The sequence below is a fragment of the Flavobacterium amylolyticum genome, assembly GCF_048284335.1.
Taxonomy (GTDB): Bacteria; Bacteroidota; Bacteroidia; order Flavobacteriales; family Flavobacteriaceae; genus Flavobacterium.
In genome coordinates, this window is record NZ_JBLVPG010000004.1 from 173,014 (window position 1) to 230,684 (window position 57,671).

At 34.0% G+C, this 57,671-nt stretch carries 41 protein-coding genes (2 of these 41 only partly in view); 17 read left to right on the forward strand and 24 right to left on the reverse strand.

Annotated features, from left to right (window positions below):
• The 10 genes from bglX to corA form a co-directional block, all read right to left on the reverse strand.
• Window positions 1–141: the beginning of a beta-glucosidase BglX gene (gene bglX / locus ACNQF9_RS13860; RefSeq protein ID WP_417990442.1), read on the reverse strand. The gene continues 2,160 nt to the left of window position 1, outside the view; 141 of the gene's 2,301 nt are visible here — the first part of the coding sequence; the start codon lies at window positions 139–141; its stop codon lies beyond the left edge, outside the window.
• The gene (locus ACNQF9_RS13865; protein ID WP_417961544.1) at window positions 131–844 is read right to left on the reverse strand and encodes a carboxylesterase family protein; all 714 of its coding nucleotides are present in this window, start codon (window positions 842–844) and stop codon (window positions 131–133) included. Before ACNQF9_RS13865 ends, bglX begins: the two co-directional genes overlap by 11 nt.
• A gap of 6 nt (window positions 845–850) precedes the next feature.
• A complete protein-coding gene (locus ACNQF9_RS13870) occupies window positions 851–2,239 on the reverse strand; it encodes a glucoamylase family protein (RefSeq protein ID WP_417961546.1) in 1,389 nt (462 codons plus the stop codon).
• Between the two features lie 75 nt (window positions 2,240–2,314).
• A complete protein-coding gene (locus tag ACNQF9_RS13875) occupies window positions 2,315–3,292 on the reverse strand; it encodes a LamG-like jellyroll fold domain-containing protein (RefSeq protein WP_417961548.1) in 978 nt (325 codons plus the stop codon).
• A 17-nt stretch (window positions 3,293–3,309) separates the two neighbouring features.
• Window positions 3,310–4,764, reverse strand: coding sequence for a RagB/SusD family nutrient uptake outer membrane protein (locus ACNQF9_RS13880; RefSeq protein WP_417961550.1), 1,455 nt, complete (start codon window positions 4,762–4,764; stop codon window positions 3,310–3,312).
• Window positions 4,765–4,768: 4 nt separating this feature from the next.
• On the reverse strand, window positions 4,769–7,777 hold the full coding sequence (locus ACNQF9_RS13885; RefSeq protein WP_417961552.1) for a SusC/RagA family TonB-linked outer membrane protein: 3,009 nt from the start codon (window positions 7,775–7,777) through the stop codon (window positions 4,769–4,771).
• A gap of 243 nt (window positions 7,778–8,020) precedes the next feature.
• Entirely contained in the window at window positions 8,021–10,765 is a 2,745-nt protein-coding gene (locus tag ACNQF9_RS13890) for a ligand-binding sensor domain-containing protein (protein ID WP_417961554.1), read from the reverse strand.
• A 94-nt stretch (window positions 10,766–10,859) separates the two neighbouring features.
• Window positions 10,860–12,059 (reverse strand): acetate/propionate family kinase, encoded by a 1,200-nt coding sequence (locus ACNQF9_RS13895; RefSeq protein ID WP_417961556.1) that lies wholly within the window; start codon window positions 12,057–12,059, stop codon window positions 10,860–10,862.
• A gap of 1 nt (window position 12,060) precedes the next feature.
• On the reverse strand, window positions 12,061–14,154 hold the full coding sequence (gene pta, locus ACNQF9_RS13900) for a phosphate acetyltransferase (protein WP_417961558.1): 2,094 nt from the start codon (window positions 14,152–14,154) through the stop codon (window positions 12,061–12,063).
• A 50-nt stretch (window positions 14,155–14,204) separates the two neighbouring features.
• The gene (corA, locus tag ACNQF9_RS13905; RefSeq protein ID WP_417961560.1) at window positions 14,205–15,275 is read right to left on the reverse strand and encodes a magnesium/cobalt transporter CorA; all 1,071 of its coding nucleotides are present in this window, start codon (window positions 15,273–15,275) and stop codon (window positions 14,205–14,207) included.
• Window positions 15,276–15,614: 339 nt separating this feature from the next.
• On the opposite strand from corA, the gene ACNQF9_RS13910 reads away from it, so the two are divergent.
• On the forward strand, window positions 15,615–18,176 hold the full coding sequence (locus tag ACNQF9_RS13910; RefSeq protein ID WP_417990443.1) for a zinc-dependent metalloprotease: 2,562 nt from the start codon (window positions 15,615–15,617) through the stop codon (window positions 18,174–18,176).
• Between the two features lie 222 nt (window positions 18,177–18,398).
• Here ACNQF9_RS13910 and ACNQF9_RS13915 read toward each other — a convergent pair whose 3' ends face one another.
• Window positions 18,399–19,124 (reverse strand): bacteriorhodopsin-like, encoded by a 726-nt coding sequence (locus ACNQF9_RS13915; RefSeq protein WP_417961564.1) that lies wholly within the window; start codon window positions 19,122–19,124, stop codon window positions 18,399–18,401.
• A gap of 113 nt (window positions 19,125–19,237) precedes the next feature.
• Between ACNQF9_RS13915 and ACNQF9_RS13920 the strand changes: the two genes are divergently transcribed.
• Complete coding sequence (locus tag ACNQF9_RS13920; protein ID WP_417961566.1) at window positions 19,238–20,125, forward strand: Brp/Blh family beta-carotene 15,15'-dioxygenase; 888 nt, start codon at window positions 19,238–19,240, stop codon at window positions 20,123–20,125.
• 90 nt (window positions 20,126–20,215) lie between these two features.
• Here ACNQF9_RS13920 and dnaK read toward each other — a convergent pair whose 3' ends face one another.
• Window positions 20,216–22,102 (reverse strand): molecular chaperone DnaK, encoded by a 1,887-nt coding sequence (gene dnaK, locus ACNQF9_RS13925; RefSeq protein WP_417961568.1) that lies wholly within the window; start codon window positions 22,100–22,102, stop codon window positions 20,216–20,218.
• 132 nt (window positions 22,103–22,234) lie between these two features.
• On the opposite strand from dnaK, the gene ACNQF9_RS13930 reads away from it, so the two are divergent.
• From ACNQF9_RS13930 to ACNQF9_RS13950, 5 genes are all read left to right on the forward strand, one after another.
• Entirely contained in the window at window positions 22,235–22,450 is a 216-nt protein-coding gene (locus ACNQF9_RS13930) for a hypothetical protein (RefSeq protein ID WP_417990444.1), read from the forward strand.
• Window positions 22,451–22,733: 283 nt separating this feature from the next.
• On the forward strand, window positions 22,734–23,183 hold the full coding sequence (locus ACNQF9_RS13935; RefSeq protein WP_417990445.1) for a hypothetical protein: 450 nt from the start codon (window positions 22,734–22,736) through the stop codon (window positions 23,181–23,183).
• A 158-nt stretch (window positions 23,184–23,341) separates the two neighbouring features.
• Complete coding sequence (locus ACNQF9_RS13940) at window positions 23,342–24,526, forward strand: hypothetical protein (RefSeq protein ID WP_417961573.1); 1,185 nt, start codon at window positions 23,342–23,344, stop codon at window positions 24,524–24,526.
• A gap of 124 nt (window positions 24,527–24,650) precedes the next feature.
• A complete protein-coding gene (locus ACNQF9_RS13945) occupies window positions 24,651–26,123 on the forward strand; it encodes a serine hydrolase (protein WP_417961575.1) in 1,473 nt (490 codons plus the stop codon).
• A gap of 304 nt (window positions 26,124–26,427) precedes the next feature.
• Window positions 26,428–27,045, forward strand: coding sequence for a hypothetical protein (locus ACNQF9_RS13950; RefSeq protein ID WP_417961577.1), 618 nt, complete (start codon window positions 26,428–26,430; stop codon window positions 27,043–27,045).
• A gap of 84 nt (window positions 27,046–27,129) precedes the next feature.
• Here ACNQF9_RS13950 and ACNQF9_RS13955 read toward each other — a convergent pair whose 3' ends face one another.
• Complete coding sequence (locus tag ACNQF9_RS13955; protein WP_417961579.1) at window positions 27,130–27,492, reverse strand: hypothetical protein; 363 nt, start codon at window positions 27,490–27,492, stop codon at window positions 27,130–27,132.
• Between the two features lie 299 nt (window positions 27,493–27,791).
• On the opposite strand from ACNQF9_RS13955, the gene ACNQF9_RS13960 reads away from it, so the two are divergent.
• The 7 genes from ACNQF9_RS13960 (at window position 27,792) to tamL (ending at window position 41,085) form a co-directional block, all read left to right on the forward strand.
• Window positions 27,792–28,232 carry an acyl-CoA thioesterase gene (locus tag ACNQF9_RS13960; protein WP_417961580.1) on the forward strand — a complete coding sequence of 147 codons (441 nt, stop codon included), beginning with the start codon at window positions 27,792–27,794 and terminating at the stop codon, window positions 28,230–28,232.
• A 126-nt stretch (window positions 28,233–28,358) separates the two neighbouring features.
• Window positions 28,359–29,369, forward strand: coding sequence for an aldo/keto reductase (locus ACNQF9_RS13965; RefSeq protein ID WP_417990446.1), 1,011 nt, complete (start codon window positions 28,359–28,361; stop codon window positions 29,367–29,369).
• A 69-nt stretch (window positions 29,370–29,438) separates the two neighbouring features.
• Window positions 29,439–30,359 (forward strand): helix-turn-helix domain-containing protein, encoded by a 921-nt coding sequence (locus ACNQF9_RS13970; protein ID WP_417990447.1) that lies wholly within the window; start codon window positions 29,439–29,441, stop codon window positions 30,357–30,359.
• A 526-nt stretch (window positions 30,360–30,885) separates the two neighbouring features.
• Entirely contained in the window at window positions 30,886–31,695 is an 810-nt protein-coding gene (locus ACNQF9_RS13975) for an NIPSNAP family protein (RefSeq protein WP_417990448.1), read from the forward strand.
• A 167-nt stretch (window positions 31,696–31,862) separates the two neighbouring features.
• Window positions 31,863–33,545, forward strand: a complete 1,683-nt coding sequence (locus ACNQF9_RS13980) for a Na/Pi cotransporter family protein (protein WP_417990449.1) — start codon at window positions 31,863–31,865, stop codon at window positions 33,543–33,545.
• Between the two features lie 167 nt (window positions 33,546–33,712).
• Window positions 33,713–38,689, forward strand: coding sequence for a translocation/assembly module TamB domain-containing protein (locus tag ACNQF9_RS13985; RefSeq protein WP_417990450.1), 4,977 nt, complete (start codon window positions 33,713–33,715; stop codon window positions 38,687–38,689).
• 101 nt (window positions 38,690–38,790) lie between these two features.
• Window positions 38,791–41,085 carry a translocation and assembly module lipoprotein TamL gene (tamL, locus tag ACNQF9_RS13990; RefSeq protein WP_417990451.1) on the forward strand — a complete coding sequence of 765 codons (2,295 nt, stop codon included), beginning with the start codon at window positions 38,791–38,793 and terminating at the stop codon, window positions 41,083–41,085.
• Between the two features lie 69 nt (window positions 41,086–41,154).
• On the opposite strand, the gene ACNQF9_RS13995 is transcribed toward tamL, so the two are convergent.
• Complete coding sequence (locus tag ACNQF9_RS13995) at window positions 41,155–43,662, reverse strand: M14 family zinc carboxypeptidase (protein ID WP_417961598.1); 2,508 nt, start codon at window positions 43,660–43,662, stop codon at window positions 41,155–41,157.
• A gap of 236 nt (window positions 43,663–43,898) precedes the next feature.
• On the opposite strand from ACNQF9_RS13995, the gene ACNQF9_RS14000 reads away from it, so the two are divergent.
• Window positions 43,899–45,326 carry an L-serine ammonia-lyase gene (locus ACNQF9_RS14000; RefSeq protein WP_417961600.1) on the forward strand — a complete coding sequence of 476 codons (1,428 nt, stop codon included), beginning with the start codon at window positions 43,899–43,901 and terminating at the stop codon, window positions 45,324–45,326.
• A 136-nt stretch (window positions 45,327–45,462) separates the two neighbouring features.
• Entirely contained in the window at window positions 45,463–45,633 is a 171-nt protein-coding gene (locus ACNQF9_RS14005) for a hypothetical protein (RefSeq protein ID WP_417961602.1), read from the forward strand.
• A gap of 142 nt (window positions 45,634–45,775) precedes the next feature.
• Here ACNQF9_RS14005 and ACNQF9_RS14010 read toward each other — a convergent pair whose 3' ends face one another.
• The 10 genes from ACNQF9_RS14010 to ACNQF9_RS14055 form a co-directional block, all read right to left on the reverse strand.
• Window positions 45,776–47,512 carry an ATP-binding protein gene (locus ACNQF9_RS14010; RefSeq protein WP_417990452.1) on the reverse strand — a complete coding sequence of 579 codons (1,737 nt, stop codon included), beginning with the start codon at window positions 47,510–47,512 and terminating at the stop codon, window positions 45,776–45,778.
• An 88-nt stretch (window positions 47,513–47,600) separates the two neighbouring features.
• Complete coding sequence (locus tag ACNQF9_RS14015) at window positions 47,601–48,728, reverse strand: sensor protein KdpD (protein WP_417990453.1); 1,128 nt, start codon at window positions 48,726–48,728, stop codon at window positions 47,601–47,603.
• Window positions 48,729–48,753: 25 nt separating this feature from the next.
• A complete protein-coding gene (locus ACNQF9_RS14020; RefSeq protein ID WP_417990454.1) occupies window positions 48,754–49,836 on the reverse strand; it encodes a porin in 1,083 nt (360 codons plus the stop codon).
• 191 nt (window positions 49,837–50,027) lie between these two features.
• Window positions 50,028–50,582, reverse strand: a complete 555-nt coding sequence (locus ACNQF9_RS14025; RefSeq protein WP_417990455.1) for a K(+)-transporting ATPase subunit C — start codon at window positions 50,580–50,582, stop codon at window positions 50,028–50,030.
• Window positions 50,583–50,685: 103 nt separating this feature from the next.
• A complete protein-coding gene (gene kdpB / locus ACNQF9_RS14030; protein ID WP_417990456.1) occupies window positions 50,686–52,719 on the reverse strand; it encodes a potassium-transporting ATPase subunit KdpB in 2,034 nt (677 codons plus the stop codon).
• An 8-nt stretch (window positions 52,720–52,727) separates the two neighbouring features.
• The gene (kdpA, locus tag ACNQF9_RS14035) at window positions 52,728–54,449 is read right to left on the reverse strand and encodes a potassium-transporting ATPase subunit KdpA (RefSeq protein ID WP_417990457.1); all 1,722 of its coding nucleotides are present in this window, start codon (window positions 54,447–54,449) and stop codon (window positions 52,728–52,730) included.
• Window positions 54,450–54,468: 19 nt separating this feature from the next.
• The gene (gene kdpF, locus ACNQF9_RS14040) at window positions 54,469–54,546 is read right to left on the reverse strand and encodes a K(+)-transporting ATPase subunit F (RefSeq protein WP_111410498.1); all 78 of its coding nucleotides are present in this window, start codon (window positions 54,544–54,546) and stop codon (window positions 54,469–54,471) included.
• Window positions 54,547–54,740: 194 nt separating this feature from the next.
• Entirely contained in the window at window positions 54,741–55,022 is a 282-nt protein-coding gene (locus ACNQF9_RS14045; RefSeq protein WP_417961617.1) for a DUF7674 family protein, read from the reverse strand.
• 198 nt (window positions 55,023–55,220) lie between these two features.
• Complete coding sequence (locus ACNQF9_RS14050; protein ID WP_417990472.1) at window positions 55,221–56,564, reverse strand: sigma-54-dependent transcriptional regulator; 1,344 nt, start codon at window positions 56,562–56,564, stop codon at window positions 55,221–55,223.
• A 65-nt stretch (window positions 56,565–56,629) separates the two neighbouring features.
• Window positions 56,630–57,073, reverse strand: coding sequence for a nuclear transport factor 2 family protein (locus ACNQF9_RS14055; RefSeq protein WP_417990458.1), 444 nt, complete (start codon window positions 57,071–57,073; stop codon window positions 56,630–56,632).
• Window positions 57,074–57,175: 102 nt separating this feature from the next.
• Between ACNQF9_RS14055 and panB the strand changes: the two genes are divergently transcribed.
• On the forward strand, window positions 57,176–57,671 hold the 5' portion of the coding sequence (gene panB, locus ACNQF9_RS14060; RefSeq protein ID WP_417961621.1) for a 3-methyl-2-oxobutanoate hydroxymethyltransferase. It continues 323 nt past the right edge of the window; only the first 496 of its 819 coding nucleotides appear in the window; its start codon is at window positions 57,176–57,178; its stop codon lies off the right edge, out of view.

Here is a 57,671-nt window from a genome sequence, read left to right on the forward strand (position 1 = left end):
TTCTTCCAAAGTCATTTTCGAAAGTAACTCTGCTACGAATTCTGTTTTCGGTTTAATTTTGACGTTCTTTTTACCTTGCTTTTTTTGGCTGTAGCCAAAAAGAGAAAAGCCAATAAGGAGTATAATAAGTTTAATTTTCATTTTGTTTGTTTTTTGTTTTTTGGAACATCCAATCATAAATTTCTTGGTTGTCATATACACGCGACCAACTGTCGTGGTTTGCATCATCAAAAATGGTTAGTTCCACATTGGTGTTGCAGGTTTTTAATTTTTTATACATCGTAATAGAATAATCCACATTGACAACATCATCTAATAATCCATGAAAAATCCGAATAGGAATAGCTTTAATTTTACAATTTTCGATCATTGGAATTCTATCCACATATCCTGCAATAGGCACTAAAGCCGCAAAAGTTTCAGGGTGTGCAAAAGCTAGATTCCAAGCGCCCCAAGCTCCCATACTAAGACCTGTGAGATAAATTCGGTTGGGATCAATATTGTTCTCTTTCTGGATCTTTAAAATCAAACGGTAGAGTACTTCTTCATTCCAGTATTCGTTTTCCGGACATTGTGGTGCCAAAACATACGCATCTAGTTCGTTACTTTTCAAATACTTGAATGGTCCATGCGCTTTTACTTTTTCGATATCAATTCCTTTTTCACCAGAACCGTGCAGAAAAACAATCAGTGGCTTTTTTTCTTTAGTATTTTTTGGAACGTGTAACGCGTATGCTAATTCCCGTTTTTGTACGATTTCAGTTTTTATTTTCCCTACAATCTCAGTTTGAGAAAACAAATTCCACGAAACTAAAAAAGCGGTTATTACCATTAGATACTTCATCAATTCTTAAAAATTATATTTTGTAGAATTAAATCCCAATTTTGCCAAACCCGGTTTTATTTCTGGAGCATTCATAAATAATTTCCATAATAAACCGCTACGGTGATTTTCAATCATGGGAGCAATTGTACCTTGATCAATCGCTAAATATCGTGGCGTTACCCAATTATAATGTGGAGAAAAAGCATCATAAGGCCCTGCTATTCCAACATACTCTGCTCTTTTTTCATCATATAGATAATGAAGAAACTTCATGGATTCTACAGGTGTAAAAGGAAAAGAAGAAAGTGCTGCCGTAGGCGTAATTACCCCTAAATCATTGTTAGGTTGATGTGCTGAATATCCTGTAGAACCATCACTATTACGAGAATAACTCGCCGTTAAACCCCAGCATTTATCTGAATATCCTTTCCATTGACGTGGATTAGCTATGCAATATTGATTGATGATTTTAGAATGATTTTGGGTCAATGCCCAATAATCGGCATATTGATCCTTCAAAGTGGTAGGATCTAATCCTAAATAAGAATATTGCGCCCAAAACAAAGGCCCTACATTTCCTGATGCTCCGTTATAATTGAAAATCACAGGGATTCCATATTGAGTTCCTCCATTTTTGATAGCTCCATTTCTTGCCCAGGCCTGATGATAAGCTGCAGCTGGAATAGGATGTGTAGGCGAAGTAGCTCCCAAAACATAGGTAATCAAACATTCATTATAGCCTTCTAACTTAAAATTCATGTCCCAACCGTATTGGGGAGACCAATGCCAGTAAAGGGCGTTTTCTCCTTTTGTATACCAATCCCATTCTACTCCTTTCCAGAGCGCATCGGCTTTTAAGGCTAATGCTTTTTCTGAGTCAGAACCATTTTTAAAATATTCTCTAACACTTAATAATCCTTGGCAAAGAAAAGCAGTTTCAACTAAATCACCTCCATTGTCTTTTGTTCCGAAGGGGATTACTTTTCCGGTTGAACCGTCCATCCAATGGGGCCAAGCGCCATGAAAACGTTCGGCTTTTTCTAGAAAATTCATGGCAGTATTAAGTCGTGAGACCGCTTCTGATCGATTTACAAAACCGCGCTCAACACCTACAATTATTGACATCAATCCAAAACCGGAACCTCCTGTAGTGACTATATTAGCTTCAAAACCAGGATCATTCGTATAATAGCGTTCTCTGGCCAGTTTAGAATTGGGCTCTGCATACTCCCAAAAATACTTAATGGCATCTTTTTGAACCTGATCCATAGCCTCAATATCCGTCAAAGGAACTGTTGGAGTTACAGGAGTTGTTGGCAACGGAGTACCAGTGCCTCCTGTACTCTCCGGAGTTGAGGAAGAGCAGGAAATAAAAAAGCTAATACAAAATAGGATACTCAGGGAAATCTTCATTTTAATAAAAATAATAGGATTAATAATTTTAAAATAAACCCCTATTTTTTTTTAAAACTAGGGGTTTATAATCTTTTATCTGTTGTCTTTTTCTAATTTATTAAGTGCCGATATTTCGTTTATGGAAAGAGCTACGTTATAAATTCTAAACTCATCTAATAGTCCTGCAAAACTAGTTGCCCAGCCTTCTTGAGAACCATTGTTTAAAGACGGGGTGGTTTCAAATTGATGTGTTCCTATAACAACTTTACCATTTGTACCCGTCATTTGAAAATTGCCATATTTTGGAGCATTATTAATATTGTTTATGTCCCCTGGATTATCCGCAAATAAAGGGGCAACACCAGCAGTCCCAGTAGCCGGAGCATAAGGAAAACCACCTAAATTTGCACACAATGCTCCGTTCACATAAGCAGATATTATGCTGGTGGCTGCATTATAAGTAAATACAACATGAATCCATTGGTTCAAACTATTGTCTAAATTCATAATTGCACCTTGCCCTTTCCATGCTACACCAGCTCTTCCATTTTCTATGCCTAATTTTAATCGCAATCGATTGGGGAAATTATTGTCCGGATTTTCTAAATATAAATTTAGTCCTCCCCAAAACTCTAATGGTCTCACAATTGAAAAAATACCTTGAGCACCTTTACCCACTCCTGGAGTCGCTGGATCAACAGTATTTGCAGTATTCATCCAAAAAGAGACTGTGAAATTATTTAAAGATGTAATTGCCTGTGTAGCATTTGCGACAGCATATCGTTCTTGAGAACTTGATCCAGAATAGGCATTTCCTTTTATTCCAGTTGCATATCCTACATTGGTACCCATAAATCCAGTAAGATTATTTTTACTGTCCGTAAGGTTGTTATCAAAACTCAACTTAGTGACCAAATTTCCTGCTGCAATAGCATCTGAACTTTCAAAACCTCCTATAGGTTCATAAGCAATTGGGCTGTTTACTGTATCGATACTATCCTGGTTACAGCTCACAAAAAATTGTGAAACCAGAACAGTAGCAAATATGATAGTATATTTATTTTTTTTCATTTTGCTGTTTTTAATAATTAATACCCAGGATTTTGAATGGACAATCCCGCGGCTTCGGTAATAAATAGTTGTGGTATTGGAAATACTTCATGTTTACCAGTAACAAATGTTTTTCCATGAATGGCAAAAGCTGTCGCTGCTTGTCCTGTTCGTACAAGATCAAAAAATCTGTCATGTTCAAAGGCCATTTCTACTCTTCTTTCCTTCCAAATTGCAGTTCTTACATCCCCTTGTGAGGCAAATGTTGTATTGGGTAGTCCTGCTCTTGTTCTAATTTGGTTTAACAAAAGAATCGCTTGAGGCGTTTGGTTTAATTCGTTTAATGCTTCCGCTTTCATTAAGAGCACTTCCGCATAACGCAAATACTTAATGTTAGTATCTGAATTATCCTGACCAGAAAAAGCCGAAGAATAGGCTTTATAATTGTATCTAGGATTATCCGCGTCGGCAGGTACTATCCTACCATCGTATAAGGTTGTACCTCTAAACATAATTGTTGCATTTTTCCTCACATCATTGGCTTCATAAGCATTTACTAAACTTTGAGAAGGCGTATTGAAACCCCAACCCCATCCTCCAGAACCACGGGCGCCTTGAGTTTGCGAATATTGTTTAATTCCTTGAGCCGGAACTGAACCCACACCCTGAATTTCAAAAATAGATTCGGCGTCATTTTCTCCAGCAAGTCTAAACATAGAAGCATAATCTGAAACGAGAGAATACCCCGTAACTAAATTACAATTGTCAATTACTTTCTGCCAGTTTTTTTGGTATAAATTTACTTTTGCCAATAAGGCATATGCAGCTCCTTGTGAAACTCTTCCTTTTTCGGAAGCAGCATAAGCTGCTTTAGTAGGCAATGCTGCAATAGCATCATTCAAATCACTTTCAATAAACGTATATACTTCTGCACTTGATTTACGTGTTAACTGCATAATCCTATCTTCTTCTGAAGAAGGATTTGGCAAACGATCCACAATGGGAACACCACCGTAACTTTTGACCAAAGTAAAATACATAAAAGCACGTAAAAACTTCGCTTCACCAATTAACCTGGTACGCAAAGCAGGATTAGCCTGATCCAATTGTGGGATGATACTTAATGCCTGGTTACACCTATTGATTCCTTCGTAATTAGCTATAAAAATTTCACTAGTAGAAGGACTTGAGGGATTATAAGTCAAGGCATCCATTAAATCTTTATCGGAACCTGTATCTCCAGCTGAAGATCCCTTATCAGCATCGTCAGAGGCAATACTAGATAATCCAATCCAAGAAAAAGAAGACATATTCCAATCTAAAAATTTATTATAAATTGCAGTAACAAAGGTTGCTGCGCCAGCATCATTGTTGAATAATGCTACATCATTAGTAGAAATAGATTCAGTTTGATCTACCTCTAAATAATCATTTGAACACCCTGAAAAAAAGTATGTGGATAGAACAAAAACGGAAATATATATTTTTTTCATACTATTAAAATTTTAAATTAGCACCAATAACAAATGACCTCAAGGTAGGATACGCATCTAACTCGATTCCTTGACTTCCATAAGGATCGCCATTACCATTTAATTCTGGAGAAAAACCAGTAAACTTCTGGGTGATTAATGGATTTATTGCATTGACATATATTCTACAGGAGTTAATAAGTCCTTCTTTTAAAGGAATTTTATACCCTAAAGTAATATTGTTGATTCTAAAAAAGTCACCTGATTCTAAATAATAAGTAGAAGCGACAGGAACTTGATTAAATGGTGCTGGATTTGAAGCCGTTGTGTTGTTTACCGTCCAAAAATCAGTGGCTAAGGATTCCTCAATATTTTCACCACCAAAACGTTGTGCTTTTTTACCATTGTAGACTTTAGCTCCTGAGGTTCCGTAACCGTCAACTGAAAAATCAAAGTTTTTATAGTTCACGCCTAGCGTAACTCCATAAGTAGAAGTAGGCAAAATAGAACCTACATATTTTTTATCGGCATTGGCTAGAACACCTTGAGCCACTTTATCACCTGCTGCATTGAAATACAACATATTTCCATTTGTAGCATCCAAACCTGCATATTCGTAGATAAAGAAACTACCTAAAGGTTGACCTACGGAAGTATTATCTAATATTTTAGTGTCTTGTCCGTTTCCTAGTCCTCCACCAATAAGTGGTGCCAGCGTGGCATCTTTTAACCCTGAAAGTCTATTTTGGTTGTTGGAAAAATTCCCTCCAAGCCAATAGCTCAAATTATCTGTCAATTGATCGTCCCAACGCAATGCGATTTCATACCCTTTATTGGATACTTCACCAACATGAGCGGGTGAAGAATTGCTTATTCCGGAAGTCAGATAAGGTTTTGTATTCAAAATAACATTGGTTGTTGTTTTGTCATACACGTCAAACGATCCTTTTAACCTGCTATTTAAGAATTCAAAATCGATACCTGCAGAGGCTTCTTCAGTAATTTCCCAAGATAAACTAGGGTCAATCTGAGAATTAATAGTTGTTCCTTCGTTCAGAATAGAACCTCCCAGATAATAACTCAATCCTGATGCATAGGCTTGATTATTCAGCGGTACGTTTTGATTTCCCAATTTACCCCAACCTCCTCGTAATTTCAATAAATCAACTCCTTTGACATCTGCCATAAATCCTTCTTTAGTTATAATCCAACCCAAACCAAAAGCAGGAAAAGTTCCCCAACGATAGTCTTTCCCAAAATTAGAAGAACCATCCCGTCTAAGTGTTCCCGTAAATAAGTACCGATCCATTAATTTATATTGAAAGCGGCCAAAATAAGAAGCTAATTTAGTTTCATTAGAAACTACATCACTGTAATTGATTATATTCCCAGAGTAATCAACGCCGTTTAAAGCCCAATAATTAGCATCTGCATTTACATTTTTTCTAGTGACATTCAACGTTTCTCTAGATCCTCTGATGGAAGTTTCAATTCCTCCTGTAAGTTCAACATCGTGAATCTCCCCAAAAACTTTATTATATGTAAAATAATTTGTTAAGTTCCAATTGAAATATTGAGATCTGCCTTTGGTCAATAAATTCAAAGGAACCCCTTCATTAGCAGCTTCATAATCCGCTGGGCTTGTATTAGGATTTCGCGCCATCCATATTCCTTGGGAATCTGAATAGTTATAATTTTTCCAAGAATAATATTCCCCATTAAATTGGGAAGTAAATGTTAAGGAATCAAAAATATCATAATCTAACTTCAACCCTCCTTGCAAAGTCAAACTCCTTTGCTGTTCATCAAAAAAGTCTAATTGCGCTACTGGATTCCCCACATTATTAAATAAAGCACCTGTTGTACCTGCAAAACCATTTGCACCTACCAGTGGAACACCGTATTGACCATCTGGAAAAAAAACAGGTACTATAGGAGATTGTTTATAAGCAGTGGTAAAAGCGCCCAAAGGTTTAGGAGCTGAATTAGTCGAGCCAAAACTAAAATTTTGATTTAAAGTTAGCTTATCAGAAATCTTATACTCATTATTATTTCTAAAGGTAGTACGACTGTAATCTAAACCTTTAAGAACTCCTTTCTCTTCATAGTTTCCAATGCTAAAAAAGAATTTAATATTTTCTGTTGATCCGGAAACCGAAACGTTATTTTGAGAATACGATCCTGTTCGGGTAATGGCATCAAACCAATCCGTGTTTACTGGTTGATCTTGCGAAAAAGTAGTAGATTGCAATGCAGCATTCGAATAATGTGAAAACTTATTACTTCCTGCCATTTTTACTTTTTTCAAAGGTTGTCTAAAACCCGCAAAAGTTTCAAATTCTACGGAAACTTTGTCCCCTTTTCCTTTTTTAGTGGTAATAATAATAACTCCGTTAGCTGCTCTGGTTCCATAAATAGCAAGAGAAGAAGCATCTTTCAAGATTTCATAAGAAGTAATATCATTAGTATTAATGTTATTAATGTTCTCCGTAGGCATACCATCTACAACAAATAAAGGAGTTCGGCCACCAATTGCCGTACCTAACCCCCTAATAACCACAGTAGGTGAACTTCCGGGTAAATCCGAAGAAATTACCTGAACGCCAGCGGCTTTTCCTTGGATGGCCTGTGAAGCATTAAGTACTTTCGTTTTAGAGATTTCTTCCGCTTTCAACGAAGTAATAGAAGAAGTATTATCAATAATTTTTCGAGTTCCATACCCAATTACAACGACTTCATCTAATTGTGTATCCTGATCCTCTTGAAGAACAATACGCATCAAGCTTGATGTAGCTGTTATAGAAGTTGGTTCAAAACCTAACATAGAAATTTGTAAAACTTCACCTTCTACAGCTCTGATTTCAAAATTTCCGTCAAAGTCAGTAGCTGCATTCGTTTTTGAATCAACTGCAACTATAATACCACCCGGAATTCCGATGCCATTTTTATCTGATACCTTTCCTTTAATTACTTGACCAGACATGTAAGCCGGAAGTAGAATGAGCGCTAAAAAGCCCAAAATAAAATTTCTCATATAGTATTAAATTGTTAAAATGTTATTAAAGCTAAAGTAGCTAATTACAACGTTATAGTTAACAAAACGGGAGTACTACATAAATACATCAAAAAATAAAAGAAACAAAAAAAACCAATGATTTTAAGCCGTTAACAATGAAAAGAAGACATTATTAAAGGTGTATGTGATGTAGTAATGATGTATTGTGACTTTAAGAAAAATACAATACATTAAATATAGTATCTATAAAAAAAAAGGTATTTATATGCTTATTAAAAACTTAGAAAGGTTTTCATCCTGAATAAGATTTAATTTTTTTCTTAATCGATACCGTTGCAATTCTACCCCTCTAAATGAAATATTCATCATTGGAGCAATTTCTTTAGAAGAGAGATTCATTTTTAAGTAAATACAAAGTTTAATATCCTTAGAAGTAAGGTTGGGATATTTCTTAGTTAGTTTGACAATGAATTCGTTGTGAATTTGATTTAGGTTATTTTCAAAAGTCTCCCACTCATGCTTATTCAATGCATTAATTTTAATAGTTTTCTTAATGTCGCTTTTGAGTTTATTAAAATCTGTTTCTGAGTCTAAAATTCCTTGAATATTGTGAATCATTTCACTTTGCTTTGCTATGGAAAGTGACTTGCCTGTGACCTCAAATGACTTTGTTTGCAATTCAAGTTCAAGAATATGCTTTTCATATTCTTGAATATTTAATCTGTTTTCGGCTTTTAATTCCATTTCCAGAATTTTATTTTGATGCTTTAACTCTTCATCTCTAAGCTCCAATTTTTGAATATATCGCATTTTATTCCACTTATAATAAAGATACAATATGCCCCCTAATACAATCAAATACAACGTAATCATCCAAAAAGAAAAATACCAAGGCTTTGCTACAATAAATTCGAAATTAGAAATCCTGTTGTAATTTAATCCATTGCTGCCATAAATAGTTACGCTATGCAAACCACTACTCAGGTTATTCAATTCAATCAATCCCCCTTTAATGGGCATAAAATCGGATATAGTATTCGTTTTATAGAATAAATTTGGTTTTGAAGCTCCGAATTTTCCAGATATTGCATGTATTTTTAACTCCGAGTTGTAATTAATTCTTGATTTATTTTGAATCAAACTATCACCACTAAAAGCTTCTATTGTTATGCTTGTATTTTGTTTTCTTGCTTGTTTTAACTGAAGAGAAATAAACCCATCATCCAGATTTAATAAATAACTTTCTTTGTTTTTAAAAATTTTTAAATTGTCATTGATAATCTTTCCTAAATAATATTTTTCCTGAAGAACATTCCAAACAAATTTATTTCCATTGGCATAAATGTGAAACAAAAGACCATTCTGAAGTATTAAAAAATGGTTTTCATCAATAGAAACAATATTTGATATATTTTTAAAGTTTGCATTAAACAATTGATTGCCTTCCAGTTGATTCGTTATTGAGTTATAAGTATACCACGATTTATTGATTAAAAAAAAGATTTGATTTCTAAACTCAAATATTTTAATTCCAAAATCATTACTAATTTTACTGCGTTGGGTAATGTTTTCAACACTTGTGGTTTCATAAGCATCATTGTATTTTATCAAATATAAACCCCTATAATTATCTGCAGCCCATATTTCATTTTTTCGATTCTGAGCCACATACTTTATGGGCTTTAGTAGTCCTTTTATTGATATTTTTCGATCTAAATTATTCTCATCATTATAAAGGACTACACCACTATAAGTAGCTTGCAAATACGAATTATTGATACTACTTTTTACTAAGTTCCAGCCTCCATTTATGGTACTTAATTTTGAGAATATTCCTTGCTCATAAATGAAAGTACCTTCATTGTGACCTATAAGAAATTTATTGTTTATTTTACTGATGTTCCAAGCTTGCCCTTGTGTATTTGGAATTAATGAGAGTTGCTTTTCTTCATATTTAAAAACACCATGATTAGAAGCCATCAAATACCCCTTTGGAGTACTTGCTACCGAATATACCGAACCTAAAATACCGGAATTATCATAAAAAATTGATATTGGCGAATTAACCTCAACATGAGCAATTCCATTATCTAAGCCAAGCCACAAATCATTCTCTTTGTCAAGACTAATACTCAAAATTGAGTTGTTCATCAAGACATTATTTCGGTTAATGTTTTTGTAAGAATTGGTTTCAAAATCAAACAAATAAACCCCTTTATTGGCTGTCCCAATAACTAATTTACTGTTTTTAATAAAGGCAGCCACATTGATATTAGCTGCTTTCAAAATCTCGTTTAAAGGATTTTTCCAAGGTTTTAAAACACCATTTTCCTCAATATAAACACCATTTTTTTTGGTGAAAAAATAGGTTTTATTTTTAAATTTTTCAATTGCATGAATCACATTATTTTCTAATATCGACCATCTTTCTATTTTTTCAAACTTGAAATTATTCATTTTATAAATGCCTTTTTCAACAGAAGCTGCTAACAATTGATCATCCACTACGAAACAATAGGAGGCTAGAAAATCGAACTTACTTTTCTTAATTACTTTTCCATCGTATAGAAAAATGCCATTAAAAGATTGAAAATATACGTTTCCTTTAAATTTAAATATCTTCCAAATCTCTTCATTATCACTCTCCTCAAATACCTTAGTTGTATCAGAAATGGAAACATAAAACATTTTGGCGTTTTTTCGGTACCAATAGCCAAATTCCTTATAAGAGCCTGTATAAATGCGATTACCATCAACCATTACCGAGCGAATGATTGTTTTGTTAGGCAAACTGTATTTTTCCCACTTTACCCCATCATATCGCAATAAATAGTAATTATTAGCAAAATACATGGCGTTATCATTTCCTTGGGCTACATTCCAAATTTGATTATCGCCTTGATAATCCGATTTGTTGTAATTCTCAACAAAAGGGAGTAACTCCTGACAATAAAGTTGGGGTGAAATAAAATAGAAAAGGATTATTATTGTAATTCTTACATTCAAAATACGGCAGTTTTATGTCCAAATATAAATAGATTTATCAAATAAAAGGTATAAAAAAAGCCTCTGATTACAGAAGCTTTTATCGCTAGTTATTTTATCTAGAAAGCAATTCAAATACCTGATTGGCTATTTCTATTTCTTCATTGGTAGGGATAACTAATATTTTAGTCTTAGAGTCAGACGTATTAATTTCTCGAATTTCCTTGGAGCGAATTTCATTTTTAGCTATATCTAACGCTATACCAAAATAAGTCATATCTGCACATACTAATTTTCGAATGTAAGAGGAGTTTTCTCCAACTCCCGCGGTAAAAACAATGGCATCTAGCCCGTTTAAAACCGCAGTATAAGCGCCAATATATTTCTTTATACGATACGCATTCATGGCTAAAGCCAATTGACAATCGGCATTTCCGTTCTCTGCATTCGCTTCGATATCCCTCAAATCACTATAGCCAGTAAGTCCTAACATTCCGCTTTGTTTTTGTAACATCGTGTTGACTGCCTCGAGCGAATAACCCAATGAATTTACCAGATAAAAAATAACCGATTGATCTACATCCCCACTTCGGGTTCCCATAATCAAGCCATTCATTGGTCCAAAACCCAACGTATGATCAATACTTTTTCCATCCTTTATAGCGGTCATGCTACAACCGTTGCCTAAGTGTATCGTAATAATCTTAGACCCTGTACTTGTTGAATTTGCTTTCAAATAATGAATTGCATTCTCCGAAACATACTTATGACTCGTTCCATGAAAACCATAAACGCGTATTTTATTTTCTGTCAAAAGATAATTGGGCAACGCGTATTTGTGCGCTACAACAGGAATTGTTTGATGGAATGCCGTATCAAAAACAGCTACTTGTACTGCAGTACTAAAAATTGTTGATGCCACAGTAATTCCTTCTAAATTAGCGGGATTGTGCAAGGGCGCTAAATCAAAAAGCTGTCTGATTTTTTCTTTTACGGCTGCTGTTATAATAACCGTATTAGAAAAATCACTTCCTCCATGCACCACTCGATGCCCTACGGCTTCTATTTCTTTCGTACTTTTAATAACTCCCACAGTATCATCCAGTAAAAGTTTTGCAATTTTCTCTAGGCCAATTTTATGATTAGAAATTGGCACTGTTTCTTCTAGTTTTGTTGTTGAGGTAACATAACTAAGATTAGAAGTTTCCAAGCCTATTCTATCAATCATCCCCGAACAAATAACTTCATTGGTGGGCATGTCGATCAATTGGTATTTTATAGAGGAACTTCCTGAGTTTATAATTACTATTTTCATTTTATAATCCTTGTGCTTGAATTGCCGTAATAACGACTGTATTTATAATATCATCAACGGTACAACCGCGGCTTAAATCGTTTACGGGTTTGTTCAAACCCTGTAACATGGGGCCAATGGCCAGTGCGCCAGTTTCTCTTTGTACTGCCTTATAGGTATTGTTGCCTGTATTTAAATCCGGGAAAATCAAAACGCTTGCTTGACCTGCCACTTCTGAGTTTGGCATTTTGCTTTGTCCTACACTCATATCTACAGCAGCATCGTATTGAATGGGCCCTTCAATTTTTAAGTCGGGACGTTTCTTTCTCACAATTTCTGTTGCTGTTCTTACTTTGTCCACTTCATTTCCTTTACCTGAGGATCCTGATGAATACGAAAGCATGGCAATCTTAGGTTCAATACCAAAAGCCAAACTGGAATCGGCGGATGAAATTGCTATTTCTGCCAGTTGCTCTGCGGTAGGGTTTGGATTGATGGCACAGTCCCCAAATACAGAAACGCGATCTTCAAGACACATAAAAAATATAGAGGAAACTACTGAGGAATTTGGTTTGGTTTTAATAAACTGTAAAGCAGGTAATATCGTTTGTTGCGTAGTATGTGCTGCTCCGGAAACCATTCCGTCTGCATGCCCTTTGTATACCATCATCGTACCAAAATACGAGACATCTTCCATTAAATCTTTGGCCATACCTAACGTTACGTTTTTCGCTTTTCGCAACTCATAATAGGTATTCACATACTCATTATATTCCTTGGATTCTATGGGATTGATGATTTGTACCTTAGAAAAATCAAAAGACAAACCCAGTTCCAAAACTTTACTCTCGATCTGTTTTTTATTTCCAATAATTGAAATATCCACAACATCCATCTCCAATAATCTGGAAGCTGCGATTATTATTCTGTCATCATTCCCTTCAGGCAAAACAATATGTTTTCTATGTTTTCTAGCCCTTTTTACTAAGTTATACTGAAACATTTTTGGTGTCATTCCATCCGCTTCAAAAGTGATTAGTTTTTCTGCCAAGTTGTCTAAGTCTACGTATTTTGCAAAAGTATTGATGGAGATTTCAATTTTTTGTTTGTTGTTTGCATAAATTTTGGATTTAATAGAACCAATCTTGTTGGTAATGTAATACGTGCCTTCTTCCACAGCAATAATAGGTACCACTGGCGCAAGACCTTCTATTAATTTCAAAATACTTATTTCAGGAAGGATATTCCCAGTCAAAACAATCCCAGAAATGGCAGGATAATTTACCGATTCATTGGCTTGCAATGCTCCAAGTATAATATCCGCTCTATCGCCGGGAGTTATCACCAGACTATTTTCTTTTAAATGCAATAAATAATTGCACAATTGCATCGCTCCCACACTAAAGTTGCCCGTTTGATTGTTTAAATGTGCTGCCCCAAACAACACTTTAGCATCCAACTCATTGACAATTTCCTGAACGGTGGGATTATTCAAATTAGGAATCAATGGAATAGAGTTTACTAAAAGCCCAGTTGGCAGACTTTTCTTCAACCCGTTTGTCACTAAATCAATATTCTCAAGTTGTACTTTATTGGCTATTACAGCCAAAACTTCTACATCCTTAACCTTGAACGAATCATAGGCTAGATATAAACTGTCAATTAGTTCTTCTAATGTTTTCCCTACTCCTGAACCTACAATAATTGTTGGAATTCCTAAATTTTTAGCAATTAAAACATTCATATCTAATTCGATAACAGTACCCTCCCCACTAAAACCAGTGCCTTCAACTAAAACAAAATCAAAACGTTCTTCCAGTTTCTTATATTTTTCAATAATCAAGTCCAGAACCTCCCCAATTTTCCCTTTGTTCTTTTTCTTTATTAGTTTACTTTTAGTAATGGCAAAGGCATCTTCAAATTCAATATCTAAACCAAAATGACCAATCACGGTCTCAATATGATTATCAAATCCTCCCTCTTCAGTATCTTCTATAATAGGTCTAAAATACCCTACTTTGGCCGTTTTGCCAATAAGCATGCTCATTAAGCCTAACGTTATGATTGACTTGCCGCTATTCTGTTCGCTTGTCGCTATATATATGGCTTTGTTCATTTTTTATTTTTAATTTAATTCAAAAATTATTGTATGTTTTTTTTTAAGCCTTAAAACCAACGGCGTTTTTTAAAATAAATAATCATACCAATGACTATTAGAAACATAAAACCCATTACGGTATGATACCCATACTGATATTTTAGTTCCGGTAAATTTTCAAAATTCATACCATAGACACCTACAATAAAAGTGAGCGGAATAAATATAGCAGAAACTATAGTTAGCGTTTTCATGATCTCATTCATCTTGTGTGTTTGTGCAGAGAAAAAAAAATTTGAGGCACTTTCTAAAGATCCCATATCAGATTCTATTTGTTCTAAAAGTTCTAAACTCTTTTGATGCAATCGAGCAAAAAAACTAAAACTCTCCGCTTCCATAACATTAAAAACATTATCATCTTTGATACTTTTTATATCATACAAAGAATCTCGCAATGGAATCAAAGAGCGCTTGAGAAAATTTAAATTATCCCTATGCTTCTCTATTTTTTCTAAAATTATAGGATCTACACTTTCCTTAGTCAGATTTATAAGCTCTTCAATTTTATCTTCTTCGTTTTCTAATGTGATATAAAAATTTTCCATGATAGCATCCAAAAGAATGTATAATAAATAATCCGCTTTCTTTACTCGGACAATTCCGGAATGCGTTCTAATGCGCTCCCTGATGTGCTTAAAAAAATCACTTCGCTTTTCCTGAAAAGAAATTAAAATACCGTCTTTTATCAAAAAACTTATTTGTTCAACACTTATATTATCGGAATGTTCTGCAGGTAACAATGATTTTATATTAAAAAACAAAAAATCATGAGATTCTTCCAGCTTAGTTCTTCTTGTAGTATTTAAAATATCAGCTAACATGAAGTTATCTATTTTAAAATAATCACCTATTGACTTGAGCCACTCTACATTATTTAAACCGTGTATGTTAATCCAATTTGTTTTTTGTTCGTCAATATATTTGTCTAAATCTGAAACTTTAAAATCTTCATACTCCATAAGATTTGCATCGTTATAGACAAACAATTGCATTTCAGAATCTTTGGTTTTATGAATCCCAGTATATTCTAAATTATAAGGCTGTAGTTTTCGCCCTTTTTTATATTTAATTTTTCTCATTCTACCCTATTTATCAAGTAATATTACAAAAAAAATCAAAGATACCGCTCCTTTTTCCTTTTGTTAGCAGTAAAAAAAATTAAATTAAATTTTGCCTTTTTTGCAAATAAATACTGGTACATAAAAACAATATCCATTCTTAACGCAAAAAATTATAGTCTAAATTAATAATAGGAATAAATAAACGATTGTTAATTATTGTTAATTGTTTAAAAATGCTGTACTTAATTCTATATTTTTAAAAATATATCAATAGATTTGAAACTTAATGGTCAATAAATAGAAGAATCTTTTATTTATTGAGTAAAACTAATTATTAACTATTATATGTTTAACTAAATGTTTAAAAAAAAACTAACCTTAATTATTGTATTTCTGTTAATTTTTTCAGCTCAAGAGTCCTTCGCTCAAAGTAGAAAAAAAAGAAAAGCAGATAAAAACGCAGCTGCAAAAGTAGACAGCAAATCTGCTGACGCTAAGAAAGAACCTAAACCTTACTTAAAAGTAATTGATTCAAGTGCCGTTACTCAAAGAGGATTGATTGATGTTCATAAAGTGGACAACAAATATCTTTTTGAAATTCCCGATTCAATTTTAGGAAGCGAGATGATGACCATTACCCGATATTCTAAGACTCCTGCCGGTGGAGGGATTTTTGGTGGAGAAGAAATCAACAGACAAGTTGTGCGTTGGGAAAAAGGGCTAAACAATAATATTCTGCTCCGATCGATCACGTATGTGATTATGTCTCCTGACGAAGACAAACCAATGGCTCAAGCGGTAAAAAATTCAACCTCAGATCCTATTGTTGGGAATTATGACGTTTTGGCCTATAAAAAGGATGCTTCAGGTAAGATTACCGGTTATGTAATTGATTTATCTACAACTTTCGATGCTGATGTTCAAACGTTCTCTTTAGATCCAATTAAAAAACAATTATTAAACATTCAAACATTTCAAAAAGATAAATCATTTATCTCAAAAGTAAGTAGTTTTCCCATTAATACTGAAATTAGAAGTGTAAAGACTTTTACAACAACCCCTCCAAAAATCAATACTACACCTACTCCAAAAATTGGAGTAGATTTACCTTCTGCTTTAGATGCTGGTGTGATTACCGTAGAAATGAATACTTCTATGATTTTATTGCCAAAAAATCCAATGCGCAAAAGAGAATTTGATGCTCGTGTGGGGTATTTTGCAAACCAATATGGTGTTTTTGAGGAAGAATCTCAAAAATCAGATACCAAAGTATTTGCAGTAAGATGGCGCTTAGAACCTAAATCGCCCGAAGATGCTCAAAAACAAAAAAAGGGAGAATTAATTGAACCTTTGAAACCGATCGTCTATTATATCGATCCGGCTACTCCAGAAAAATGGAAAAAATTCATCAAACAAGGTATTGATGATTGGCAAATTGCCTTTGAAAATGCAGGTTGGAAAAATGCAATTCGGGGAGAATATTGGCCAGAAAACGATCCTACTATGAGTCTGGAAGACGCTCGTTTCTCTGTTCTAAGATATTTTGCTGCTGAAATTCAAAACGCGTATGGACCAAATGTTCATGATCCTAGAAGTGGAGAAATTCTGGAAAGTCACATTGGATGGTACCATAACATCATGAGTCTTTTAAGAAACTGGTACATGATTCAAACTGCAGCAGTAGATCCAGCGGCCAGATCCAAAAAGTTTGATGATAAATTAATGGGAGAACTGATTCGTTTCGTTTCTTCTCATGAAGTAGGACATACTTTAGGGTTACGTCATAATATGGGAGCCAGTTCAGCAACACCCGTTGAAAAACTAAGAGATAAAGAGTACCAAGAGAAAAATGGACATACGTCCTCAATCATGGATTATGCACGTTTCAATTATGTAGCGCAACCAGAAGATGGTGTTACAGCCTTATTTCCTAGAATTGGAGATTATGATAAATGGGCTATTAAATGGGGGTATTCTTATTTTGAAGACACCAAAAACGAAGCGCAAGAAAAAGCCTTCTTGAATGAAATGACTAAGGAAGCGTACAAGAATAATCGTTTATGGTTTGGTTCCGAATCCAGCCCTTATGATCCAAGATATCAAACTGAAGATATTGGGGATAATGCCATGAAAGCTTCAGAATACGGTATTAAAAACTTAAAAAGAATTTTACCTAATCTGCTGGAATGGTCTAAAGAAGATGGCGAAAGTTATGCGGAACTTGACGAACTTTATGGAGCACTTACAGGACAGTTCAGACGATATATGAGCCATGTGACTAAAAATGTTGGTGGAATATACGATAGTCCCAAAACGTATGACATGACTGGGAATCAATTTCAAGTAGTTCCAAAAAGCATTCAAAAAGAGGCCGTATCGTTCTTGAACACTCAATTATTTACTACTCCTAAATGGTTATTGGATCAAAACATCCTTTCAAAAATTAACCCAGAAAGTGGCGTTGAAGCAATCAAAGGAATGCAAGATGCAACATTAACAAGCTTGTTAGCGGGTGACAGAATGGTTCGTCTTTTAGAAACGTCTACTGCAAGCAAAGACAATTACTCCGTTGATGAACTAATAAATGATTTGAACAAAGGAATTTTCTCTGAATTAAAGAGCAACAGTTCTATTGATATGTATCGCAGAAACATTCAGAAATTGTATGTTGACAAGATGATTGGCATGTTAAAGCCTGGTTCAGCAGAAGTTCGATCAGTTCCAGTGGGTGTAACCTATGGTTTCAATACAAGAAGAGTGAATTTAGCACAAACCGATTTACCTTCTATTGCACGTGGACAACTTACTAGTTTAAAAAATGATTTAAAGATGTCTTCTTCAAGAATGTCAGACCGAATGAGTAAATACCATGTACTCGATTTGATCTCTAGAATTGGGGAAGCCTTAGATCCTAAATAATTAATTAAAAAGGGAAAATGTCTAACAACATTTTCCCTTTTTTTGTGATATCCAGTGTGGTTGCAACCTAAAATAGTAGTATAGAGTAGCTACGCATTTCAAACTGTCTACAAATAAAATACCCGACTTTCTAAAAAGGTCGGGTATTTTATTTAATCTATTGCCACAAAAAAAACCGAATTATTACTAATTCGGTTTTACAATTAAACATGAAAAAAGGAACTAATCTTTTTGTGACTTTACTGCTAAATTATAAATTACTAAACCAAATCCAATTTTATTGATTGCATCGGCAATATTATAAACAACATCAATGTTTCCAGCTGGAATCAATCCATTGTACCAACCTGTAGTTCCCATCATGTAACCCAAAGGGTAGATAGACCAACCGACAAGAACAAACCAACACAAAATTTTATGTGCTTTTTGAATTTCGCCACCAGCAGCTACGGCTAATTTTGAAGCCTCACCTAACCAGATTTCATAAACAATAGCAAAATAAGCAACTCCTGAAATGAATCCCCAAAGGGCTGCACTGTCCGTGAATACGACTTCGCCAAGATAACCTGTAACTAGCATTATTATAGAATAAATTATCATTTTCCATAATAGCGATTGTTTTGCTCCAGCTACTTTTAGTATTAAATAAAATTCTAAACACATTAATGGTACCGTAAGAACCCAGTCTACATATCGAAAAAATGTAGGCGATTCACCAAACGTTGCCCAATAATCCCTCATATAGAAATAATGTACAGCAGCAATAAACGTGATTAATCCTGAAACTAGCACTGATGTTCGCCATTTTCTATCAAATTGGTTTAAAGACAAAAAGAAAAAAGCTGCAGCTGCCATCATAGCCATACAACCCACAAAGAAAGTAAATCCTACATAATCGGTTGGAGACAATTTTCCGACTAATCCTGAAATAAACATAAAGTTTGTCATAAATGTATTATTTTAATTGATTTTTGTTTAATCAAATATAATAAAAGTTAGACAATTAAAATGCTTTTTGTTTATTATATTTTTCTTATTTTTAAACAATAATTAAAATTTTTATGAAATATTCAAATATCTCAATCGTAGCAAGCTTTTTTGGATTATGGATGGATTCTTATTTTTCGACTGATTTACAATTATTTACCGGATTCTTTTTAATTTTTACCTTTGGAATTTTACATGGAGCGAATGATTTGCTACTAATTGAAAATATAAATTCAAAAAAAAGACCGATTGCACACCTTACAATACCCCGTTATTATTTAGTGGTAGTACTATCCGGAGCATTTTTATTTTACATCTTACCTTGGTTTGCGTTATTATTATTTATAGTTGTCAGTTCCTATCATTTTGGAGAACAGCAATGGCAAGATTTACAAGAGGAGTTCTCGCAATGGATTTTAATCGCATTCCAGTTTTCTTATGGATTATTTATTTTGTTGCTGTTATTTAACTTTCACCAAAACGAGGTGATTCAGGTTATATGGAATATTTCCAACATTAGCATTGCACCTATTTACATTACCGGATTGGTAGGCAGTAGTGGCGCTGTAGTGCTTACTTTAAGCGGTTACATTTATTGGAAATCAAAACAAATTAGGAAAAAGCTTCTCACAGAGATTTTTCATCTTATCCTGTTTACTATCATTTTCAAATCCTCCAGCTTGATTTGGGGCTTTGCTTTGTATTTTGTCCTCTGGCATAGTATACCTTCTATAATCGACCAAATAAAATTTTTACATGGTAATTATTCCTTCAGGCATTTTCTAACCTATTGTCGCGCTGCTGCAATTTATTGGTTCATTTCAATAATGGGAATTACGGTTCTGTATTTCCTATTTAAAGAAGAACAACTTTTCAATGCCTTATTTTTCTCCTTTTTGGCTGCCATAACATTTCCTCATGCAGTGGTTATTACCCGAATGTTCCATATTAAAAAACAATAAAAAAAATCTATAAAAAAAACCGTTCACCAAAGGCGAACGGTTTTAAATCAACAGTAAAGACGCACTGCAGTGCGTCTTTACAGGAAATTATTATTTTACTTCTTCGAATTCAACGTCTTCAACATTGTCTCCTTGAGCAGCATCACCTTGTGGCTGTGCTTCACCTTGACCTTGTTCTCCTTGAGCATACATCGCTTCAGTTGCTTTTTTCCAAGCAGCGTTGATGTTGTCAAGAGCCGTTTGAATTGCAGGAATGTCTTGAGATTGGTGTGCCATTCTCAATTCAGTCAATGCATACTCTACAGCAACTTTGTTGTCATCTGATAATTTAGATCCTAATTCTTTCAATTGAGTTTCAGTTTGGAAGATCATTCCATCAGCTTCGTTCAATTTCTCTGCTCTTTCTCTTAAAAGTTTGTCAGAATCAGCATTAGCTTCTGCATCTTTTTTCATTCTTTCGATTTCTTCAGAAGTCAATCCAGAAGAAGCTTCGATACGAATATCGTGAGATTTTCCAGTTCCTTTGTCAGTTGCCGAAACTTTGATGATACCATTCGCATCAATATCAAAAGTTACTTCAATTTGTGGAACCCCTCTTGGAGCTGGTGGTATACCATCTAAATGGAAACGACCAATAGTTTTGTTGTCAACTGCCATAGCTCTGTCTCCTTGCAAAACGTGGATTTCAACTGTTGGTTGAGAATCTGCAGCTGTAGAGAAAACTTGAGATTTTTTAGTTGGAATAGTTGTGTTAGACTCAATTAATTTAGTCAAAACACCACCCATAGTTTCGATACCTAAAGATAAAGGTGTAACGTCAAGTAACAATACATCTTTTACATCTCCAGAAAGAACTCCACCTTGAATCGCTGCTCCAATAGCAACAACCTCATCAGGATTAACTCCTTTAGATGCTTTTTTACCAAAGAATTTTTCCACTTCTTCAGCAATTCTTGGCATACGAGTTGAACCTCCTACAAGAATAACTTCGTCAATATCAGAAACAGTTAAACCTGCATCTTTCAACGCTTTAGCCACTGGTGCCATAGAACGTTTTACTAAAGAATCAGTTAATTTTTCAAATTGAGCTCTAGTTAATTTTTTAACTAAGTGTTTTGGTCCTGAAGCCGTAGCAGTAACGTATGGCAAGTTGATTTCAGTTTCAGCAGAAGAAGACAATTCAATTTTTGCTTTCTCAGCAGCTTCTTTCAAACGTTGCAATGACATTGGATCAAGACGCAAGTCAATACCCTCTTCAGTTTTAAATTCGTCAGCTAACCAGTCAATAATTTCGTGGTCAAAATCATCTCCACCTAAGTGAGTATCACCGTTTGTAGACAATACTTCAAAAACTCCGTCTCCTAATTCAAGAACAGAAATATCAAATGTACCTCCACCTAAATCGTAAACAGCAATTTTTTGATCTTTCCCTTTTTTATCTAAACCGTATGCCAATGCAGCAGCAGTAGGTTCGTTGATAATACGCATTACTTTAAGACCTGCAATTTCACCAGCTTCTTTTGTAGCTTGACGTTGTGCATCATTAAAGTAAGCAGGAACAGTAATAACTGCTTCAGTAACAGTTTGACCTAAATAGTCTTCAGCTGTTTTTTTCATTTTTTGAAGTGTCATCGCTGACAATTCTTGAGCAGTGTATAAACGACCGTCAATATCCACACGTGGTGTATTGTTGTCCCCTTTTACTACTGAATAAGAAACTCTTTTTGCTTCAGCAGAAACCTCTGAAAAAGAGTGACCCATAAAACGTTTGATAGAAGCAATAGTCTTAGTTGGATTAGTTACCGCTTGTCTTTTAGCAGGATCTCCTACTTTAATCTCTCCACCTTCAACAAAAGCGATGATAGATGGTGTTGTTCTTTTTCCTTCTGCATTAGGAATAACAACTGCTTCATTACCTTCCATTACAGAAACACAAGAGTTGGTCGTACCTAAATCAATTCCGATTATTTTACCCATTTTTAATATATTTAATTTTATTGTATACTTGTTTTAATGACTCGAAGTCGATAAGTCAATCTTTGTGCCAATACAAAACCAACTATTAAATTGTCAGTTTATGATAAAATTGGCGTAAAAAAATCTGACAAGTTGACATTTAAGAGGGTTTATGATTCTGGCGGAATTTGGAGCCATTTCCCGCACACGAGGCTGGAAGCCGAACTGGCGAAGCAATTCGCTATATCTTTATGTCCACAAAGAAAGAACATAAAGGATGCCGCTGCTATCGGAGCTAGAAAATCTGATTCCTACATTTATTTGTTTCTATTCGATTACTTTACTAATTTCAACACGAATAATTCGTAATAAATAAACTACATTAGCAGAACAATCGAAAAGCTATTTGTAGCGTAAAGCATGCCGATTTCGGGTGCTTATGCGCTAGTTTGTAGCGAGTATACACTAGTTGTGCGTCAGCTTAGAAATCGTAGTAGAAGAATAAATTAATTAAGAAACAGTGGAAGTATTATTTCAATTAGTATTTGAACTTATAAAAATCTCGATTTTGGGATGTTTATACGCAACAATTATAATTTGTCTTTTAAAGTTGATTTCGAAATTTAAGCCGAATATTTATATTGAGAGAATATTGTATCGAAAAAAAAGAGCTTGGTTTGTAATTGGATTTTTGGTTTCAATTAGCTTATTCATATTTTTATTTTCCTATTGGGGAAATCACGAACTTGGTGATAGCGCAAGAATTCCACTGGGTTATGACAAAGAAATTTCAAACACTAATTGGACAAAATACGCGAATTTTGATGGTATCAAAAGTCTAGATGGTAATGATATTTATACTACCAAATTTAAAATTGACGGAAATAAACTCTGCGGAAATTACGATAGTGATTTTTACGATTATAAAAATAGTTTTTTCGTTTATAATTTGGAATCAAATGAACTAAGCGAATTTAAAAGCGAAGTAGAATATAATAGTTATGCAGTAAAAAATGGAATACCAAAAACAAATCAGTTCCTTACTTTTGAAGATAATTATGGAAATTATTGGAATGGATGGAGATTTTGGTTACTAGCATAAAAGCCGAACGCACAACAGCTGTTTTGAGCTAGCTGGTGTTTAGTGGAATTTCCGTTTCGCATCAAGTTTTCGTTAAGCCGAAAACTTAGCGGTTACGAATTTCCAGCCATCTCAAAGCAGCGAAACGTTACCTGCCATTTTAAGAAAATCCGTAGTAAATGACAACTTTTGACCAATTTAATAAAGAAATTACCAAACTTGAAAACTTTTACAAGTCAAGTTTGTACGCATATGAACAAACCGATTTTTTATTATACAATTGGAGAAAAAATCGAGATAAGCTTAACGAAATTAACTTTGAAATTACAAAACCGACGTTTTATAAAATTAAAACCAAAGGTGTAGTTAGTGACAATCAAAAAAATTTAGCAGAAATTATTTTTGTGAGATGTGTTTCAGCATTAGAAGTATATTTAACAGAGCAAATAAGAGAAGTTTTTTTTATTACAAAAGAACCTTTCAAAAAAGAACACATATTAGTTGAACTTAAACAATCTGATATACTTTCTGCAAAATCAACAACAGAGATTTTTAATAAAATAATAAATAAAGAATTAAGAAGACTTTCTAGTGGCGGTTTTTCTGAAATAGTAAAATATTACAAGAAAACATTATTAATTGATATTGCCGAAATAAAACCAAAAAGAGAAATTATAGAGGAATATCATCAAAGGCGACACTTATTAGTTCATCGACTAGGTAAAACTGACCAATTCTACAGAGATAAATATAATTTTAGTGAACCAATTATCACAGTTGAAAAATATTATTTAGAGCATTGTTTTGATGATTTTAGAGAGTTTGCTCACGAAATTCACAATCAAATTAAAATCAAATTAAATAATAATTTTTACATAAAAAAAACAAAACAAAAATCAGAAGCTAAATGCAAAATTGATTTAGATTTGACCAGTAAAAAAATTAATATTTTCGATTTAAATTATGAATTTTTATCAGGAGATTCGATAACTAGGTTCGGCAATTTATTTGAACAAAAAATTAAAAACGAAAACAATACTGAGACAATTTTTATATCAGGAACTAAAATCGAAATTCTTGCATATACTAATATTTTAAATGCTGAAATAAAAAGAGGAAAAATCAAAGCAGAAGTTGAAACTAAATTTTCTCAAAAAGATTCAGAAAAACCAAAAAAAGAACTAACTCCATATTTGATTGAAAAAATTAAATTAAGGCTTCCTGAACAACCTTGGATTAGAAATCAACATAAAAAAACCGCAAGAGAATTAGGCTTGTCAAATAAAACTGTTTCCAGAGCAATAGAAATGCTTATGGAGGAAGGGATTTTTAAGAAACAATATAAAGGCGAAATAATTGAGTAAAAAAACGGCAGGTAACACCCGATAGCGCGGATTTGCAATCCGTGCCCATAACAATGAGGCACAAAGAACAAAACTATTCTTTAATTCATTCATACAACATCAATCACTAAAACCAACAATCATCATGAAACAACATTCCAAACATTTTGCAGTACAAACAATCCTAATTGGTTTATTTATCCAGCTCATTACAATACCGGTTTCCTTTGGACAAACCAAAGCAGATCAAATCGATAAGTTGATGAATCTATATTCAGAATACGGGCAATTTAACGGCTCTATGCTTGTCGCTGACGCAGGTAAAGTCATTTATAAAAAGGGATTTGGAATGGCAAACATGGAATGGAATATTCCAAACCAGCCGGATACCAAACACCGTTTGGGTTCTGTTACCAAACAATTTACCGCTATGTTGATTCTGCAATTAGTTGATCAGGGAAAATTAAAGTTGGATGCTCCTATCTCAACCTATCTTCCTGATTATCCTAAAGCATTGGGCGATAAAATCAGTATTCATCATTTACTGACGCACACCTCTGGAATTCCGAATTACACTTCCTTTCCTAATTTCGTAAAAGAATTAAGTTTCAATCCGTACAGCCCAGAAGCATTTGTAAAAAAATTCGCTGACCTACCGCTCGAATTTACACCGGGCGAAAAATTTGCATACAGCAATTCCGGTTATTTTTTATTGGGTTACATCATTGAGAAAGTTTCCGGTAAAACCTATGAGCAGTTTTTGCAAGACAATATTCTTACACCACTCAAAATGAATAATACAGGATTCGATCACCACGAAACCATTCTGAAAAACAGAGCTTCCGGTTATGAGAAAAACGGTAAAAACTACAGTAATGCCAGCTATCTTGATTTATCTATTCCTTACGCTGCTGGTTCTTTGTATGCAACCGTCGATGATTTGTATTTATGGGATCAAGCACTGTACACAGAACAGTTACTTTCGACAAAAAATAAAGAGCTGTTATTTAATTCCTATATCACTGCAGGACCGGGACAATATGGTTACGGATGGTTTATTAATGAGGCTTTCAATGGAGAAAAAAAGGAGAGCATTCTGGTTACTGAGCATGGCGGTGGGATAAATGGATTCAATACCTTGCTATCCCGTATTCCGTCTGACAAAAATCTAGTGGTATTACTAAATAATACCGGTGGTACAAACTTAAATGAGATGAATATAGCAATTAGAAACATTCTATACAATAAGCCGTACAGTTTGCCTAAAAAATCATTAGCCAATGCTTTAGCAGCTGTTATTCAGGACAAAGGAATCGAATCTGGACTCGAGTATTTTAATGAAAACAAAAAATCAGATACCTATGCTGCCAACGAAAACGAAATGAACGGTCTGGGTTATCAATTGTTACAATCTGGAAAAAACAAAGAGGCGATAGCCGTTTTTAAACTAAATGTTGAAGCGTTTCCAAAATCAGGAAATGCCTACGATAGTTTAGGAGAAGCCTATTTGAAAAACGGAGATAAAAAGCTGGCGATTATCAACTATAAAAAATCAGTAGAAATGGATCCAAACAATGAAAACGGAAAAAAAGTGTTGGAAGAAATTTCAAAGTCATAAATCATTAGATCTATTAAAAAAACCGCACGTGTTATGTTTATTTTCATAAGTTATTTCCTGCTATTTAATTTATTTATCAAGTCTTTTATTTGTACTATGAGTCTAAAATAAGTTTAAAAATAGCAATTTTAGCTTAACATTATCAATGACATAGCGGTTAACTCTTGAATATTTTCCTTTACTATTAATGAACACTTAAATAATTCTACAATCAATACTAGTAAAGATTAAACTACTTTAGCCTAGCAATAAATAATTCATACAATGTAATATTCATTTCAAAATAAAGTTAAGATTAATGACTATGCAAAATGAAAAAATATTTACAAGTATAAAAAAGAAACTAAGCTTTAAAACTCTTGCGAGTTTAACAATTATAATTATTTCTATTTTAGATTTTTACACTCCTTTGGGAACAGCAATAGGTGTTTTATATCTAACCCCTATGACAATGATTATAGATCAGAAAAAATCAACTATCTATATCTTTTCCTTTATTTCAACTACTCTTATTCTTTTCAAATTTTTCTATTTTCAAAATCAAAACACTCATATTAGTATTTATAGCGATAGAATAATATCTGTGATTGCATTATGGGTGGTAACTTTTATTTTAATTGAACATAAAACTCAGCGTAATAAAACTGAAAAACTAATATTAGAACACAATACATCAATTACTGGAATGCTATTTAAAATAAATCATAAAATTAGACATTCCGTCTCTCAAATTTTAGGACTTACCTACACTTTACTAAAACTCCCAATAGATTCAAAAGACGAAATGGAAGAGCTTTTAAATTATATTCAGGATTCCACCCAAGAACTTGATCTTCAAACAAAAGAATTAATTGAATTTATGATTCAAGAAAAACAATTTGAACAATCTTTAGATACAACTAAAAACGATTTAGCAACATAAATTTGATCTACAGTAAAACCTGATAATATTTTTTTTTAATCAAATTAGAAAAAGCAAATCTAATTTAACTTTAGCAACTGATTTTTAATTCGTCCCTTTAGTAGACTTTCCTACCGTCAAATAAATGTGATTATTTGGATGCAGAAATTCGATTTTTGTATGTTGTTGGTGTACTCTCATCTCTACTTGTCCCTCTCCATTTTCTAATGTATAAGACCTATAATTTCTATCTTTGGAAAAAATACTGGAGTCTACAATCTTATATTTCATTTTTGTATCCGTGAGAAAAAATACTACATCTCGCTTATTCGTATCTATAAATACAAAGGAATATTCATTTCCTGCAATGTTGCATTCCCCTTGTTTGAAAGGTTTCTCATCGATGCAATATCGTTGCACATTATACACTTGTTCTTGAGCATAAATACCACTTGTAAGTAGTAACATCAAAATTACTTTTTTCATACACCTGTAGATTTCTATTATCCTGAATTGGACAATCTTAATTTCTTATGCAAAAGACACGCCATAATATTTTTTAAAACAGAATAATCAACAAATGTTTTTTTTTATTTTTACTTCTTTATAATAAAAAGCTTTAGAAAAGCAATGTATACCGTAATTTGTTTCCGTTTTTATTTGTATTTTCGACTTTCCATAACCTATTTACTTTTATTAAAATATAATCGTAAAAGCATTCTCAAAATAATTTAACAACAACAACAACAACAACAACAACAACAACAATGACTTCATTTATCAAAGAATTATCCTTTCGTTGGTCTGATCTTGACCCAAATTTTCATTTACGACACAGTGCTTATTATGACTTTGGTGCACAACATCGTATCGAGATTCTGGAAAGTTTAGGTTTAACAATGAGAGTGATGCAAGCACAAAGTTTTGGACCAATTCTTTTTAGGGAAGAATGTGTTTTTAGAAAAGAAATAAAACTTTCTGACAAAATTTTCATGCATACCAAAACCTCAAAAATAAATGCTGATGCTTCACGTTGGTCTATAGTTCATGAGTTTTTAAATGAAGATAAAAAGCTTTGCGCAACAATAACGGTTGATGGTGCTTGGATGGACACCAAACTTCGAAAACTAGCCTCTCCTACTCCCGAAATTGCCATTGAAGCGTTGAGCATTTTTCCTAAAAGCGACAATTTTGTGAGCCTGCAATAGGAATTTAATTAGACAAGCTCCATTTCCTCGTTTTGGATACAAGAATAAGAGATTCAGTTGCTTTACTACAGCATCATGTACTGATATTTGCATTGTTATTTTATAATTCACCATTAAATAAAAAAGATGAACGACAATAAAAAAATCGAATTAGGAAGTCATGGACTTTTTGTTCCAAAAGTAGGATTAGGTTGTATGGGAATGACCCAAATTGCAGGAATGGATATATATGGAAAAGCAAATGAAGCCGAATCTATCGCTACTATTCACCGTTCATTAGAACTAGGATACAACTTCTTGGATACTGCCGATTTATATGGCCCTTTGCTAAACGAAAGGCTTGTCGCCAAAGCCATTAAAGGAAACAGAAATCAATATACCATTGCCACAAAATTTGGGTATGAAATCGATGATAACGAACAACTGACTTGGCAATTCAACGGCACAAAGGATTATGTAAAAAAAGCCGTGGAGCGTTCGCTTAAAAACTTGGGAACTGATTATATTGACTTGTATTACTTACATCGTTTAGACCCAAACACGCCTATTGAAGAAACTGTTGCGGCAATGGCTGAATTGGTAAAAGAAGGAAAAATTGGCCACATCGGACTTTCGGAAGTTTCATCGGAGACCATAAAAAAAGCACATACTATTCATCCTTTGACTGCGGTACAAACAGAATATTCTTTGTTTGAGCGTGGCGTAGAAGAAACGGGAATTTTAAAAACACTTCAAGATCTTGGAATCGGATTCGTGGCCTACTCCCCACTAGGTCGAGGATTTATTTCTGGAGATATCAAAAGCCCAGATGATTTTCCTGAGAATGACTTTAGAAAAAGTTTACCGCGTTTTCAAGGCGAACAATTTTACAAAAATATTGCCTTGGTAAATGAAATAAAGACATTGGCTACCGAAAAAGAAATAACCCCTTCACAATTAGCTATTGCTTGGATTGTTTCAAAGGGTATTTTACCAATTCCGGGAACAAAACGCGTGAAATATGTCGAAGAAAATAATGCAGCCGCCGAAATTAAATTAAGCATGGAAGACCTAAACCGTTTAGAAACCATCATCCCTTTAGGAACCATCACAGGCGATCGTTATGATGCTGCCAATATGGGAGCTATCGATCAATAAAACAATAGTATTCAGTAGGAAAAGCTATCTTTACTATTCGCTTTTCCTACTGAATTTATAATTTGCACCATGAAACAAGAGACCCCTTCTCCGTATATCATCAATTCCATTTCTGAGTTGCATCGTTTATTGGAATTACCTAAACCAAAACATCCGTTGGTTAGTGTTATTAATCTGAATGAAATAAAATGTCATTTTGATGAAAGTATAAAAAGTTTCGTTTATAATTTTTATTCGGTTTGTATCAAAAAGGATTTTAGAGGCAAATTGAAATATGGGCAAAACTATTATGATTTTGACGAAGGTATAATGACTTTTTTTTCACCAGGTCAAGTAATATCGACTGTCGTTGATGAAGATATAGCGCTTTCGGGAATATGGTTAGTCATTCACCCTGATTTCATCCAAAATTATGCCTTGGCAAAAAGCATCAAAGACTATGGATTTTTCTCCTATTCAGTAAATGAAGCGTTACACCTTTCGGATCAAGAAGAAGCGATGATTACTGACATTATGCAAAATATTGATGTCGAATATTGCTCTATAATAGACGGTTTTAGTCAGGATGTTATACTTTCTCACATTGAATTATTGCTCAATTATTCCAACCGATTCTATAACAGGCAGTTTATTACCCGAAAAAATGCCAGTAATGATTTGTTGAGTAATCTGGAAAAACTACTTTTAGATTATTTTAACGGTAACAAAGTTCAGGAATTTGGTCTTCCAACTGTTCAATATATTTCAGAACAACTAACTGTGTCCCCCAATTATTTAAGTGATATGTTACGTTCTCTCACGGGACAAAGTACACAACAACACATACACGATAAGATAATTGAAAAAGCTAAGGAAGTTTTATCTACAACTTCTTTATCAGTAAGTGAAATTGCATACCAACTTGGCTTTGAATACCCTCAGTCTTTTAGTAAACTGTTTAAAAATAAAACGAATCAATCGCCTTTAGAATATAGAGGTTCGTTTAATTAATTACAAAAGGCATTTGCAATAGTTTTAAATTGCAGTTATAAAAACAGGAAGTGGTACAGAACTTTGATAGGTTAATAAATTCTCAAAATCAAAACTTGACATTATTTCTTTTGATAAGGCTATTTAAGAAGCACCGTTTTTTACATTATGCTTGTTCTTAGATAAAAAATTCATTAAGCGATTTGATTTTTCCTAATCAAACTGATAGAAGTGAATATACGCCAAACATTAAACCGCAAAAGAAGTGATTATTACAAAATCAGTAACAACCCGAATTTAAACCATTCTTGTTTATTCCAACACGCCAAAATTGGAGATGTAATACCTGCGAAAGGAGAAACATTCAAATTAAAAAAAAATGAAATGGAGTACGAAAAGTGAAGGATTAAAAACAGTCGTGATGTTCTACAATACAGTATTTTGAAACTTTTTTAAAAAATTATAAATTCTAAACTTAAATAATAAATCCTTTTTTTATACTTTTATACATCTACTGCCATGTTACGCTCAACAAAAAAAACCACGAATGAAATTAACAAAAATATTTTTCGCACTGCTGATCCTTTTTACCGTAATCAGTTTTAAATCAATTCCCAATACAGTTTTCGAAGTACAATATCCAGCAAAAACTAGAGAATTTTACCAAATAAAAACGTATATTTTCAATACTGAAAAACAAGAACAAGCCACTGATTTTTATTTAAAAGAAGCGTATTTACCGGGATTGAAAAAACTAGGGATCAAAAATATTGGAGTATTTAAACCAAAATCCAGTACCAAGGATACAATAAAAAAAACTATCGTATTAATTCCATTTTCATCTATGGAAGAATTTCTTACTCTTGAAAAAAAATTGGGAGAAGACAAAATGTATTTGTCTACAGGAGCCCCATATTTAAAGGCTACTTATAAGCAATCGAATTATTTGCGAATAGAATCTATTTTACTAAAGGCTTTTTCAGATCACCCTTTATTGACAAAACCAGCGCTGAATAATTCCAGAACCAATAGAGTATATGAATTAAGAAGCTATGAATCAGCAACCGAAGCGATTTATAAAAATAAAGTGGATATGTTCAATGCAGGCGGTGAAATAAAAATTTTTGATCGTCTTGCTTTTAATGCAGTTTTTTACGGTGAAGTTATTTCAGGAGCTAAGATGCCAAACTTGATGTACATGACCACTTTTGCAAATCAGGAAAGTAGAGATGCACATTGGGAAGCCTTTGTAAATTCTCCAGAATGGAAAGGACTAATAGCTATGGAAAAATATAAAAACAATATTTCTCATATAGACATTACATTTTTATACCCAACTGATTATTCTGATTATTAATCTCATAAATCCCCCCTTTAAAAATTAATCCGCTCAAACTGCAATCCTAAAAGTCATAGTTTCGTATTTAAAAAAACAACCCATTAATAACTTCCAAAAAAATAGAAGTTAACACTTTGCCAAGATTTTACTATTAATTATAAGTATCTTTAGTACTAATTTTAGTTATGGAAACAATCTATACAATACTGAAACTTGCTGCAGGCGTAGGTTTATTCCTTTTCGCCATGTATTTAGTGGAGGAATCCCTAAAAAACCTCTCTGGACGAAGTTTCAAATTATTTCTACAACGCATTACAAAAACCGATATTGGTGCAGTTGTAGGCGGAACAATCGTTACTGGAATACTCCAAAGCAGCTCTATGGTTTCGTTGATGGTTTTGGCATTTGTGGGAGCAGGAGTTTTTACCATGAAAAATGCAATGGCCATTATACTTGGCGCCAATTTGGGAACAACAATTGCTAGTTGGTTAGTTGCAACGTTGGGTTTTAAAACTAATATTGAAATAATTGCTTATCCAGCTGTTTGTCTGGGTGGCTTTCTTCTTATTGTATTGGGAAACCGCAAGAAGTTCAAGTATCTTTCCTATTTTCTTTTGGGATTTGGTTTAATGTTCATCGGACTTTCATTTATGAAAACCGCTATGGAAGCTCAGGTACAGCATTTTGATTTTTCACGATATACTGAGATGCCACTAATCGTTTTTCTCATTATTGGCTTTCTGATTACGCTAATTGTTCAGTCTAGTTCAGTAACTATGGCGTTAACATTAAGCGCGTTAAACGCAGAAGCAATAGCTTTTCCTATGGCAGCTGCAATCGTGTTAGGCGGTGAAACCGGAACTATCATAAAAATTTTATTAAGTGCAATTGGTGGAAATGCTTCTAAGAAACGGGTGGCATTAGGCAATTTATTGTTCAACATATTCATTACTGCAATTGCTTTTGTAGTACTAAAACCCATTTTATTCCTAATTACAGATGTCATAAAAATCAAAGATCCGCTTATCGGTTTGGTTGCCTTTTCAAGTCTAATTAACTTATTAGCAATTGTACTATTTCTTCCAGTTCTAAATTCATTTACTAAATTCCTGGAACGTTTTTTTAAAAATACGGATCTTACTACAGCCGCTTACATTAGCCACGCCTCTGTTGAAGAAACCGAAACCGCTCTCGATTTATTTCGAAGAGAAACAATTTATTTTATTCACAATTCAATGCTTTTTAACCTGGAATTATTCAAAATCGATACTCCCGTTTTCCAAAAACAGATTGATTATCTGGAAATCAATGAGCAAAAGAATTATACTTCGAAAACTAGTGAGGAAAAATATGAATTTCTGAAACAATTACAAGGAGAATTACAGGCCTTCTATTTAAAATTAAGAACAAAATTAAACAGTGAACAAAATTCAGAACTCAACCAATTGATTTCGGCAGTGCGAAGTTCCATGCACGCAGTAAAAAGTGTAAAAGACATTAGTGCTGATATTACAAACCTCAGCCGCTCATCCAAAGAAATCAAATACCAGTTTTTTCTGTATCATAAAAAAGAAACTGAGAATCTCTATTTGCAATTAAATGTGCTTCTGAATAAAGAACAAAACTCCCTTTTTACAGAGCTTGAAGTACTTTTTAATGTAATCCAAAAAAACTACACAAAAGGACTCAACTCTTTTTATTCTCAAGCACAACTTACTCCCATAGAAAATATTGACATCACTACTATCATTAATTTTAATAGGGAATTATTCACCTCGAATAAAGCCATATTAATGGCTGTAAAAGATATTTTATTAGACGAAAAAAACGCTCAAAATTTCAATGAAATTCCAATTTATAAAACTTAAACGATAAGCTATCAACTCTGATTGTATTCCAGGAATTTTACAACTTTATTTTTGAATTTTATAACCTATTTTACTTTCAATTTTAGAACTTTGCAGTTAATTTTGTTTAGGATTGAAATTGTAATTCTGATTTAAATTGGTTATTTTTAACCAAAAAAAGATATCATTTGAAAAAATATTTAAAGAAGAGTTTAAAGATTTTCCTTTGGATAATAGGATCCTTAATTCTATTGTTCTTAATACTGGTGGTCATTATTCAAATTCCATCGGTTCAAAATTATGCTAAAGAAAAAGCCGTACTCTATCTGGAAGGAAAAATAAAAACTAAAATCACCATTGATAACCTCGCAATTGAATTTCCAAAAAAAATAATTCTTCAAGGAGTTTATTTTGAAGATCAGAAAAAAGACACCCTTTTTGCTGGAGAAAAACTAGCTGTAGATATTAGTCTGTTCCAGTTAATGAACAATAAAGTCGAAATCAAATCCGTTCATTTAGAAGGGATTTCTGCTCATTTAAATAGAGATTCAAAAGCTATTTTTAATTTTGAATACATCATTAAAGCATTTGCATCACCAGAGAAACAGAAAACGGATTCGCCACCGATGCAATTTTCTGTGGAAGAAATTAAGTTGGATCGAATTCAATTCAAATACAATGATTTCGTTACAAAAAATAATATTTATGCCAATCTAAATCATTTTGAAACAAACATTAAAACCTTCGATTTAGAACACATGAACTTTGAAATTCCAAAAGCAAAAATTAATGGCTTAAAGTTCCAATTAAAACAAGGTATCGTTCAAATTTCCAAAGCAACTAAAGCCGCCGCAATAAAAAACGAACCAGAATCCATTTTCAAATTAAAATTGGGAGAAATTGATCTGGCAAAAATTGATTTTGATTACGAAAGTGAAGAAACAAAAGTAAGGACAACTTTTTATTTGAAAAAACTTCTTGCCAAAATTGACAAAATTGATCTTAATAATCAATTCGCCATTATAGAAAGTATTGATCTAACGGGTGTGGAAGGTGCTTTGACTTTTGGTAAATTGAATAAAGCAAAAATAAAAAAAGAAACTACTGTAGTAAACTCCAACAACTGGGAAGTCAAAATAAAAAACACAACGTTCAAACGAGTTAATTTTCGGTATGATAATAATAACGTTGCAACAATACCAAAAGGGATCGATTACAACCATTTGAATCTTACTAATTTAAACCTACAAGTTGATTTTCTAAATTACAATTCCGAAAACATATCCGGAAATGCCAATTCCTTGACCGTAAAAGAACAAAGCGGGTTGAACATTCAGTCCTTTAATGCTGAATTTTTCTATGGAAAAAAGAATGCTTTTCTTAAAAAATTATATTTAAAAACACCCCAAACGGAATTGAGAGACGAAATCCGTATTGGGTATCCATCCATTGAATCTTTAGCTGAAAACCCCGGCGAATTAGGCCTTATAGCTTATTTAAAGAAAAGCAAACTAGGGATTAAAGACATTTTACTTTTTGCTCCTACTTTAAACAAGACAAATCCTTTCATGAGCAATCCCAACGCAATCCTGTCCATTAATGGAGCCATAACAGGGAAATTGAATAATATTGAATTCCCATCTATTGAGATTAGCGGTATTGGAACTACACAAGTAGCCGCCACCGGAAGTATCATAGGTTTACCAGATGTAAACAAAGCCTATTTTGATTTGAATATTAAAGATTTACAATCCGGTGCAAAAGATTTTGTTGACTTTTTGCCCAAAGGAACAGTTCCTAATTCGATTCAGTTACCTTCAAAATTCAGCGCCAAAGGAATTTTTAAAGGAACCATCGCTAATTTTAATACCGATATGAACATAACTAGTAGTTTTGGAAATGCAAAAATCAAAGCTACCTTCGATCAAAGTAGAAAAAATCAGGAGAAATACGATGCTCAAACGGAACTTACTAATTTTGATTTAGGAAAATTTATCAAAAATGATTCTATTGGAAAAGTAACTTTAAAAGCCAATATAAAAGGAACTGGATTTGATCCAAAAACCGCAACTGCATCTTTAAACGGAACTGTTCTAAAAGCGTATTATAATTACTATACCTACAAAAATCTAGGCGTAAAAGGAACTATTCGCAATGGAAATTTCAATGCAACTGCTTTTGCAAAAGATCCTAATCTAACTTTTGATTTGGTGAGCAGCGGCAGTTTCAAGGACAAATACCCTACCGGAAAACTAAAACTGAATGTAGATATCGCTGATTTAGAAAAACTAAATCTGCACGCTGGTCCATTGAAAATAAGAGGCGTTGTAGATGCTGATATTCAATCGGCAAATCTCGATTACCTCAACGGAACTGTATTTGCACGCAACATTACCATAGTAAATGCAAAAGAAGAATTTGTAATTGATTCTATTACCGCAGTGGCAACTTCCAGCTCTGAAAGGAATACATTCCTATTGAAATCACCTTTTTTGGATGTAGATGCCATTGGAAAATACAAATTGTCAAAAATAGCAACTGCTTTGTCAAATTCTATTGCAAAGTATTATGACAGTAAACCAAGTCCCAGAAAAACAGCTGTGGAAAAACAAGAATTTGTTTTTAAAATTGGCGTAAAAGACAGTCCAATTCTATTAAAACTGATTCCTGAATTGAAAAGTCTAGAACCTATTAATATACAAGGAAGATATAATTCTGTTAACGATTCTATTGTTTTGAATGGTACAATTCCAAAGTTAATTTATGGAGAAAACACTATTACAAATGCTGTCCTTAAAGTAGATACCAAAGACAATTCACTTGTTTACAGCTTTATTGTGGATGATATTCAAAACAAACAAATTCAATTGCCACACACCAGTATTTCAGGTAAAGTGCAAAACAATATTGTGGATTATACGGTGCAATTAAAAGATTCAAAAGACAAAGAAAGATACTTAATTGCAGGAACATTAAAAGCTTTGAACGGGAATAACGAAATCAATCTTGACCCAAATAATTTATTGCTGAACTATGAATCTTGGAAAATAACACAAGACAACTTAATTCGTTTTGGCAAAACAGGAATTTATGCTGATACTTTCGAATTGAGTAAAGATGGAAGTAAAATCCTTATACAATCACAATCGCAACAAGCTAATGCTCCTATAGCAATTGATTTCAAAGATTTTGACATAAAAACCATTACCAGTATCGTTGAGAAAGATGATTTACAAATGAGCGGTAAAATCAATGGAAATGCATTGGTTAAAAATATAAGTACTACTCCCCTTTTTACTTCAGACTTAAACATTGAAAATTTTACTTTCAAAAAAGATACAATCGGAAACATCAGTATCAAAGTAAATAATGTGATTGCTAACCAATATGATGCCGAAATTGCCATTACAGGTCAGGGAAATCAAGTCAATTTAGAAGGGAATTACAAGACGACAAGCAGCAGTTTTGACATGAATCTCGACATTGACAAATTGAACTTAAAAAGTATTCAGGGTTTCACTTTGAATAACATTACTGAAAGCACGGGATTCTTGACAGGGAATTTTAAAATAACAGGAAATACAACCCAGCCCGAGGTAATTGGAGAATTACAGTTCAATGAAATTGGTTTCAAAGTAAAGCAGCTCAATGCAAAATTTAAGTCTTTAAACGATAAAATTGTTTTTACACCTAACGCAATTCTTTTTAACAATTTTATTATAAAAGATGAAAAAGAAAATGATTTAGCCATTAACGGAAAGATTGATAGCGCTAATTTTAGCAATTTTGGGTTTGATTTATCCATTGATGCCGATAACTTTCAAGCAGTTAATTCCGAAGCCAAAGACAATGATTTATACTACGGAGAATTGTATTTGGACAACCACTTAAAAGTAAGGGGAACAATAGACAATCCGATTGTAGAGGGAAATATCAAGATTAACAAAGACACAAAGTTTACTATTGTTTTACCACAATCAGATCCATCAATAGCGGATAGAGCAGGAATTGTAGAGTTCATTGATCAAGACAATCCACAATTATTAGGAACTGTTTCAATGGAGGAAATAAAAAGTGAAATGGAAATAAAAGGAATTAATGCCTCAGTAAATATTGAAATAGATAAGGAAGCTGAACTGTCTCTGAATATTGACAAAGCCAATGGAGATTTCCTTAAATTAAAAGGAGAAGCACAACTAAACGGTGGAATTGATCCTTCTGGAAAAACTACATTGACTGGACGCTATGAATTATCCGAGGGAAGTTACGAGATGAACTTTAATGCAATCAAAAGAAAATTTGATATTAAACCAGGAAGTTATATTTTATGGACTGGAGAACCTACAACAGCTGATATTAGTATTACCGCCATTTATAAAACAGAAGCAGCACCAATTGATTTGATAAACGACCAATTAGGGGCGGTTACTGCCCAAGTCAGAAACACATACAAACAAAAGATTCCGTTTGAAACCCGTTTGAAAATGACCGGAGAATTAATGAAACCTTCCATTTCGTTTGATATCGTTTTACCAGAAGGAAACAATAGTGTATCTACCGAAATTATTAATACAACACAAGCAAAATTAGTGCAACTACGTCAACAACCAGACGAGATGAACAAACAGGTTTTTGCACTACTCCTACTCAACCGTTTTATTGGAGAAAATCCATTTGCCAGCGAAACTGGAGGTACTAATGTTTCGTCATTAGCTAGAGAAAGTGCGAGTAAAATTCTGTCCCAACAACTCAATAATCTAGCTGGAGATTTAATTAGTGGTGTGGAACTCAATTTTGATTTGAATACTACAGATGATTATACCACGGGTCAGCGCCAAAACAAAACCGATTTAAATGTTGGTATTTCTAAAAAACTGTTGAACGACAGACTAAAGGTAACTGTGGGAAGTAGTTTTGGAATCGAAGGGCCACAACAGATTAATCAAAATGCGAATAATATTGCCGGAGATGTATCTCTGGATTACCAACTCTCTAAAGATGGAAGGTATAAAATGAGAGTATACCGCATAAATAAATATCAAGTAGCGCTTCAAGGTGAAGTAGTTGAAACCGGAATTGCTTTTGTCATTACTTTGGATTACAATAAATTCAGAGAATTATTTGCTAAAAGTAAAGTACCGAAAGTTGCTAAAAAGACTAAATAAAAGTTTTTAAACTATTGAGCATTTAAGAAAATTTAGGAATTAATTTTTTCTAATGAGCCATAATTTCTCAATAGTCTAATTTTTAATAAATACTAAAATTGATGACTAAGACTCTTGCACTCTATTTTCTTTTTTTAGGATTGTTTGTTTCCTCGTGCAGTAATACCAGATTTTTGCCCGAAGGGGAGCTACTATATACAGGTGCAAAAATAAAAGTAGAAGGAAAAAAAACCACCAAGAAAGAAAATAAAGCATTGAAAAATAAGTTAGAAGATATTGTGAGGCCCAAACCCAACTCCTCTTTTTTGGGGTTGAAACCAAAATTGTATATTTATAATTTAGCGGGAACACCAAAAAAAGATAAAGGATGGCGCTACTGGTTGAAAAACAAAGTAGGTGAACCTCCTGTTTTATATAGTCAAGTTGACTTAGAATACAACAAAAGTGTTTTACAAAATTTTTCAGAAAACAGTGGCTACTTCAACGCTAAAACAGCAGCTGACTCAACACGAAAAGGTAAAAAAGCGAGCGCTACATATCTGGTAAACCCCGCAAAACAATATAAAATTAGAGAAGTGAAGTTCCCCAAGGATTCTTCGGTGATCGCTACAGCTGTTCGCAACACCAGACGCAGAACTCTGTTAAAGAAAGACGAAGGGTATAGCCTTGATGTCATTAAAGAGGAAAGAGTTCGTATTGATTCCAGATTAAAGGAAAAAGGTTTTTTCTATTTCAACCCTGATTATCTTAAAGTTCAAGTAGATACAACTGTTGCCGATCATCAAGTAGATCTTATTGTAAAAGTAAAAGACGAAACCCCACAATTAGCAGAGACCCCATTCAAAATCAATAAAATTATTGTGTATCCCAACTACTCCGTTGGTATCGATAGTGTGAAAAACAATATGGATTCTATCAAAAAATACAATGATTTAACCATCATCGATCAGGAAAACTTATTTAAGCCTCGGATTTTTGATCGGGCATTGTATTTCAAAAAAGAAGATTTATACAACCGTACTAATCATAATCTATCCTTAAATAGATTAGTAAATCTTGGAACTTTCAAATTCGTGAAAAATCAATTTAGAGTTTCGGATACTACCGGAAATTACCTCGATGCTTATTATTACCTAACTCCATTACCAAAAAAATCAATTCGATTGGAGGTATTGGCCAAAACAAATTCAGCCAATTATACAGGAACTGAACTCAATTTAAACTGGAGTAACAGAAATACTTTTAGAGGTGCTGAATTGCTTACTATCTCTGCTTTTGGGGGTGTTGAAGTACAAGTTTCCGGACAAAACAATGGATTTAATGTTTATAGATTTGGTACCGAAGCTAATTTAGTTTGGCCGCGATTTCTTGCCCCTTTTAAGCTAAATTCTCCTAGTGGCTTTGTGCCCAAAACGAAAGCAACATTGGGATATGAATTTCAAAACAGAACCAAATTGTATTCCTTGCAAACCTTTAAAGGGTCTTTTGGCTATTTATGGAAAGAAAATGAGCGAAAGGAACATTTATTGAATGTTACTGAGATTACGTATGCTAGTCCACAAAATGTCACTCCATTATACCAAGAACAAATTCTAGCAAATGAGTCTTTAGGGAAAGTAATTGAAAAACAATTGATTTTCGGACCAACTTATTCCTATACGTATACCAATACTTTACAACTAAGAAAGAAAAATACCTTTTACTATAAAGGTACTATCGATTTAGCAGGAAATATTGCAGGATTAGTTTCAGGGGCAAATATCCAAAAAGGAGATACTATTAAATTTTTTGATGTTCCCTTTAGCCAATTTGTCAAAATAGAAAATGATTTTAGGCATTATTTAAAATTAAGCCCTGATTCCCAGCTGGCCAGTCGCATAATCGTAGGCGCTGGATTTGCTTATGGCAATTCAGCAGAGTTGCCCTTTATTAAGCAGTTTTTTATAGGTGGAACCAATAGTTTACGGGCCTTTAGAGCGCGATCATTAGGTCCAGGAAGTTTTGATGGTGCTGCTACTAATACGAGCTCTTTTTTGCCTGATCAATCCGGTGATTTTAAATTAGAATTCAATACGGAGTACCGAGCAAAAATTTACGGATTAGTCAAAGGCGCTTTGTTTATAGATGCTGGAAACATCTGGTTGATGAAAGAAAATGCCGAAAAACCAGGTACAAAATTAACTAAAAAATTCCTAAACGAAATTGCTGTTGGCGCTGGAGCCGGATTGCGTTTTGATTTCTCTTTTTTAATCTTGAGGACGGATCTGGCCTTCCCATTACGCAAACCATATTTGCCGGAGGGTAATCGTTGGGTTTTGGATAAAATTGATTTTGGAAGCGGACCTTGGCGCAGAGAAAATTTAATTTTTAATTTAGCTATTGGATATCCTTTTTAATCATAATACAATTTTAATACAAAAGAGCACGATCAATATCGTGCTTTTTTGTATTAAGTAGTTCACTCTTTAGTTTACTAAGAACAAAGCATTACTAAATAACAAATTTCCGTTTTCCCAGAAACCTCTAAATAAAGGATTATCAACCATATAAATTACAGAACCATTCCCTTTTTTTTCTACTGCAAAACTTACTGTGTTATTCAGTTTCTTTTTGATTTCATTACCCACAAAACCATAACTCTTATAATCTTTAGGAACATAAACAACATTCGTGGCTTTCTTCAATAGCGAATAATGCCTGTCATCCGTTTTTAGGCTAAAATATTTATCGCCTAAACCAAAAGACATTGGGTGGGTTTTATTAAGAAGATTTTCAATAATAGCTCCCGGAATCGATTTAGAGATATACCTACGCTCTGAATCTTGAAAATCTAAGAAGCGCTCTTTCAATTCCTCTTCTTCAGCTTCTTTTTCAGAACTAATTTTATCTTCCTCAGTAGCAAAAGGACTCAGTGCGTAGCCCTCTTTAGCTTCAAAAAGAGTAAGCGCACTATTCATTGCAATCACTTTTCCTCCATTCTTAATCCATTCTCCTATTTTCTTTTGCTGGTCTTCATTTAAATCATAATACCCATCCGCTAAAATAATCGTGTTGTAATTGAATAGGTTTAATCTATTAAAATTATTCACTTCGACTACGCTTATGGGGTATCCTATAGTTTCTTCCATGAAATACCAAGCGGCACCAAACTCTGTAGAACCAACACCTTTTCCAGATAACAAAACGACCTTAGGTGCTTTCAATAAACTGAAATTTTCACCGCCAACATCTTTAGAATTAGAAGAAAAACCTGTAGCTATATAACTGTAATCAGTTTTTACTTTTACCAGTTCACTAATCGTTTTTTCAAAATCCACCACTTTAGGATTATCTGCTTTGGTCACTAACAAACCACCAGGCTCAACAGTTACATCCCCAAAAACAGCTTTTTTCATTGCTGATCGGACCTTTATATTATTTTGATGCAACAAAGACAAAACCTGGGCTGAAATTCTGTTATTCCACGGAATATGAAATGCATATACATTTTGAGAAATTACTTTTTCTTTCGCTTCGATTGATGCTTTTGTTTTGATGTCTAAACTATTCTTCAATGCATATCCTTCTACGCCATACGCTAAAGGCAAAGCCCATGAAGTAATGTCATACGATAAACTATCATTTAGTTTTTGATTCGGTTCAAAAAGCACTTGGGCAAAAACGGCTTTTTGTTGGTCTACTTTTACAATCAAATCATTCGGTTCAATCGTAAAACCATTTTCTGTCTTTGTGTTGTAATTGAATCCCGATGCTTTTTGACTGGCATCGGCATAACTGAACGCTACATTATTTTTTTTCAACAAATCCGCCATTTGAACTAACTTCGGATTGCTTTTCATTACATACATTTTATACTTTCCCTTCACTGTTTTTCGGGAATTATTCATAAAACCTCTGAATCCTTTGAGTAAAACCTCTGCTTGAGCTGATGCCGATTCTACAACCGTCAAAACTGCCGTTGCGTGATGGGTTAATCGATCCTGTATCGTCAAATTGATACCATTACTCATCGTAACTGCTCTCCCAGCGCCTATTCCTCCTTGTTCTAATGTCATTCCTACCGCTCCATTGTAAGTAGGATATGTATCACCATAACTTGGATAAAACAAATCAAAGCGTTCTCCAGTATTGTACATCCAGTTTTGAGCATCAAACTTTTTTGAAATATTTTTACCTAAAGTGTAATGAAAATCTTTTTGGTACTTCTCAATGTACTCGTGCAAAGGTTCCGCAGATGGTGGAAAAAAATACGGAGAATCGTATCCCATTTCATGCACATCTGTATGCACTTGTGGCATCCATTGGTTGTACAATACAATACGCTGTTGGGTTTCAGGCTGGGTTTGCCACGCCCAATCTCTATTTAAATCAAACATATAATGATTGTACCTACCTCCTGGCCATGCTTCCATGTGTTCTCTGTCTGATAATTCCGGATGCATTTTTTTTCCTGAAATTTCCCTTAACCAATTTCCGTATCTTGAATATCCATCAGGATTGATACACGGATCAAGGATTACAATTGTATTCTCTAACCACTTTTTGGTTGCTAGATTCGAAGGATTTATCAATTCGTAAGCTACGGTCATGGCGCTTTCCGTTCCTGCAAATTCATTTCCGTGAACATTGAAACTCAACCATACGATTAGCTTATCACCAATCAGCTGGGATTTAGTTTCGGATAAGCCAATGGCTGCTAAATTATTATTTCGTATTTGTTCCAAATTAGCTAAATTCTCCGGACTTGAAATAAAATACACGTTCAGATCTCTTTGTTCCGGTGTTACGCCATACTTCTGCTGTTTGATAAAAGTAGACTTTTCAGTAAGCTGTTTGAAGTAATTTTCAACTTGATGGTAGTAGGTTATTTGTTTTCCATAATTGGGTAAAAATTCTGAAGGACTCTGTACTTGTGAATGAACACTTAGCACACAAAGTAGTATTAAAAAAAAAGGAAAAACGGTCTTTTTCATGTTTTACGGGTTAATTATACTTCAAAAATAGCCATTTAGGAAGTATTGCACAAGGTAAATTTTGGAATAATTAAATATTGATTTTACCAAACCTCTAGCTTTTATTAATTCATATTTGTTGAAGAATAACAACAATACAGTAATATTCATTATTAAATAAACAATATTATTCTAATTTTGAATAGTACCCTTGCTACATTCTATTATATTTGCAGACAACAAAATTCACACTACAGATGGAAGAATGTATCTCCGTTTTTGACATGTTAAAAATTGGTGTTGGACCTTCGAGTTCACACACACTTGGACCTTGGAGAGCTGCCGAACGCTTTCTTAGCGAATTAAGAACCGAAAATTTACTTCATACAGTACATAGGGTAAAAATAGATTTATACGGTTCTCTATCCTTGACCGGAAAAGGACACGCGACAGATTTAGCCGTAATGCTGGGTTTAAGCGGACAAGATCCTGAATACATTCCTGTAGAAAATATTGATGTAATTATTAAATCCATTGAATCAAAAAACGAAATCAATTTAGGAAACGAAAAATCGATCCCTTTTTTTTTCCTCCAAGACATTATTTTCAATAAAAACTTTCTTCCTTTTCATGCCAATGGAATGACTTTTACAGCCTATATGACTGATGATAGCGAATACGTTTCCACTTTTTATTCAATTGGTGGCGGATTTGTGGTCAAAGAAGAACGCATCAACGCCAAGAAGAAAATTGCCATAAAATGTGCTTTTCCGTATCCAATTGAGAAAGCAGCAGAATTATTGGATTATTGCAAGAAAGAGAACAAATCCATATCGGAAATTGTCTATGAAAATGAGAAATCGATGCGCACCGAAGCAGCTATCGATCATGAATTAATGCGCATTTGGAATACGATGCTCGAATGCATGTACATTGGCTGCCATTCAGAGGGCATTCTTCCAGGCGGATTAAATGTACGTCGCCGTGCTTTTGATATGCACCAAAACCTCATTGGCTTAGCCAATTATGATTCGCCACAAACCTGGCTTGAAGAAATCAGAAAAACAGAAGTGAAATTTCGACAAATACTGAAATGGGTTTCTTGTTTTGCTCTTGCGGTTAATGAAGTAAACGCCGCTTTAGGTCGTGTAGTTACAGCTCCAACAAACGGAAGTGCAGGTGTCATTCCATCTGTTTTAATGTATTATTTAGTAATTGAAAACCATAATGCCGGAGAAAAGGAAATCAAACAATTCTTAATGGTTGCCGGAGAAATAGGCAGCATTTTCAAGAAAGGTTCTACAATATCAGCCGCAATGGGTGGTTGTCAGGCCGAAATAGGCGTTTCTTCCTCAATGGCTGCTGCCGCTTTATGCGAGTTAATGGGCGGTACCCCAGAACAAGTTTTAATGGCTGCCGAAATTGCTATGGAACATCACTTGGGATTGACGTGTGATCCTATTGGTGGCTTAGTTCAGATTCCTTGTATTGAAAGAAATACGATGGGTGCCATAAAAGCAATTAATGCGGCTGAATTAGCGCTGGAAACTGACCCCAAAAATGCAAAAGTACCACTAGATAAAGTGGTGGATACTATGTGGCAAACCGCCAAAGACATGAACAACAAATACAAAGAAACTTCGGAAGGCGGATTAGCCATTGCCGTAAATATGGCTGATTGTTAATTAGATTGAATGATTTCTTCTTATCAATAACTTTACTAAAAAGGTTCTCCTTGTAAATACCCTAAATTTAAAATACTGATAATCAAAAATTAAATTATTTACAGTACATTTAGTCTAACTGTTAAATTATAATAAAATGGAAATCAACTGGGTAATAATCGGTATTGTAATTATTTGTTTGGTTATTTTGATTGTATTTCTAATTAGAAAAAATCAAAACGATAAAAAAAAGTATATTCATTTCTTGAACAATGATTTCAAAAAAGCTAAAGAAGAAGAGTCTGACATGAATGACGATACCTATTAATTTGTATTACTAAACTTTTAAAAAAGGGGTAATAATTATTTCACTTTACATGAAATTAAATATCGTAATTAATGAAAAGGGAACAGTCATGTTGGATAAAAAATTATCAAAACAATCCATAATTAGACCTAAGTATTTAAAATCAAACCATGCTCAATTTAAAATAAAAAGTACTTCCTAGTCCCAATTCACTTACAATACCAATAGTCCCTCCTTGCGCTTCTATGAATTCCTTGCTAATGGCTAAACCCAATCCTGTCCCTGATTTATGGCTGCCGGGAACCTGAAAATATTTATCGAAAATTTTAGTTTTATACCGGCTGTCAATTCCTTTTCCGGTATCAATTATTTGAAAAACAACCTCATTATTTTCTTTTTTCAATTGTACCGTAATGCTACTGTTTTCAGAAGAATAGCGTATCGCATTGGTTAGAAAATTGATTAAAACCCAAGCTGTTTTCTCACTGTCAGCCTTCACTTCGGATAAATTAGGTTCCGCCTCAATCCGCAATTCGATTTGCTTTTGTTCAGCTTGCAATTTTATTGCTTCAACAGCATAATTTACAATCTCGTAGGGATTAGTTTTTGCCATGTTCAACTGAATATTTCCTGTTTCCAGTTGGGATAATTCTAATAATTCTCCAGTGATTTTAAGCAATCGTTGGCTGTCTTCTTTGATCCCTTGTATGAGTTGTTTTTGGTCGCTATTGATTATTCCAGTTTCTGGTTTTTCAAGTAATTGCAGGCTCATTTTTATAGAAGCAATAGGGGTTTTCAACTCATGCGAAACGGTCGCAATAAAATTAGTTTTGGCAAAATCCAATTCTTTAAAAAAAGTAATATTCCTTAAAATAATGACATCACCAATAGTAATCGTTTGATCCTCACCAGTTGGTTGTATAGTAATGGTCACCGTTTCTTTTTCGAAATAACTTTCTTTTCCATCGGCAAAAATTTTCATTGGAAGTGATTTTTGTCCAGCATTTTTAGCATCGTTTTCCAATTCTTTTATAATCAAAGAACGCATCAAATCATTTGTCAATGCCAACGAAGAAGCCAGTTTCCCAATCACTTCCTCTGCTTTTAACGCCATGATTTTCAATGCCTCATCATTTGCAAATAAAACAAGTCCTTCATTGTCTAATCCAATAATCGGGTCGTGCATATTGTTGATCAGTGTTTCCAATCGCTTCTTTTCAAAGGACAATTTATGCAAATTACTATTGCTGTATTCCTCCAGTTTTTGTGCCATTGTATTGAACGATTTGGCCAAATCACCATACTCATTATGATTCATGAAATGGACTCGTTCCGTGTAATTTTTATTGGCAATTTCTTTAATACTTCCAGTAAGCTCTTTTATTGGATTAGCAATATTATTTGGCAAGTTGACCAATAAATTAAAAGCAATCAAGAAGCAAAGTGTACCCGTAACGGCAATCCATAAATTAGCTGTTTCTGCGGTGTGTTTGGCAATGTCACTTTTCACTTTAATCGCAACCATATTCAATTTCATGATCTCGAAAATATCCTGACGAATTTGGCTTTTCACAGCTTCATCAGTCCTGTTTTTTTTCAAAAAATCAAAACTTTTTTGCAAATTATATGTTACTTTATCCTCTCCAATCTCCGTTATATTGGCAATTTGCTTTCTGAGATTCGTTTCGAATACAACAATTGCTTTTTCTTCATCTATATTAATTTCATCTAGTGAAAGAAGCATATTTCTAGAATACTCTAGAGTATTATAATTTGCTTTTAGAATATTTTCAGTATCTTTTTTTATAGAAAAAATATAAAATGCCGCTACTAATGACAAAATAATTATCATTAAAAAAAGTAGGCCAACGCCTAAGTTTAATTTGGTTTTAATTCTCATCTTGTCATTGTGAGGAGCGAAGCAATCTTATCCTCTTTATTTAATTAGTTATTATTTTTCACCCATTTGAATTTGTCTTCAACACTTTTTAAGACAATATAACTAGATCAACATTTGATAACGATAGACTATTCAATAAGCGTCTGAAAATCGTTGTTGATAAAATTACTTTAAATAAATTGAAGTGTGGTTTACCTATGCAAACCGTTGTGATGTTTTTTTGTTCCACAATTTTCAACATGGTATCCGTGATATTAGAATTCTCCATCTTGATTACTTCCGCACCAAGCTGTATGGCTAATTTGAAATTATTTATCAAATGGCGTTGTTTGTCCAATGCAATTTTGTCACTACTTTCTTTTGGTGTAACTACGTACAAAACATACCAATTACAATTATAATAACTGGCTAAACGAGCCGCTTTTCTAATTACAATTTTGGCTGTCTTGTCGTTGCTGCTAATGCATGCCAAGAGTTTTTCATGCCTTAAAGCACTATTTTTAGGCACTTCATTCTCTACTTTTCTAAGTACTTGGCTCGCAACTTCTTTTAAGGCCAATTCTCGCAATTGTAAAATTTGATCTGATTTAAAAAAATTGTTTAAAGCCGTTTGAATTTTATCCGCAGTGTAAATTTTCCCTTCTCTTAAGCGTGCAATCAAATCCTCTGATGTCAAATCAATATTCACCACCTCATCCGCCAATCGCAGTACATTATCCGGAATTCGTTCCTGAACATCAACATTAGTGATGCGTTTCACATCTTCATTCAAACTTTCAATATGCTGAATATTTACTGCCGAAATCACATTAATTCCCGCATCTAAAATCTCCAGAACATCCTGCCACCGTTTTTCATTTTTGCTGCCCTCAATATTAGTATGCGCTAATTCATCTATGATTACCACTTCAGGACGCAGATTGATAATCGCCTGAACATCCATTTCATCGAGTTGCTTTCCTTTATAGAAAAGAGTACGCCTAGGAATGACAGGCAAACCGTTTAACAATTCATGGGTTTCTTTGCGATTGTGCGTTTCGATATACCCAATTTTAACATCAATTCCGTTTTTCAACAACGTATGCGCTTCCTGTAGCATCCGAAAAGTTTTGCCTACACCGGCACTCATCCCGATGTAGACTTTAAACTTTCCTTTACGTGATTTCTGAATTAAATCAAGAAAGTGTTTGACATTATTTTCTTTTTCGTTGTCCAATTAGAGTTATATTTTAGAAAAAAAATTAAAATGAAATCGCTACTGAAGTCGTTAAAAATACATTTTGATAGTTGGGCAAATTATCTTTCAAAAACACCTCATCTTTACTTTTTAAATTTCTGGCTTCTACTCTAAAAAGTATATTATCAGCCACTAAATAGTCAAAGTTAGCCGAGAAACCATAGGTTTTAAATCCGTTTGGTGTTCCTGTGGCAATGATTACCCCTTTTTCATCCGCATAATATTCACCTCTTGCTGCCAATTGAATTTTAGCGGTCGGTTTGTATTGTGCAATTAAAACTGGTGAAAACCAAACATCATAGCGATCACTTTTCACCGCCGTTTGTTGCGCTCCGATATCAAAACCGGTATGAATATTTACTTTTTCAGACACTTTAAGCAAGGCATAAAAGTTGTTGAAATACCGCCATTTTTTATCCGTGTCCGGTTGTTCATTCCCAACATACGTACTCCAGTTCAAAGCCACTGAAGACAAAGGTTTGAAAGTCACTTGCGTGCCAAAAGCAGGGGTTTGATTGCCGTCAATTTTCTGGATGCGTTGCCATCCGTTCAGATACATCGCCGCCAAATACCATTTCTCGCTTTTTGAAGTATATCCAATTTTTACTCCCGTTTCGTAATACGGAGAATTATCCGCTAAAATACTTCTGGTCACAGCCATACAATCTTTACCAATGGCACTTTCAAACCCAATGTGTGAAGGCATAATTCCCGCATCAACCCAAAGATTATGTGTTGCCGATATCTTCACGCCTATATTGGCTTCATACACATTTTTCAACAAATCTGGTTCGGCAGCCAGATTGTATTGGACATACGTTCCAGCCATAAGTGCAAAATTCCCACGAATATTGTCCTTGGCATAATTTACTTTTGCCATTCCTAAATTCAAATTGACTTCATTGTGTTTGTTGTGACTGTAAAAAAAACCGGGTCTGACATGATTGTCGGGTTTGCCAAAATCATAACTGTAATACGTTTCTATATAACCCGAAAACGTGAAAGGACTTTTTTCTTTCTCTATTTCCTGAGCATTTATCGTTGTACCACCAAAAACTAGCAATGCTATACCTATTAATTTTTTCATTTTTATTATTTATTATTTAGAGCTAATCCCGCTATTCGTTGCAATCTTATATTTTTAAACAAAAAAATATAAGGATTTTCACTGCTATCAGGGCTAAAAAGCATTATTCAATAATTAAAAAATCTATTTTTAATCAACTCCTTTGAACCCTTTAAGGATTAAAATCTAAAATGTTTAAATTAGAATTCTATTTATTTCAATGCATCCAAAGCGACATTCAACTCTAAAACATTGACTGTTGAAGTCCCCATCACTGCAGGTGTGTTGATTTTAGTTTCGACTAAAGCTTTTACTTTCGCCACTGATAATTTTCTTTCTTTTGCTACTCTTTTTACCTGAATTAAAGCCCCTTCCGGCGAAATATTTGGATCTAAACCACTCCCGGAAGCCGTCACCATATCCGATGGGATTTCTCCTTTTTTTAAATACGGATGAACGATTAAAAAAGTATCAATTCTTTTTTGAACTAAAGCTAAATATTCCGCATTGCTAGGCCCTTTGTTACTTCCCGCACTTCCCGCTGCATTGTAATCCACAGCAGAAGGCCTTCCCCAAAAGTAGTTTGATTTATCGAATTTCTGTCCAATTTTTTGATACCCCACAACTTTTCCGTTTACCATAACCGTTTCTCCTTTTCCGTTGTTTGGAGCAAGTTGTGCTATTCCGAAAATTGCCATTGGATAAATAATTGCAAACAATACCACTATAAAGAGTGTAAATTTTAATATTGAAAATATATTTTTCATTTTTTTATTGTTAAATGTTATTTTAAAAAAGTGAAATGTGGAAGTATGTTAAATTGACATTATGAGATTCTCTTTTTACTTCGCACATTTCACTTCTTACTTTTTAAATAAATAATGCTACAACTAAATCAATTAATTTAATTCCAATAAAAGGTACAATCAATCCACCAAGTCCATAAATCAAAAGATTTCTTTGTAAAATAGCACTGGCACCAATTGGTTTATAATCAACCCCTTTCAAGGCTAGCGGAATCAATATTGGAATGATAATCGCATTGAAAATCACTGCCGATAAAATGGCCGTTTCCGGACTGTGCAAACGCATGATATTCAAACCTTCTAAAGCGGGAATTGCGGTGATAAAAAGTGCCGGAACAATAGCAAAATATTTAGCAACATCATTTGCAATCGAAAACGTAGTCAGTGTTCCTCTAGTCATCAACAGCTGTTTTCCTATCTCTATAATTTCAATTAGTTTGGTTGGGTCATTGTCAAGATCAACCATATTTCCAGCTTCTTTCGCTGCTTGCGTTCCGCTGTTCATCGCCACACCTACATCGGCTTGGGCAAGAGCAGGAGCATCATTCGTTCCATCACCCATCATGGCGACAAGTTTACCCATTTGTTGTTCATTTTTGATGTAGTTCATTTTGTCCTCTGGCTTAGCTTCTGCAATGAAATCATCTACACCGGCTGCTTCGGCAATGAATTTAGCGGTCAAAGGATTGTCACCGGTAACCATAACCGTTTTCACACCCATTTTTCGCAAACGGTCAAAACGTTCTTTCATTCCCGTTTTGATAATATCCTGCAATTCAATAACGCCTTGCACCTGATTATTTTTAATGACTACCAATGGCGTTCCTCCTTTAGAGGAAATGTCAATTACTTTTTGAGCGGTATCTTCAGGGAAAATGTTCCCAGCTTGGAGCGTAATGTTTTTTGCGGCATCTTGAGCGCCTTTTCTAATATTGGTACCGTCTTGTAAAACAACACCACTTGTTCTTGTTTCGGCAGTAAATTTGATTAAAGTGGCTCCTTCAATAGACAGTTTGTTGGCCACTTCATTTCCGGCTAATTCCACAATACTTTTTCCTTCAGGAGTATCATCTGCAAGCGAACTTAAAACTGCCGATTTAATAAAATCATCTTCCGAAACACCTTTTGCAGGATAAAAATGGGTTGCTTTTCGATTTCCAATGGTAATTGTACCAGTTTTATCCAAAAGCAATACATCAATATCTCCGGCAGTTTCCACCGCTTTTCCTGATTTGGTAATGACATTGGCACGCAAGGCTCGATCCATTCCTGCAATTCCTATAGCGGATAGTAAACCCCCAATCGTCGTCGGTATCAAACACACAAAAAGAGATATAAAAGCAGCTATAGTTATTGGCGCATTGGCATAATCAGCAAAGGGCTTTAAGGTTACACAAACAATCACGAAGATTAAGGTAAAGGCTGCCAACAAAATGGTCAAGGCAATTTCATTGGGTGTTTTCTGACGGCTTGCTCCTTCCACCAAAGCAATCATTTTGTCCAGAAAACTTTCGCCCGGTTCATTTGTAACAATTACTTTTATCTTATCAGACAATACCTTTGTTCCTCCAGTTACGGATGATTTGTCACCACCCGCTTCTCGAATTACAGGAGCACTTTCTCCCGTAATCGCACTTTCGTCTATCGTGGCTAAACCTTCAATAATTTCACCATCGGTGGCTATTAAATCCCCTGATTCACAGATAAAAACATCTCCTTTTTTCAATTCAGATGAGCTGATATTTTTAATTTCACCATTTGGTAAAAGCTTTCTCGCTGGTGTTTCTTCCCTTGTTTTTCTTAAACTGTCTGCTTGTGCTTTTCCTCTGGCTTCGGCAATTGCCTCCGCAAAATTGGCAAACAAAAGTGTCGCTAATAAAATTAAAAACACAATAAAATTATAAGCAAAACTCCCTTGATCCTGCGCACCAAATAAAATGGCAATACAAACGGCAAGCATAATAGCCGTTCCGATTTCTACGGTAAACATTACCGGGTTTTTGAACATTATTTTAGGATTAAGCTTAACAAAAGACTGCACTAAAGCATCTTTTACCTGCTTGCTCTCAAACAATGAATTGGATTTATTTTGAGTCATTTTTTATATTATTTTAATGTAAAATATTCTGCCAATGGTCCTAAAGCTAATGCTGGAAAGAAAGATAACGCTGCAATAATGGCGATTACGGCAAAAACCATTATTCCAAAAATAGTTGTATCTGTTTTTAAAGTTCCTGCACTTTCCGGAATGTATTTTTTATTCGCTAATAATCCTGCAATGGCCAAAGGACCAATTATAGGAAGGAAACGACTCAATAACAACACAATTCCAGTGGTGATGTTCCAAAACGGATTGTTGTCTCCTAAACCTTCAAATCCGGAACCGTTGTTAGCAGCACTCGAAGTATATTCGTATAACATTTCAGAAAAACCATGATGCCCAGAATTGTTAAGCCAGCCAGTAGCATTGCCGCTAAACCAATAGCCCATGGCGGTATCATTTGCAGCGAAATAAGATGCCAAAGCCGTTCCTGACAATATTAATAATGGATGTAGAATTGCGATGAAAGCAGCAATTTTGACTTCACGAGCTTCGATTTTCTTCCCTAAAAATTCTGGGGTTCGACCCACCATTAATCCTGAAATAAAAACAGCGAGGATAATAAAAATATAAAAGTTCAAAAAACCAACACCACAACCTCCATAAAAGGCGTTGACCATCATTGCCAGTAATTGCATCGAGCCTGAAATAGGCATCGAGCTGTCGTGCATACTATTAACTGAACCTGTAGAAATTACTGTTGTGGCAATACTCCAAAAACCTGAAATGGCAGGACCAAAACGGACTTCCTTGCCTTCCATAGCTCCTGTAGCCTGCATAATTCCCATTTTTTCTATGGCTGGGTTTCCATTGAGTTCACTAATCACTGTTGGTATTACTAAAAGTAAAAAACCAATAGTCATTACACCAAAAACTACGTAGGATAATTTTCTTTTCTTTAAATAAAAGCCCAAAGCAAAAATCATCGCAAACGGAATTATTAATTGTGCCCACAATTCAACCGCATTCGTAAAATAAGTAGGATTCTCTAGCGGATGCGCCGAATTGGCTCCAAAAAACCCTCCACCATTGGTTCCAATATGTTTGATGGCAATAAATGCTGCCGCCGGCCCACGAGAAACTTCCACTGCATCGCCTTGCAACGTAGTAATGGCATCTTTTCCTTCAAAAGTCATCGGTGTACCACTAAACAATAAAACAATCGCTACAATTGCTGAAAGAGGCAGTAAAATACGCGTACAACTTTTGATAAAATAAGTATAAAAATTCCCTAATGTATCCGTGGTTCTCTCTTTCATTGCAGTGAAAACCATTGCTGCTGCTGCCATCCCAACACCAGCTGAAACAAATTGCAAGAACATTAGAAACAATTGAGATAAATATGAAACTCCTGTTTCCCCTGAATAATGCTGCAAATTACAGTTTACCACAAATGAAATAGCAGTATTAAATGCCAGATCAGGTGTCATGTTTGGATTGTTATCCGGATTTAAAGGCATTGAACCTTGAAACAGTAAAATAAAAAAGCAAAGAAAGAACCAAACCATATTCACGCTCAAAAGCGCTTTTAAATGTTGTTTCCAGTTCATTTCTTCCGTGGCATTGATCCCGCTGATTTTGAAAATAAAATTTTCAATTGGATTGAAAATCGGATCAAGTAGTGTTTTATCGCCTGAATATATTTTGGCAATATACTTTCCTAAAGGAATAGCCAAAACTATGGAAACAATAAAAATAATAATGACGCCAAATAATTCTGTGTTCATAAAAATTAGTTTAATTGAGTTAAAATTTTTCGGGTTTGATTAATACATAAACCAAATAGCCAAAAACGGCAAGCGCGACAATAAATAGTGCAGTCATAATTTAGATTTTTTCAAAAAATTCGACGGATTTAAAGCAAATCGCAAATAATAAAACAGCTAATGCGAGTAATAGAATAGTGATCATAGTCAAAAAAGTTATAGATTAAATATTAAGAAGTAAAATATAGGAAGTGAAAAATGTTTTAATCTGGTGTTGTTTAGTTTTTACATTTCACAAAAACCATATTACAATTACACTCCTGAAGCATTGATTTGTTTGATGTATTCCGCTTTCAACGATTTTGGAAACAAATTTGAAATGTTGCAGTGACGCAATTCCATAAAAGAGGATACCGAAAAAACGTATACGTTGGAGATCGCATTTTTTGTTTCATTGCTTCCCGTTGCAAATAGACGCTCCGCCAAAGCAAGACACTTTTTAGCTCTGGCAATGTTGCCTGAAATTATAGCTCTTTTAGTTATTTCGGCAAAGCGTTCTGCTTGTTTGTAAATCGTGGTGACTTGATTTTTCATAAGAATAATTTTTATGTTCTTCATCGCTTATGCCAAAATGTATTCCAAGAAATCTCAACCCATCCTAAAACACCGAAAATTAATAACTTATGTTTTTTTAGTTAAAATTTGCCATAAAAAAAGCCTATCATAATGATAGGCTTTTATCGTTTTGATACCCTTTTAAGGATTCAAACCATTAATGGCTATGCTTTAAAATTACTGAATGCTGTATTCTTCTAGTTTTCTATAAAGTGTTGCAATTCCTATTTCTAATAAGCGTGCAGTCTCTGCTTTATTACCTTTGGAGTAATTCAATACTTTTTGAATGTGAAGTTTTTCAATACTTTGCATAGAAAAAGCAGATATTATTTTAGTGTTTTTTTCAATTGGATGTTGCATTTCATAAGGCAAAAGATCTGCAGTGAGCGATTCCCCATTTACCAAAATTACGGATCGCTCAATAATATTTTTTAATTCCCTTACATTTCCGGGCCAATGATACAACTCTAATTTTTGTAGAAATTCAGCATCGATAGTCAACTTTTGCTTGTTTGTTTTAGCAGAAAATTGTTCTACAAAATAATAGGCCAAAGGAGCAATATCTTTTATTCTTTCGCGCAATGACGGAATTGTAATCTCAAAAATGTTCAACCTAAAATACAAATCAGAACGAAAACGATGTGCTTCACTTTCCGTTTTCAAATTGCGGTTCGTTGCCGCAATCAGTCGAAAATTAGATTTTTTTGGAGTAGTATCACCTATTTGAATGTACTCATTGGTTTCTAAAACCCGCAATAATTTAGCTTGTAATTCTAATGGCATTTCGCCAATTTCATCTAGAAATAAAGTTCCACCATTGGCCTCTTCAATAAATCCTTTTTTATCTTTTATCGCTCCAGTAAAGGCCCCTTGTTTGTGTCCGAACAACTCACTTTCAAGAATTGCTGCACTAAAAGTACTGCAATTCAGTGCTACGAATGATTTTCCAACCCGATGGCTGTTCTCGTGAATCGATTGTGCAAAAACTTCTTTTCCCGTTCCGGTTTCGCCAGTTAAAAGTACCGTTGAATCTGTTTTGGCTACTTTTCGGGCTAAATCAATTACTAGTTCCAATCCTTTAGATTTACCAATAATAGTATCAAAGGAATATTTATCTGAAATTCGTTTCTCGAGCTGTTTGACTTTCTTCAGCAGTTGTACTTTTTCAAGTGCTTTGTATAATAGCGGAATTATTTTATCATTATCATCCCCTTTTACAATATAATCAAAAGCTCCGTTTTTCATGGCTTGAACACCATCGGAAATTTTGCCGTAGGCCGTTAATAAGATAACCTCTGTAAGCGGAAAAACAGTTTTTATTTTTTCAAGAAAATCTAATCCACTGCCATCAGGAAGTTTGACATCACAAAGTACCACATCAATATCATTGTGTTCTAATTTCTTGAAACCTGATTTTAAATCACAGGCTTCAAAAACTTCAAAACCTTCTGACTTTACTATTCGTGTCAGAAGTCCACGAAGTTTTTCTTCATCGTCAATAATGAGTATGTTTTTCAAAATAGCATTTGTATCAATTAAAGCACAAAATTACCTTTTTTAATGTTGGCAAATAAAAATAATTGGTTTTACTTTCTTCGGGTATCGATAAGATGTACAATTTTCCATTCTGAAGTTTTGGAACTATTTTTATTAAAAAGTGTAAAAGCATTCACCCCTTTATGACTAAGCTTTCCATTCACATAAAACTCATAAGGCGTCCAAGCGTGGGCCATACTTCCATCGACTTGAATGGAATAGCTCAGTATTTTTTCCTGAAATTTTATTTCGACAGGAATGGAAGCTATTGATTTAAAAAAAACTTGAGGTTTTTCATTGGATAATGTAATTCCTTTGGCATTATCAGCAATCGATTGTAAAATTATCTGGTCATCACAAAGATTATGCAGTTTCAGAGTGTCTTTGGCATGAAAAGCCTCGAAAAAAGTTTCAATTACTTTTTGAATTTCTTGGTGTTGAGCTTGAGAATTAGCGGATATAAATAATCCTAAAATTATTAAAAATTTCTTCATGATTTGCTAGTTTAATTAATTGGTACAACAAGTAACTTTACTGTTACATTTTTAAGATAAAAATATACATTTTGTTACCTTTACAATCTTAAAACAACAAATATGTCTGTCGCAAAAAAAGATTATAAAAGGATTACTACAAAATCACTGATTGAGATGAAAGCCAATGGAGAGAAAATTTCCATGCTTACCGCTTATGATTACACTATGGCTAAAATTGTTGATACAGCCGGAATTGATGTAATCTTAGTGGGCGATTCCGCTTCGAATGTGATGGCTGGTCATGAAACCACTTTGCCTATTACTTTAGATCAAATGATATATCACGCTTCCTCGGTGGTAAGAGCTATAGAAAGAGCGTTGGTAGTTGTTGATTTGCCTTTTGGAAGTTACCAATCGGATCCTAAAGAAGCCTTGCGTTCCGCTATCAGAATTATGAAAGAAAGTGGTGGTCATGCCGTAAAACTGGAAGGTGGTAAAGAGATTAAAGATTCTATCAAGAAAATATTAAATGCAGGAATTCCAGTTATGGGACATTTAGGTTTAACACCACAATCAATATATAAATTTGGAACCTATACCGTTCGTGCCAAAGAAG

Bases quoted from the DNA above. Each gene is read 5' to 3' on its own strand.
- ACNQF9_RS14010 (WP_417990452.1), bottom strand. From the start codon at position 47,512: ATGAGAATTAAAACCAAATTAAACTTAGGCGTTGGCCTACTTTTTTTA.
- ACNQF9_RS13970 (WP_417990447.1), top strand. From the start codon at position 29,439: ATGAAACAAGAGACCCCTTCTCCGTATATCATCAATTCCATTTCTGAG.
- corA (WP_417961560.1), bottom strand. From the start codon at position 15,275: ATGAGAAAAATTAAATATAAAAAAGGGCGAAAACTACAGCCTTATAAT.
- ACNQF9_RS13895 (WP_417961556.1), bottom strand. From the start codon at position 12,059: ATGAAAATAGTAATTATAAACTCAGGAAGTTCCTCTATAAAATACCAA.
- ACNQF9_RS14005 (WP_417961602.1), top strand. From the start codon at position 45,463: ATGGAAATCAACTGGGTAATAATCGGTATTGTAATTATTTGTTTGGTT.
- ACNQF9_RS13870 (WP_417961546.1), bottom strand. From the start codon at position 2,239: ATGAAGATTTCCCTGAGTATCCTATTTTGTATTAGCTTTTTTATTTCC.
- ACNQF9_RS13875 (WP_417961548.1), bottom strand. From the start codon at position 3,292: ATGAAAAAAAATAAATATACTATCATATTTGCTACTGTTCTGGTTTCA.
- ACNQF9_RS13910 (WP_417990443.1), top strand. From the start codon at position 15,615: ATGTTTAAAAAAAAACTAACCTTAATTATTGTATTTCTGTTAATTTTT.
- tamL (WP_417990451.1), top strand. From the start codon at position 38,791: ATGACTAAGACTCTTGCACTCTATTTTCTTTTTTTAGGATTGTTTGTT.
- ACNQF9_RS13975 (WP_417990448.1), top strand. From the start codon at position 30,886: ATGAAATTAACAAAAATATTTTTCGCACTGCTGATCCTTTTTACCGTA.
- pta (WP_417961558.1), bottom strand. From the start codon at position 14,154: ATGAACAAAGCCATATATATAGCGACAAGCGAACAGAATAGCGGCAAG.
- kdpF (WP_111410498.1), bottom strand. From the start codon at position 54,546: ATGACTGCACTATTTATTGTCGCGCTTGCCGTTTTTGGCTATTTGGTT.
- dnaK (WP_417961568.1), bottom strand. From the start codon at position 22,102: ATGGGTAAAATAATCGGAATTGATTTAGGTACGACCAACTCTTGTGTT.
- kdpB (WP_417990456.1), bottom strand. From the start codon at position 52,719: ATGACTCAAAATAAATCCAATTCATTGTTTGAGAGCAAGCAGGTAAAA.
- kdpA (WP_417990457.1), bottom strand. From the start codon at position 54,449: ATGAACACAGAATTATTTGGCGTCATTATTATTTTTATTGTTTCCATA.
- ACNQF9_RS13960 (WP_417961580.1), top strand. From the start codon at position 27,792: ATGACTTCATTTATCAAAGAATTATCCTTTCGTTGGTCTGATCTTGAC.
- ACNQF9_RS13940 (WP_417961573.1), top strand. From the start codon at position 23,342: ATGACAACTTTTGACCAATTTAATAAAGAAATTACCAAACTTGAAAAC.
- ACNQF9_RS13915 (WP_417961564.1), bottom strand. From the start codon at position 19,124: ATGACAAACTTTATGTTTATTTCAGGATTAGTCGGAAAATTGTCTCCA.
- ACNQF9_RS13880 (WP_417961550.1), bottom strand. From the start codon at position 4,764: ATGAAAAAAATATATATTTCCGTTTTTGTTCTATCCACATACTTTTTT.
- ACNQF9_RS14000 (WP_417961600.1), top strand. From the start codon at position 43,899: ATGGAAGAATGTATCTCCGTTTTTGACATGTTAAAAATTGGTGTTGGA.
- ACNQF9_RS13980 (WP_417990449.1), top strand. From the start codon at position 31,863: ATGGAAACAATCTATACAATACTGAAACTTGCTGCAGGCGTAGGTTTA.
- ACNQF9_RS14045 (WP_417961617.1), bottom strand. From the start codon at position 55,022: ATGAAAAATCAAGTCACCACGATTTACAAACAAGCAGAACGCTTTGCC.
- ACNQF9_RS13885 (WP_417961552.1), bottom strand. From the start codon at position 7,777: ATGAGAAATTTTATTTTGGGCTTTTTAGCGCTCATTCTACTTCCGGCT.
- ACNQF9_RS14055 (WP_417990458.1), bottom strand. From the start codon at position 57,073: ATGAAGAAATTTTTAATAATTTTAGGATTATTTATATCCGCTAATTCT.
- ACNQF9_RS13865 (WP_417961544.1), bottom strand. From the start codon at position 844: ATGAAGTATCTAATGGTAATAACCGCTTTTTTAGTTTCGTGGAATTTG.
- ACNQF9_RS14020 (WP_417990454.1), bottom strand. From the start codon at position 49,836: ATGAAAAAATTAATAGGTATAGCATTGCTAGTTTTTGGTGGTACAACG.
- ACNQF9_RS13955 (WP_417961579.1), bottom strand. From the start codon at position 27,492: ATGTTACTACTTACAAGTGGTATTTATGCTCAAGAACAAGTGTATAAT.
- ACNQF9_RS13965 (WP_417990446.1), top strand. From the start codon at position 28,359: ATGAACGACAATAAAAAAATCGAATTAGGAAGTCATGGACTTTTTGTT.
- ACNQF9_RS14025 (WP_417990455.1), bottom strand. From the start codon at position 50,582: ATGAAAAATATATTTTCAATATTAAAATTTACACTCTTTATAGTGGTA.
- ACNQF9_RS13995 (WP_417961598.1), bottom strand. From the start codon at position 43,662: ATGAAAAAGACCGTTTTTCCTTTTTTTTTAATACTACTTTGTGTGCTA.
- ACNQF9_RS13945 (WP_417961575.1), top strand. From the start codon at position 24,651: ATGAAACAACATTCCAAACATTTTGCAGTACAAACAATCCTAATTGGT.
- ACNQF9_RS13950 (WP_417961577.1), top strand. From the start codon at position 26,428: ATGCAAAATGAAAAAATATTTACAAGTATAAAAAAGAAACTAAGCTTT.
- ACNQF9_RS13920 (WP_417961566.1), top strand. From the start codon at position 19,238: ATGAAATATTCAAATATCTCAATCGTAGCAAGCTTTTTTGGATTATGG.